Below are 57,671 nucleotides of genomic sequence, written 5' to 3'. Positions count from 1 at the left end.
GAACGTGCGCTGCGTCATGATCGGTCGCCAATTGGTATAGACGTGACGGCCGGTGTCGATCAGTCGGTCGACGCCTCGGTTCTGTGCGAATTTTTTGGCATCTTCCGCTGTATCGAGGATCACAGTCAGTCCGGCAGCGTTCTCCGGATCATTGTGCGGCGAGACTCTGAGCTTATTGCTCTTGGACAGGTGCTTCACCATGATCGGGTAGCGCGCGCGCAGGCGGGAAATCAAAGGGTCGAGCTTGGGCAGCTGGGCGTGAAGGACCGCGCCGGTCAACTCCGAGACCTTGAAGTTCATGCCGGTGAACGGCGCTTCGTTGGACTCGTAAGAGTACTCCCGCGTGTAGCTCCCGGCATCGTGGAACATTCGCGCGCGAGTGAAAAGACGGTCGTCGTTGGTCAGGACCGCGCCACCCTCGCCAGAATTGAGATTCTTGAATTGATTGAAGCTATACGCGCCGGCGTCGCCGATCGTGCCGACACGGCGACCTTTGTAAGTCAGCCCGACGGCCTGACAGGCGTCTTCAATGATCTTCAGCCGATGCTCGCGAGCAATTGCGACGATCGAGTCCATGTCACACACTAGATTGAGCATGTGAACCGGCATGATCGCTTTGGTGTACGGCGTGATCTTCCGCTTGATGTCTTCCGGATCGATCGTCAGGCTTTCGTTGACGTCGACGACGATCGGAACAGCACCGACCATGAGCGGGGCGATCGCGGTCGCCACCCAGGTGTACGCGGGAACGAGTACCTCGTCACCTGGACCGATGCCTGCCGCCGCCAGCGCTGAGATCAGCGCGCTCGTTCCACTGTTCACCGTCAACGCGTGCTTGACGCCGATCTGCTTCTCGAGATTTTGCTCGAACTGGGTCGTGTAGCCTTGTTCGCCTCCTCGGTAACGTAACAGTTGACCGCGAGCGACTACCTTCGTTAACGCGAGCCACTCCGAGAATCCAACGCGCGGCATTCGAGGACCCCAATTCGTTGCATTTAGTCCGAAGTTTATCCGTTGTACGTATCGGAGCAATGGGCGATCAGCAAGTGATCGGTCCAAACATAATGAATCCGCGAGACTGGTTCGACGATCTGTGTGTGTCCACAGTCACATTGCGTGAGTGATCGTTGAGAGTGCGAGATGGCGCCAAAACAGGCGGCCTGATGTACCGCCGCTCAGCAATTCCGGTGCGTGCTTAGGCGTCATAAACATGCGGCGCGGCGCCGGCGTTTTGAGTCAGAAGACAGAGTTTACCTCATGCGGTCAACCGCCTCTGACGGGATTGGCCTGTTGCTTCCTGCAATCCTCAACAGTTGCCTTCCCATCGGCAGTTCCCCAGGTAGCGCTGCATTGTGACCTCAGCATTCCGGCCGGTGGAGGCTTGTGTTGCCGCACGTTTCGGCGGAGCAGACCCGATTGCCGCTGCAGTTAACCCACTCGGATCTTCGCCAAGATGTTTGTTGCGGAAGACACTGAACAAGATCAGCATGGATCGAAGACGAAGAAAATGAGCGTCGTGTTGGAAATTGCCGATCGGAGGCGGTTGGACCGGTGGGTTTCTGTCTCGGGAGCGCCAAACGTTGACGGGCTCTGTTGATATAAAGGTCAACAGAAGGCGGATCGATGCGATCCAGTTGCTTCGTGCGTTCGCGGCGACCGCGGTGGTGTTCACTCACGCGACGACCCGGATCGGCTATATGTTCCCGGAGGGAAAAGCGAGCTCGCACCTGTTTGATGGGACTTCCGGTCAGGTCAGAGTTGGTGATGCCGGCGTCGACCTGTTCTTCGTGATCTCCGGCTTCGTGATGCTGTATGTGCATCGGAACGATTTCGGCCAGCCGGGAGCGGTGACGGGATTCTTTAAAAAGCGGATCGCCAGGATTGTGCCGCTGTATTGGTTACTCACCACGGTGGCGGTGTCGGTCACGGTGCTGTCGCCGGCGTTATTCACAACGCATTATGCAGCGGCCGACCCGGCATGGATCGCCGGCTCGTATCTGTTCCTGCCCATTCCCGCTCCCGGACGGGAGTTGTCGCCTGTCATCGGGGTGGGGTGGACGCTGAATTACGAGATGTTTTTCTATCTGGTCTTCGGGCTGTTGCTGACGTTGCCGCGCCAACTGGCGCTACCATTGTTGTTCGCGTCGTTTACCGTTCTGGTCGGCATGGGAGCCGCTTTGGCTCCGGCTGCGCCTTGGGCGAAATTCGCAACGAGTTGGCTGCTGCTGGAGTTTCTGCTGGGGATCGGGGTCGCCTATTGGAAGCTCTCGGGAGGCCAGCTGACGGCCCAGGCCGCGCGCGTTCTGGCCGCCTTGTCATTGGCTGTTTTGTTGGCAACTGTGTATTGGACGCCGGACGAGCAGGGCGCTGGTCGGTTTGCATTCTGGGGTATCCCGGCGGCGGGGATCGTCGTTGCGGCGACGAACCTCGACTTGGGGCAGGGACGACAGCGTCGGCTGGCCGCGGTGCTGGGCGACGCGTCTTATTCGATCTATCTGTTTCAGGTGTTCGCGCTGCCGATGTGGGGGCTCGTGATGTCCCACTTAGGTTTCGGAATGTTGCCGTTCGATCTCAATGTGGTGATCTTGACTATTCTGGTCGTTGCGAGCGGCGTCCTCGGCTGGGCATTTGTCGAGCGACCTCTGAGCCGCGCGATCAAGCCGCTGTTGTTTGGGCCGCCACAGAGGGATCATCCGGTCGGGGAATTGCGGTCGTGAAGCCTGTTGCCAGAAGATGCTCCATTGCCTGCCGTGTTTCGTCGAGACGAGCCCAACCGATGCGCCTGTGCAATCGCAAACCGATGATGGCTCGTCCCTTGGCCGGCGTGGCGTCGCGGGTCTGATGTCTGGTGGGTGATGGGCTCCGAGAGTCACGCTGAGGCGCCGGTTGGTGCGCGAGCCGCCGCGAGCGCCGGCCTGCTGGTCGCCTCACGCCTGATCACGCGGTGCATCGATCTGATCACCTTGAGCCTGTTGGGCCGGCTGCTGACGCCTGCCGACTTCGGCATCGTAGCCATCGCGATGTCCGTGATCTTCATCGTCGAAGCGGTCATGGAAATCCCGATCGGCGTGGCGCTCGTCAGAGTGCGAAATCCCACCGAACGACATTACGACACGGCCTTCACCGTGGGGCTGTTGAGGTCCTGTGCCTTGATGGCGGTGGTGATTGCGTTGTCGTGGCCGATTGCCGAACTGTATCGGGACGAAAGGCTGATCTGGTTGATTTCTGCGCTCGGTACTGCGCCCGCAGTCCGGAGCCTCGGAAGTCCGCGGATCACTGAATTTACCCGTCGGATGGATTATCGACCGATCGTTGCCCTGGAGGCGATGGGCAAGCTGACATCGCTGGTGGTGTCGGTCGTGGTTGCCTGGTGCACGGGGTCGTATTGGGCGATCGCTGTCGGGACGATCGCGACGCCGCTCACGATAGCCGTCGCGAGCCACGTCGCGTTCAGGTATCGGCCGCGGCTGTCGCTGGCCGAATGGGGCGAATTCTCTGCCTTCGTACGCTGGTCCACGATCAATCAACTGGTCGGGGCTATGAACTGGCAGATCGACCAGTTGATGCTGGGCCGGATGGTGAGCCGTCAGGACCTCGGCCGGTTCTCCATGGCATCAAACCTGGCGTCATTGCCGACCCAGGTGATCATCGTTCAGCTTCTCAATCCGCTCACCGTGGCGTTTTCGCTGATCCACGACAATCCCGCGCGATTGAAGGATGCGTATCGAGCAAGTGCTGCGATGATCGTCTGCGTTGGTCTGCCGGTGCTGATCGGGCTTGGCCTCGTTGCGGATCCGCTGATCCGCCTGGTGCTGGGCGAAAAATGGACCGTGATCTCGCCGATCGTATCGTTCATGGCGTTGTCGATTATTCCGTCGCTGTTCGTGTCGCCACTATCGCCGCTGTTGATGGCGTTGAACCGGACGCAGGCGCTGTTCCCGATCGCGCTGTCGGAACTGCTCTTCAAGATGCCGTTTTTGTTGGTCGCGATCTGGCTGTTCGGGATGGAAGGGGCGGTCGGGATGAGAATGCTGACCGCGTTATTCGTGGCAGCGGTTTCGATGCGGGCGGCACAACAAACGATCGGCTGGGCCGCATGGAAGCAGGTCGCGGAGCATTGGCGTTCGATCGTGGCGGGCGCGTTGATGGCGGCTGCGATCTATCCGCTCACGTGTGACCTGGAACACGAGCCACAAATTGTTCTTATGGCCGCGAAGTTGGTGGGCGCCGTTCTGTTGGCTGCGGCGGTCTATGCCGTTGCCATCCTGGCGCTTTGGTTTGTCGCAGGGCGACCAGCAGGCGCCGAGGCGAAGATCCTGAATCTCGTTCGATCAGTGATCAGGCGGTAGATCGATAGCGATTGCCGAACGTCGGCCTGATCGGAGCGCATTCGCAATCGCGGTGGCTGTGTTGGCGATGTCAATGCGAGCGGTAAAATAATACAAATCGGAAGTCACTGGCGAATGGAAAGAATGTTCTTTGGGTGATCCCGTCCGATCACCAAATCCAGGACGCCGATCCAGTTTCCCTTGCAGCGTCCTCTGCGATCGATCCACGGCTCGGGCTTGAAGGCGCGAACATGGTTCATTACCAGATTGCGCGCGATCAGCCGGATCCCGGCTTTGACAGACAAGGTCCCCTTCCGCATCAGATAGACTGGGTTGACGATCTGCGAATAGCCGAGGCGTACGCCCGCCAGACGAGCGGCTTTGACACCCTGATGAACTCCGGCGAAGGCGGTGGTCAGGGCGAGGCCGCCTCGGCGGCCCACGCGTGCCGCAAAGTCGATATCCTCTTGCCAAGCGTAGAGCGGCAGGTTCTCGTCGAAGCGCTCGGCCCCGATGGCAGCGCTGCGATACACCATGTTGCAGCCATACAGCCCATCGAGCGAACAGATTACTTTCGCCTTGGGCCTGCCGTTCTGATCGTTGGCGACGACCAGCGCGATGGCTTCTTCATACGGAATCCCCGCGGTGTTGATCCCGTCCGCCAGCAGCGATCCATTCACCGCGACCACTGCAGGATGGTGCTGGAAGAAATCCTCGATCCCCTCCAGGCAATAGGCCGAGGGGACATAGTCATCGTCAAAGAACGCGATGATGTCCGTAGAGCCAAGAAGCAACTCCAGCGCAGCGTTGCGTTGCACGGGAAGGCCCGGATTGCAGTAGACAACCTCGGCGCCCGCCAGCATCGAATCCGAGGGCGGAAGGTCTGACGGCTTCACGACCGCAAATACGAACCGGCTTGGCTGGAGGGTCTGTCGGAGAATGTGATCTTTCCAGCGACCAAGCTCCTCGGGGCGGCCGGTGCTGGCGACGACTACCGCGATCCTGGTCGACCCCATCGGTCCTCCAACGGGGCCTTTGCTATCTGTCTTCGGCGACGTGTCGAATGACATTGCAGAGATCCGCTCCGGCTTTCCGCCACGTAAAATTCGCTGCCTGCGCTACCCCCTCGGCGGAGCGCTCCAGCCAGAATGGAGCCGAGCCCGCGAGCGACCTGATCGCTTCGATCCATTCCCTGGGATTGTCTGCAGCCGCGTAGAGCGCCCCTTTCCCCGCGACCTCGGGAAGGGCACCGCAGGGCGCGACGATGGCCGGGCAGCCCAAAGCCATTCCTTCCAAAGGTGGCAGGCCGAAGCCCTCCGTGGTCGATGGAAATGCTACGCAAAGCGCCGCTTCTAAGAGGGACCGTAACTCACCGTCGGTCACGGCCCCTGCAAACACGACATTGGCTGGAATGTTGGGGAACAAGCGGTCAAAGTCGCGGCGATCATGTCCGCCAAACAGGACGAGCTTGATGTCGCCAAGCTCCGGGCTGGAAAAGGCGTCCAGTAGAACCTTGATATTCTTGTGCGCCTGAGTGGAGGACAGCGCGACCACAAAGCGCCGCCGTGCAAGCGAGAGACGATCGATGATCTCGGGCGCTCGGGGATAGGTCAGGACGTGATCGACACCGTTATGGATCACCGAAATGCGCTCGGCATCGACGACGCCGGCTCTCGCCAGCTGCTCGGCGGAGAAATGGGACACTGTCAGAATGCGACGATGCCTTCGCCCGGTCAGCGGCAGAATGGTCTTATACCACGTGCGAAAAGCAGCCGAATAGGACTGCGGCGTGATGAACACTTGTGCATCATGGATCATGGTGATGGCGTTGCCGATCGCCACCGGTCCAAGATTGCAGAGGTTGAGCAGCAGATCGGAGCGCGCGGCGCGGGGCAGGTCGATCTGCTCCCATAGCTGCCCGCGCAAGCGGCCATAGCGCTCAACGTGAACGCCTTGCGTGCCGTCCGGCGCGGACCTGGGAGCAACGATCGTAGGTGAGGTCGAAAATACGCCGTTCAGGAGATCCTGGTTCAAAACGATCTGGCGAATAAGCTGATCGGCGACCCTGTGGACGCCGGTAGGTCGCGCTGTCAGGAACTTCCCGTTGATCGTCAGTCGACGAAAGGGCAATGGGTTCACCTAATGCGATCTCCAGAACGCCTCTCGCGTCCTGGCCAACTATCGATCTGCCGACGGCGCCAGATAGTGTCAAGACAACTGTAGAGGGAATAAGATCACCCGTGCTTGTTTGTTTGGGGCAATGGTAAATTCATGGGGCGTTCTTAATGGGGATGGAGCAAGGCGTCGATCAGCCCATGGGCATGCCGTGATGCTTGAGTTAGTAGGCGATACGCAGAGTCCGGCGGTCGCCAGGACATCATGGCGGCCTCTGCCTACTGCTTGTCCTGATAGCGTAGCTCGGATCGCTCTATTCGCGTACGTCGTCTGGTGCCGCGTCTGGACTGGCGGGATCGGTCCGATCATTGGGACAAGCGGCAGGCTGCACAGCCGCCGGACGGGCACGGCCGGTTCGAAGGAGACGTTGACAGATTTGACTAAAGCGAGAAACTTCAGCGCGGCCGAGCCTCAATGACCTCCGGCCGCCGACAGCAAGAGAAGGGCTCCGGGGCAACACCATGACGATCGAAGTCATCGGAATGATCACGCTCGCGCTCGGCGTGATCTGCCTCTTTCAGCCTGTATCTTTCATCATTCACGCCTTTGTATGCTCGATCCTGCTCGGCGCGGCCGCCGCCTTCACGCTGCCGAGCCTGGGCGGCACCAACGTCACCCCATCGCATTTGCTGTTAGGGTTTCTGACGATCCGCATTCTTGCTGAACCGGGTTGTCGGAGCCGGCTGTCCGATGCCCTGGCGATAGGGACGCCCGGATTCTGGCTGGCGCTGATCGTGGTCGACTGTCTGGTCTCGGCCTATTTCATGCCGCGGCTGTTTGCCGGAGACACCTTCGTCTATCCGGTGCGAACCACCGGCTACATGGTGGTGCTTCAGCCCGCGACGTCGAACTTCACGCAGTCGGTCTATCTTGTCGGAGATCTGGTCTGCTTCGTTCTGATCTGGGCGTATGCGACTTCCTACGTGGGGAGAAGCCAGTTAGGGAGTGCCGCCATCCTGTGCGTCGCCGCCAACCTGGCCTTCTCGGTCGTCGACCTCGCCACCTATTATTCGAACACCACTGAAATCCTGTCGTTCATCCGGAATGCCTCCTACGGGTTGTTGACCGAGGTGGAGCTTGCGGGCTCGAAGCGACTGGTCGGATCGTTTACCGAGGCGTCCGCGTTCGGATCGATGACGGTCGCGTTCTTTGCTTTCACGTTCCAGCTCTGGCTTTGTGGAGTTTACCGACGCTTGTCGCTGGTGCTGGCCGTGCTGTCCCTCGGCGCGGCGCTGCTCTCGAAATCGTCGACGGCCTATGTCGGGCTCGCGGTGGTGCTGGGCATCTTCTATTTCCAGATCGTCTCGGCGTCGTTCTCCGGCGCACTGCGTATTGAATCGATGGTTCTGCTGGCCGGGGCGCCGTTCGTGGTGGCGTTCATCATCCTGGGAATTCTCGCTGACGATCGTGCATCGAGCTATGTGGCAGACATTCTCAACGAGCTGGTGTTGAACAAACTGTCGAGTTCCTCGGGGGTCGAGAGATCGCTTTGGAACCGACAAGGGCTCGAGAACTTCTTCGACACCTTTGGGTTCGGCGTTGGCAACGGCAGCATGCGAGCGTCGAGCTTCCCGATTGCGGTGCTTGCGAGCCTTGGAGTGGTTGGAAGCATCCTCTTCGTCGGGTTCTTTCTGTCGGTGTTCTTGGCAAAAGACGGTAACGGTGTGGACGCGAGGGACGAGGGCTACAGAAAGGCAGCCAAGGTCACTTGTGCGGCGATGTTGGTGACGCAGGTTCTGGCTGGCGCGCTGACAGACCTGGGGCTGCCGTTCTTCATCTTCGCGGCTTTAGCCTGTGCCAAGCGCGATGCGTTGTCGAGAGTGAGGTCGAGCACCAGCTTGTCGCTCGAATCCGGGCTCGGTGTTCTCGCAGCGGCGCGCCGATCCGGCGCAAGAGGACTATAGCGGGGTCTGTCGGATACGGTCGGCAAGACGGACCGCAAAGGCCACGATCATAAGAGTTGGATTGGCGTGGCCACTGGTCGGAAAGATCGAGCTTCCCGCGACGTAAAGACCGCGAACGCCGTGCACTTGGCAGTGTTCGTCGACCACGCCTGATCGCGCCGACGCCGACATCCGCGTGGTCCCCATGCTGTGCGCCATGTCGATGATCACGGCGTCGTTGAATGCGCCTTCCGCGACCCATGGTTCCAGGACCGGCTTCGGTAGCTGCACGTGCGCAAAAGCCGACTGCACGATGTGGCCGAGCCGCAAGATGGTTCGGCGCTCGTCAGCGTTGATCCGCCAATCGACCCGTGGCAGCGGCAGTCCCAACCTGTCCGTCTTCTCCGACAACGTGATGCGACTGTCGGGATCAGGCCGCTGCTCGGATATGGCGTCGATCCACACGTCGGTCACCTTGTGCGGAACGCCGCGACTGAGGAAGTCGTCCGCGGCCACATTAGGCATGTAACGAATGGCGGTTTGGACGATGAGATCCTTGACGGCGACCGGAAGCCGGTTGCTCGACAGTAGCTTCATGGCGGCGCCCTTGCCGAGGAGACCGGCGCCGGCAATGGCACGCATGGCATCCTTGACCTGTCGCTTACTCTTTCCGGTAAGGAGCCGTTTGACGGCGTCCCATGGGTCGTCCGCCGCATGCTCCGGCATGAAATAGATCGCGGAATTCAAGAGATGCTCTCGCTCCTGCACTTCAGGCGTGATCGCGAGGCCATGCATGTACATCGAGGTGCGACCGCTGTTGCGGAGGCCGTAGAATCCAAAGCGCCGCATGATCTGGTTGGCGTTCGATCCGCCGAACCTGGCGATCCGCGCGCCGGCATGGTCCATCAGGAAGCGCCCCACCAGATCGTGCTGATTGCCAACTCCGTTGGCGTGGATCGTGGTTGAAGCGAGCAGAAGGCGCGCATTTTCGATACCGCCGCCGGCGATCACGGCGGCCTTTGCGTGCACGGTGTGGCGTTGCCCGTCGATTGTCGCGATCTCTAATCCGCGAAACCCGTCTCCCTCCTGGGTCAGATCGAGGCGTGTCGCGGTCGCGTTGAGCAGAACGCGAATGTTGTCGGCTTCCACCCTGAGAAAGTCGGCGCCGAACCGCATAATGTCGAGAGGGTCGATCCGGGATCGCGAAAACTGCCAGAAGAACGAGCGAAACCCCTGCGGGCCGAGTTGGGGTTCGGGAGGTGAAATGCCGAGCAGGGTCCAAAGAGTGTCGTCGTAGCGGTTCGGTCCGAGGTTCAGAATGTCGGCTGCGCGATCAAGAAACGGATCGAGGCTGGATCGGTCTATCGGCCAGCCGGAATGCGGGACCCATGCTCGCTCCTGGAAATCGATGCCATCGAAAGCGGCCGACTTTCCTGCCCAAGCATGTGTCGAGCCTCCCAGCGCTCGACAGCGGACACCATAAGGTTGCTGGTCCTGAGTCCAGGAGCGGCAATTGGCGCCGTGAAAAGCAATCCTCTTCTGAATTTGGTGAGGGGCGTTCGGCTCGCCGATGCTCTCCAGCGTCGAGAGCTCGGTTGCTTGAGGGGCCTCTTCAAGCAGTCCGCTCTCGACGATCAGGACGCGTAGTGGAGCACCTCGCAACTCGCGCGCTACGGTGAGGCCTGCTGGGCCGCCTCCGATAATGACGAGGTCGGCCTCAAAACGAGTATCGGCGCTGAAATGAGCAAGGTTCTCGACAAGCATGATTTCAGCCTACCAGCCTGTGTTAAAGCCGGGAATCTCTTTCACGGCGGGCTGCTCTCACAGACACTCATCTGTTCAGGGAGATGTATGCCTGACGAAGAGGGCGTTGCGTTGCAGTTGCTATAGCGATGTGGAGGGGCTTGCATCCGCATGCTGGTGAAGCGATGCGGCCTGGGACAGAACGGATCGCCAGACCCGTAGGGCCTTTTCTGTTGAAAATCTCGCAATACTCGTTCGCATCTGATCCAAGCGCTGCGCCTTCTCATCCCCGCTCATAGCTGAGATCTGATGCATTCCCTGAGCGATCGCGTCGACATCCCGCGGGTCCACGAGAATGGCTGATGGGCCAGCAACCTCTTGGAGAGCTCCACCTCGGCTCAGCAGCGGTATTACTCCATAGTGGATCGCCTCGGCCGCCGGTAAGCCGAAGCCCTCAAGTAAACTTGGGAGGATGAATCCTTCTGCGTTGGAGTACAGCCAAAGAAGCTGGGGATCGTTGACGTACCCCGGGATGAGAACGCCGGGGGTGCGGTCTGCGGCGGCGATGACGTGTTCGGCGCCAGGCTCCGGGCCGCCGCAGATCACATAGCTATACCCCTTCTCGGCGAGGCCGGTTCGTCCGAAGGCCTCGATCGCCCGCAACTGGTTCTTGCGGGTTCCCAGGCTGCCGACCGACAGAAAGAACTTACCCCGGGTAGATGTCACCGGCTGCTGGTCCGAGGAGCCCGAAGTGAACCTGATCGGCGGATACAGAACGCCCAGATAAGGGAAATCGTCGCCATAGAGCAGCTTGAATTCCTCGCACGAGCTTTCACTGGCGAACAGAAGATGCGGCTTGGCCGCCGCAATGCGATCGAACGCAGCCCGATAGATCTGCTCGACACCATCCGCGTAAAAGGCCGGATGGGTCAGGGGGCCGACGTCGTGGCAAAGGATGATATCGGTTTCGCGCAGGTCGTGGATGAGGACTTCTCTTGGATCGGTAAAGACGATTGGCAGCCTGTTCCGGCGCGACAAGAAGGTCGGGAGTGTCCTGGGATGCCGAACCCGCAGATCAATCTCGACAACGGCCAGTCGGCCCAGGATACGGGCAATCAGCCCGGTGGGAAGCCGGTCTAATCCGAGCCTCCAGTAATAAACCTTGCGGATCAGATCCTTCGAGCCGGCGATGAGATCGCCGCAGAAGAAGAACTTACCGGTCCTGTTGTTGAGCGCCAGCGTGAAGTCGCAATCGACAAGTCCTGGTTGACCAGACATGCGTAGCTCTTGTTCAGTCTTCAGGCGATCGGCGCCCGATGATGGCCTGATCAGAGGTGCGTGTCATGGCCGTTTTTCCACGCGAATGTCCTTGACCAGAAATTCGCTGGGCGAGGCAATCGCGTTTATTCGGAAGTGCCAGCCCCACTGGGCGACGAAATTCGCGTCATCGATCGTCCATGTCAATTCCTGCCAGTCCGTTTCGCTCGGTATCTCGCGATACGAGGCGTTGATGTAGCCCTTCTGGGATTCATAGTCCAAGCTGAAGCCTGCCTTCGGACTTCCAGGCAGCCGTTTGACCGTTGCGCTGATCTGCAGGCGGCGGGTGCCCCACGGAACGAATTGCGGCGATACTGCGAAATAGGCGTAGTGACCTTCATTGTTCGCGACCGAAAAATCGAGCCGCCGCGAGGTCGAACCCTCGTCCGCGAACACCTTGGTGGTCTGCGGATTGATCTGCTGGAGACCGCCGCCGCGATTGGTCTCACCAAGAGAGATCGTGACAGCGTCGACTTTCGAATAGTCGACGTCTTGCAGGATCGGCAGGTCGCGGTTTTTCTTCGCCTGCTGCACGATTGCGTCCGGAAGCTTCGAAACGAACTGGGGCGTGGACGACAGGCTGAGGGGCTTGCCGGCCTCCAGAGTGACCTCGGAGCCGTCGGTACGCGTGACCAGAACCGGCGACTGGAAGTTGGTTTCAATCGTCTTGTTCGATGTGGTCCAAGCGGCCAGTACGTGACCTTGCCGGCCCTCGAAGACAAAGCCCAGACTGTCAGCATCCGCTCGGACCCATCCAAGATAGGTCGGGCGATCGCCCAGCAGCCGGATCAGGGTTGCAAGCGCCTCGAATGAGGGGCGCGGTGAAAAGTCCGTGCGAAGCAATCCGTGGTCTGCCTGATCGTGATAGGCCGGCCCTCGCGCCTCGAACCAGAAGATCTTCTCGAACCCGGAGGCGAGCGCGAGCACGTAGGCTTTTGTCAGCAGTCGCGATTGACCTGCTTCGGACCTCGGTTCGGTGGTTGCGACGGCTCCGACTTCCGAGATCCACAGCGGGAGCGAGCTGTCGAGGTTATGTGAGGCAAGCATCCGCCGCAGCGTCGATGCCATCGCCATGAACTCGATCTCGCCACCAGCCTCCAGCAGATCGAGCTTTTCGTAGGGATGCACGCAGATGAAATCGAAATGTCCGGCCGCGCCCGCTTCGATCGCGCGTTCCAGAAAGTTGACGTCGAAATTTGCGACGCTAACTCCGATCTTTGCCGATGGATCGATCCGCTTGGCGGCCGTCGACGCCTCTTTGACTAGCTCGGCGTAGATGGATGGACTTCCGTTAACGGCGAAGCTGCCGTTGAACTCGTTCCAGATCTCCCAGTGTTTCACTGACCCGCGATAGCGCTCGACGATGGCGCCGACGTAGTTTTTCCAGTACTGGATGTCCTTAATTGGGAAAGTGCGCGTGCCGCCATCGGCGGAGGCCCAGGGCGCCAGATAGGCTAGCGGATACAGCAGGCTGATGCCGTTCGCCGTTGCATCGCTGACGAGCCGGTCCGACGAAGCCCAGTTCCAGGTGCCTGGGGTGGGCTGAATGGTCTGCCATTCCTGGAAGGCCCGCAGCCATTTAACGCCCGCCTTCACCAGGATCGGATTGAACCGGCGATGATCATCAAGCCATTCGGCGCCGGTGGCGACGCCCCACGGGCTGGTCTGTTGCTCGGTGCGATCGCCGGTCGCATCCGAAGCGAGGGCACTTCGCTGATCAACGGCAGCGCCGGCAGCCATGATGGTCGCCGTCACCACAACCGTTACCAACCGGCCTGCCCGAGCGCGGAGCTGACTGAGAAAGGATGTGGGACGCCCAAGACGAGCGCGGTCAAACGCCATTCTTTCTTGTCTCACTCGATCAAGTCGCCATCGCCCGTGTCTAGCGATGTCCAAGCAGGGGATGCCGCTATTGCTCGCCGCCCCACATCTCACGCATCCGCTCTAACAACGATCCAGACTAGCGGCGACCAGAGATCCGCTCACTCCGAAAACATCGGAAACACAAATCGCAATAATGGCAACGCCGGCGTATCCAAAATTGCGGCGCCGGCGGCTTATCCATGGCTCGTCAGTACGCCAGGGGCGCGACCATCATATCGCGAAAGTGATCTATATTTAGTCGAAGCCGGAAGGGTATTCTGCGCTAGCATCGAGCCAGTCTCCGAGTGATTGCGATGAATGTGCGAAATGCACGGTTATCATTCTCGGGCGTGCATTTGGCGCTAAGCGGTCGCTGCGCGCTAAGCCTTGTCGTAGTGCGCGACAGTTGGCCTTTGCATTGAGTGCCATCATTGTAGGTCTTCTGGAATCTTTCAAGTGCGAATTGTTCTCTCATCAAGTTGTGGGCGAGTGGTTTGGTGCGATGTGTTGAGGTCGGTACGTGTGAAGTGTCTGTCATTCAAGGAGTTTGTCGCGCGCTCGTAGTGTGTCTGTGGCTGCGATGGCTCTTCAAACGCTTGCAAAACGAAGTGAGCTGAGTGTTGACATATAGGTCAACGCGCTGCCGTTACGAGGAGTTCTTGTCGATCGGGGGGCGGGCTAGTGTGATTGGCTTGCATTAATGCTTTCGCTTACAGTCGGGTTAAGAGTAAGCTTAATATGCGAGGAAGATTGCCGTTAGTTGATTGCAAGGGTAGGGATAGTCATGGCAAACACCGTGGTTATCAAAGAAGGATCTGGCAGTGGCGCGGTTGCGGCATGCACCGTTCCAGATGTTCTTCAGCAGATTGCCCATCGTTTTCCGGAATCCGTTGCCGCCATTTGCGAGCGAGGGCGGATTACCTTTGCCGAGTTTGAGTTTCGTTCGAACCAATTGGCACGATTGCTTGTCAAAAGAGGCGTGAAGGTTGGCTCAATCGTTGTCCTCCTGACTGGGCGCTCGATCGATACGCTGATCGGCATGACCGCGATTTTGAAGGCGGGCGGAGTCTATATGCCGCTTGATATCGGGCTAGGCTCGGAAGCGATCGGCGGCGCTATCCAGGATGCACAGCCGACGCTGGTTTTGACGGAGCATCAACCGGCTTTGATTGACGCGATCGAGCAGCGCCGCCTGAGTGACGAGCTCGATGCCTCGCGGCTTGAGCCCGGTGATCCGTTGGCACTCGATCTGACGCCATCCTTGCCGGCCTATGTGATGTTCACGTCTGGATCGACCGGGCGGCCCAAGGGCGTTGTGGTGCCGCATCGTGCCATCGTCAGGCTGGTTGTTGATACGGATTTCATGACGTTGTCGCCCGCGACGGTCATGCTGCATGCGGCGCCATTGGCGTTCGATGCCTCGACGTTGGAAATCTGGGGACCGTTGCTGAACGGCGGGCAGATCGTCATCGTCGAAGATGCGGTGCTGTCGGTCGATCGGATCGCCGAGACGCTGGGGCGTTTCTCGGTCAATGCGGCCTGGCTCACAGCAGGTCTTTTCCATCTGATGGTCGACGAGCGACCCGAGGCGCTGTCGGGTCTCACGACTTTGCTGGCCGGCGGCGACGTCCTTTCGCCGGTGCACGTTCGTCGTGCGATGGCTCTGCTGCCGGATTGCACGATCATCAACGGGTACGGCCCCACTGAAAATACGACGTTCACGTGCTGCTATTCGATTCCGCGCACGGGCTGGGGCGATGGGCCGGTGCCGATCGGCTTTCCAATTTCTGGCACGAGCGTGCACATCCTATCGGACACGCTCGAGCCCGTTCCAGACGGCGAGGAAGGTCAGCTTTGCACCGGCGGAATTGGGCTCGCGCTCGGCTACCTCAATCGCCCGGAGCTGACCGCGGAAAAGTTTGTCGTCGATCCGTTGTCTGACGATCCGAAGGCTCGGCTTTATCTCACCGGGGATTACGTTCGTCGCCGGAGCGACGGAGCGATCGAGTTCCGTGGTCGGCGGGACCGTCAGGTCAAAATCAACGGCGTGCGTATCGAGCTCGACGGCGTAGAGCAGGCGCTGCGGCAGGATCCGGTCCTGGCCGACGCGGCGGTGGTTCTGTCCGCGGATCGAGGCGACGTAAAGCGGATTGTCGCTTTCTTGAAGCCGCTGCCAGGTGACGCTTCCGGTGATCTTGAAGCCGGCATCATCCGCAGACTCAAAGAGCAATTCCCCGCCCAAGCGATCCCATCAACGATCAAGATCGTGGATGAGTTGCCGCTCAACAAGAACGGCAAGATCGACAGAGCAAAGCTGCTGAGTGACCTGATCGCGACGGAGCAGCTGGGCACGCGTGCCGACGATGAAGACTTCTCTGACGATAGTGTTGGATCGATCGTGGCGGACATCTGGGGCGCATTGCTGGGCAAGTCGGTCGATGCCAGGGCGAACCTGTTCGATCTTGGCGCGACGTCGCTGCAGATGATCGCGGCGCACGAGCGCATTCAAGCGGCGATCGGGATTCGATTTCCAGTTACGGACCTGTTCGCCCATCCCAGCATCGCCGAATTCCAGGCTTGTCTGGACGGAGCCTCGCATCGGTCGCTCGCCATTGCCGGAGCAGCGCGTGGACGCCGGCAGAGGCGTGCGATGAATGCTGCGTATGGCGCGATCAATGTTCGGAGCCATCACGCATAGGGCTAGACGGAGCTGAGGCGAGATGTCGGACAGCAATGAGATCGGCTTCGCGATAGTGGGACTTTCTGGTCGCTTTCCAGGCGCACCCGACGTTCAGAAGTTTTGGCAGAACATCAAAGCGGGGCGCACGAGCGTTTCGCGTTTCTCGCCTGAAGAGCTGGAGGACTCCTTCGCGGCTCATGAGCGTGCCGATCCCGATTTTGTTGCCGCCAAGCCGGTTCTCGACGACGTCGATCTGTTCGACAGCGATTACTTCGGGATGTCGCCGCGTGAAGCGGATTTGACCGATCCGCAGCAGCGGATCTTCCTCGAGATCTGCTCCGAGGCGTTGGACGATGCGGGGTACGACCCGGAGCGTTATCAGGGGGCGGTTGGTGTCTTCGCCGGCGCCTCGCTGAACACCTATTTCTTGCGGCACGTCTGCCCCGATCGCACCGCCCTCGAGCGGTTCACGTCGCAGTTTCAGGTGGGCTCGTATTCGGAGCTCCTCGGCACGCTCAATGACTTCGTTGCGACGCGGGTCGCCTACAAGCTCAATCTCAAAGGACCGGCAGTTTCTGTCCAGAGTGCCTGTTCGACCTCGCTTCTTGCCGTCGCGCAAGCGTGCGAAAGCCTCGCGGCTCTGCAGTGCGACATGGCATTGGCCGGCGGCGTCTCCGTCACGTTCCCCCAGAAACGCGGGTACATCTATCAGGACGGCGGAATTGCCTCCCGCGATGGCTCCTGCCGGCCGTTCGATGTCGATGCGGCCGGGACCGTGTTCGGCTCCGGCGCGGGCGTGGTGGCCATCAAACGGCTGGCGGATGCCGTCGCTGATCGCGACGCGATCTACGCGGTGATCAGAGGTTATGGCATCAACAATGATGGCGCGGCCAAGGTTGGCTTCACGGCTCCCAGCGTCGGCGGGCAGGCAGAGTGCATCGCGGCCGCGCTCGCGATGGCCGGATTCGACGCGGAATCGATTGGCTACGTCGAGTGTCACGGCACCGGCACGCCGCTGGGTGATCCGATCGAGATCGAGGGGCTGTCGCAAGCGTTCGCTGAAGCTTCCACCGGTGCGATCAAAGACCGCAACTGCACCCTGGGATCGGTGAAGGCGAATGTCGGTCACCTGGATGCCGCGGCGGGCGTGACAGGGCTGATCAAAGCCGCCTTGATGCTTCACCACGGCATTGTGCCGCCTCAGGCAAATTTCTCCGAGCCGAACCCACACCTGGACCTCGCGAAGCGGGGATTCCGGGTGGCGACGGAGTTGCAGGAATGGCCTCGGGGAGATGCGCCGCGCCGCGCCGGAGTCAGCGCCTTCGGGGTTGGAGGCACCAATGTGCATCTGTGCCTGGAGGAGTCACCACCGACTGCAGCGGAGAACTCGCTGCCGGTCGAGAATGCGGTGGTTCTCCGGCTGTCTGCCCGGTCCCCCACTGCCCTGGAGGCAATGCGCCTCCGGCTGGCCGATCATCTCGAGGCGGCAGTGCACCGTGGCGAGCGCATTGGCTTGAACGAACTGGCCCATACTCTGGCCGCAGGACGGCGAACGTTCGATCGGCGCTGGGCGGTCGCGGTCAAATCCGTGGAGGGAGCGGTTCAGTCGTTGCGGGAAATCCGCTCCGACCCCCGACCTTCATCGCTTCGACCCGGCGCGGTGTTCATGTTTCCCGGCCAGGGCGCTCAGTACCCGGGGATGGGGCGTTGGCTCTTCGAGTCCGATCGCGAATTCCGCGCTGATGTCGAGCTCGGGGCGGCGATCGTGAAGGAACACCTTGGCGTCGATATCCTCGCCGTGCTGTTCGACGATCGTGATGTCGACGATCATGCCATCCGATCGACGACGTTGGCGCAGCCGGCGCTCTTCCTCATCGAATATGCTTTGGCACAGCGTCTGCTCCGGTCCGGTATCGAGCCGAAAGCGATGATCGGCCACAGCCTCGGCGAGTTGGTCGCGGCGGCGCTGGCGGGCGTGATGTCGTATCAGGATGCGCTCAAGCTTGTGGTGCATCGCGGACGGATCATGCAGGCCCAGGCGCCCGGCGCCATGCTCAGCGTGCGGTTGGCGGCAAGCGAGCTGTCGGCGCACCTGCCAGTCGGGGTCGAGATTGCGTCCGACAATTCGCCCCGTCTCAGTGTCGCCAGCGGTCCTTTTGAAGCTGTGGAAGAGCTCGAGCGCCGGTTGGAGAGGGCGGAGATTCCCCATCGACGTCTCCACACGTCACACGCCTTCCATTCAGCAATGATGGATCCGGTGGCAGTCGAGCTCGAGAAGGTTGCGGCCGGGATCCCACTCCGACCACCGAAGCGTCGGCTGATCTCGACCGTCACTGGAACTTGGATGACCGCGGCGGAGGCCACGTCACCGGCCTATTGGGCCCGTCAATGCCGTGAGCCTGTCAGCTTCCGCGCCGCGCTCACCACGCTGATCGATTCGATGTCCGAACGGGTGGATTGTCTGCTGGTGGAGGTCGGTCCCGGTCGAACGCTGTCGACATTTGCAGGGGCCTCATCGTCCGCATCGAAGGTCCGGGCAATCGTCACGACCGCGCCGGACTATGCGGAGCGAAACGACGAAGAGCTCACCTTTGCTCAAGCGCTCGGAGATCTGTGGGCGCACGGCGCGAGACTGAAATCCGATGTCCGTCCAGCCGCGGGTGCCGCACGCCTGCGATTGCCAAGCTATCCGTTCGAACGCACGCGCCATTGGATCGCGCGTCCTGCTTCGGCCGGCCCTGAGATGACCATCCCAGTCGCATCGGCCCGAGGAGACGCGTTCCCTCAGACCGTACCTCCGCAGGAGGTGAGTATCGAGCAGGATGGTCTGCGTAGCGTTTCGATGGAGAGTAAGATGTCGGGTGATGAGGTCTCAAAGGCGCTAATCAAGGCGCTTGCGGCTATACTGTCGGATGTCTCGGGACGACCTCTTTCGGATCAGGACGCGGCGACTTCCTTCATCTCGCTCGGGTTCGATTCCTTGCTGCTCGGTCAGGTCGCGCAGCGCGTCAACAAGTCGTTCGGGGTGAAGATCACGTTCCGGCAGTTGATGCGAGATCTCAACTCGCTGGACGCCCTGGCTTCGATGTTGAAGGCCTCGGCACCGGCCGACAAATTGCCCCAGGCCGAGCGAGCAGCGGTGAAGCCCCAGGTGGCGATGGTCGAGCGGCCGGCAGTGGCTGTGTTGTCGAAAGACCCGCCGGCGCCGGTGATGGCGGGCGCCACGGGAGTCGAGGCTTTGCTTCGCGAGCAGCTGCAATCAATGGAACGGATTTTTGCCGCTCAGCTTGCGGCGGTCGGCAAAGACCAGGGTGTCGCTGCCGAATTGCCTGTTGCGGCGGTCCCGGCCAATAGCAGCGCAGGGAGCGCGCCTGAGACTACCCTTGTGATGCCCGACACGGGTGAGGAAGGGGGCGGCCGGTTCAAGATGTATCGCCCCGGTGCCGCCGATGGCGATCTCGCACTTGCACCGGAGCAGCGCTCTTACATCGAGAATCTTGTCCGGCGCTATAACGACCGCACGCCTGGATCGAAGTCACGTGCTCAGGCGTCGCGCAGAGTTCTTGCCGATCCCCGGACCGCGAGCGGCTTCAATGCGCAGTGGAAGGAGATGGTTTACCCGATCGTTTGCAAGCGGTCGAAGGGAGTGTCGATCTGGGATGTCGACGGCAATGAGTACATTGATCTGGTGAATGGCTACGGCCAGACGATGTTTGGCCATGTCCCGCCATTCGTTGCCGCCGCGTTGCACGCACAGTTGGAAGACGGATTCGCGATCGGACCGCAGACCGAACTGGCCGGGGAAGTCGCGGCGCGAATTAGCGCTATGACCGGCAATGAGCGGGTCGCCTTCTGCAACACCGGTTCCGAAGCTGTCATGGCCGCCATCCGGGTGGCCCGCGCTGTGACCGGACGACAGAAGGTCGTCGTGTTCAGTGGCGCCTATCACGGTCAGTTCGATGAGGTTCTGATCAAGTCGTGCCGCGCGGGCAGCGTGCCCGGTGCACTTCCGATCGCGTCCGGCATCCCGGCCGAAAACGTCGGACAGATGATCGTTCTGCCGTACGGCCATCCAGCAAGCCTCGAGCTTGTCAGCCAAATGGCCGACGATCTCGCCGCTGTTATCGTCGAGCCGATTCAAAGCCGGCATCCGGCTTTGCAGCCGCGAGACTTCGTGGCGTCGCTCCGAGAGCTGACCGCTAAGAGCGGGACGGCGCTGGTGTTCGACGAGGTGGTGACCGGCTTCCGGGTCGACCCAGGTGGCATGCAAAAGGTGTTCGGTATTAAGGCCGACTTGGCAACCTATGGCAAAGTGCTGGGCGGAGGAATGCCGATTGGCGTGGTCGCAGGCCGCGCGGATTTCATGGACGCGCTGGACGGCGGCTTCTGGCAATACGGCGACGAGAGCGAGCCGGAAGTTGCGCCGACATTCTTCGCCGGAACGTTCGTTCGGCATCCGATGGTGCTCGCCGCAGCACGCGCTGTGCTCGAGCACATCGAACGGAACAAGGCTGAGATCTATGCGCCCTTGGCGCAGCGCACCGGGCAGCTTGTCGATCGGATCAATTCGCACCTCGACAACTACCGACTGCCGACGCGGGCCGAGACATGTGCGAGCTGGTTCTTTGTCGATGGTTCGCCTTTGGGACGGTTCGCCGGCCTGTTGTTTGCCGAGCTTCGCCTACAGGGGATTCACGTCCACGAGGGTTTCCCGTGTTTTCTCACGACCGCACACGAGGCCGTTCAGTGCCAGGCGATCGACGGCGCGTTCGAACGAGCGATAGGGGCCTTCGCGGACGCCGGGCTGATCACGGGAGAAGCCAAGAGTGTCACCAGGAAGGCGAGCCGTAGTGGTGATGGTCAAGCTCAACCGCAGCCGCAGAAACTCAAAACGGTGCCCCTGACCGAGCCTCAGATGGAGGTGTTGCTCGCGGCGCAAATGGGCGATGCAGCCTCGATGGCGTTCAACGAGTCGGTCAGCATTCGCTTCGATGGGCCCGTCGTCGAGAGTGCGTTGATCAAAGCGGTCGAAGAAGTCGTCCAGCGTCACGAGGCACTTCGTAGCCGTGTCGTTGACTTCACCGGAATGCTCGAGATCAGTCCGGATTTCGTGCCCAAGGTGCCGGTCGTCAAGCTCGACGAGGCCAACGCCGATGCCGAACTGGCGCAGTGGCTTGCCAAGGATGCAAGAACGCCATTTGACCTTTTCAACGGGCCGTTGGTTCGTGCCAGCGTTCTGTGTGTGGGGGCTGGCGTCCACGTGCTGGTCTTCACCGCGCATCACATCATCTGTGACGGCTGGTCGATGAACGTCCTGCTCGGTGACTTGGCCGAGATCTACAATGCTTATCGTGACGGAAGAACGCCGTCGCTGGTGCCTGCCGCGAGTTTCGCCGAACATGCTGCGGAGCGGCCGCGGCCGTCTGCGTCCACGGTTGAGTTCTGGCGAAAGCAGTTCGCGGATGTGCCGGTCGCCTCGGAGCTTCCGCTCGACCGCCCACGCCCGGAGGTCAAGAGCTTCCTCGGTGCATCCCTGCGCGAGCGGTTGGGGCAGGACCTCTGCGGCGGGGCGAGAGAGCTGGCCAAACGCAAGGGCGTAACCCTGTTCACGGTGCTGTTTGCCTCGGTGCAGACTCTGTTCGCGCGGCTTTGCGACAACGAGAGCGTTGTGTTGACCGTCCCGATGGGCGGCCAGGCATTGCTGGATCGGCAGGATCTGGTCGGGCACTGCGTGAACTTCCTGCCGGTGCCGGTCACCGCTCGGTCCGCCGTCTCTTTCTGTGAGCATCTGAAGCACGTCGACGAGAAGCTGAACGAGATCTTCGATCACCAGGACTACACGTTGGGATCGTTGGTCCGTGATCTGGACATTCCCCGTAGCATCAACCGGACGCCGCTGTCGGACATTCAGTTCAATCTTGAACGGGTCGGCTCTCGGCTGACATTCCGCGGCGCCGATACGCGCGTCGATACCAATCCAAAGGCCTTCGTCAATTTCGACATCTTCATCAACATGATCGAAACGGACGACGACATCACGATCGAGGTCGATTTCGCGACCGATCTTCTGGATCGGACGACGGTGTCGGGATGGCTCGGTCAGCTCCGCAAAATCTTGGGACAAGCGCTCGAGCAGCCCCAGATCATCCTGCAGGACCTGAAGCTGCAGAAGCCAACCGTTCCTGGGCCTGCAAGCGGACAGACCCTCGCAGTGCAAGCCTCGCGTTTCGACATTCCTCTGGTGGAGATGATCGAGCGGAACTGCGACCGTGCGCCTGACGCGGTTGCGGTGGAGTACGAGACGGACGTTCTGCGCTATCGCGATCTGGAATCGAGGAGCAATCGTATTGCGGGGCTGTTGAGAGCGCTGAATCCGGCCAACGGAGCCCGGGTCGCGGTCGCGGTTCAACGGGGCCTTGATCTGCCGGTCGCATTAGTCGCTGTTGCAAAAGCGGGGCTCGCCTACGTCCCGGTCGATCCTTCGCTTCCCGTGGCTCGAATTCGGCAGATGGCTGAAGCGGCCGAGGTGGCGGTCTTCATCACGTCAGGAGCGGACTGCCCGGTTGCGGCCGAAATGGGTGTGCCCGTGATTGATCTCGTGCGAGATGCCGCGCAGATCGACGCTGCCTCGTCCGCTCGTCCCGAACCGGTGCCCTCGCAGGAGGTGCTGGACTCAACCGCTTATGTGATTTTCACGTCCGGCTCGACCGGAACGCCCAAGGGCGTGGAGATCAGTCACCGCGCACTCGCCAACTTCCTCGGTTCGATGGCGGTCCGGCCAGGATTCGGCGCCGATGATCGGATCGTCGCAGTGACCACGGTGTCGTTCGACATCGCGGTTTTCGAGCTTCTTCTGCCGCTGTATTGCGGCGGACGGACCGTGATCTGCAGCAAGGACAGATTGCTGGAGCCCGAGAGCGTCGTGCGGTTGATTGAAACCAGCGCTGCAACGATCGTTCAGGCCACACCGACGCTTTGGCGCGTACTTCTCGAAGCTGGTTTGCAGCCGTCGCGCCCGCTTCGCGCATTGAGTGGCGGGGAGGCGCTGCCGCGCGATGTCGCCGAGAAGCTGATCGCCGCAGGCTTCGAACTGTGGAACATGTATGGGCCGACGGAGACCACAATTTGGTCGGCCTGCGGACGGATTGTCGATGCCAGCCGGCCGATCGTCATCGGCGAGCCAGTGGCTCATACTGATCTCTACATCCTGTCCGATGACGGAACGCAGGCTCCGGTCGGCACGCCCGGGGAGCTGTGTATTGGCGGACTTGGTCTTGCGAAGGGCTACGTCAACCGGCCGGATCTGACAGCCGCAGCGTTTCCCGTAATGTCTCTGCAGGATGGCGAAACGGTGCGTCTGTATCGAACCGGCGATTTGGCCACACGCTTGGCGGACGGCAGCATTCAACTGCTCGGCAGACGCGATCAGCAGGTGAAGATCCGCGGCTTCCGCATCGAGTTGGAAGAGATCGAGTCCGTGCTGCGAACCTGTCCAGAGATCGTGGACGCCGCGGTCATGGTCGAGAATGCCGGCACTGCCGACGCCGCGCTGGTGGCCGCCTTCGTGGCGAAGCCGGGCATGACGGTGAGCGTCGACAGCCTGCAGCAGACGGCGCAGCTCAGCCTGCCTCACTACATGGTTCCCAACCGCTTTGTCGCGGTTGCCGAATTGCCCAAGACTGCAAACGGCAAACTGGATCGGAAGGCGCTATCGGCGACGATCGTCAGTCCGTCGATCGTCGTTAGTTTCATCGACAAGGCGGAGGCGCGCGACGAGCCGGCACCGGAGGTTCTGACCAAGGTGATCTCGATCGTCGAGGCGGCGTTGAACCGAACCGGGATCAAGCCGGACGACCGGGTTTTCGCGCTCGGTGCGACCAGTCTGCACGTCTTCCGGATGGCTGCGCGGTTCTCCGAAGCGAAGCTGCCGATCCGGGCGCAAGATCTGATGACCAACCCGAGCATGAGCGATCTGGCGCGGCGGGCTTCCGTCGCGGCAAAGGCGCAGTCGTCCGACAAGAAGACGCCATCGCTCGCAGAGTTTCGGCGTTCCTCGAGCCGCGTGAGGACAACATGAAGACGCAGGTCCCCTCCGCAGTCGGACAAGAGCCGGGGATTGAACCGGTCCGCTGCACCAGCATTCAAGAGCGGTATCTCAAACTTCAGAGCCATAGTCCAGGCTCGTCGTTGGCCAATGTTGCGATACGCTGGCTTATGAAGGGAGCCGTGCGCGACCAGACGCTCCAGAAGGCGCTGGACTTTCTCGCAGGTCGACACGAGGTGCTCCGGACGAAATTTGAGCGCTCGGCCGACGGCTACTCACAGATCGTCGTCGAAACTTCGCCAAGACTGTCGCTGATCGATCTGTCGCAGCTGTCGAGCGAGCGCTATCAAGTAGAGGCGGAGCGGCTTGCGTCGTTGGAGGCAAGGGCGGCGTTCGATCCTGTGGCAGCGCCGCCGTGGCGAACGACCGTGCTTCGACGCACGCCGAACGAGGCGATCCTGCTGATCACTCTACATCACGCCATCGCAGATCTCTGGTCCGTCGGGCTAATTGCGCGCGAATTTACCGCAGTGCTCGATGCACTGGAACGCGGCCAACGGCCAGATTGCCGCGAGTTGGACCTGCAGTATGTGGACTATGCGCAGTGGCAGTCGACGTTGCTGGCCAGCGACGGGCTGACCGGTGAGCGACAGTACTGGCGTCGCAAGTTGTCCGGGCTGTGTCCCTTCGATATCAAACCCACTAGGCAGCGCGTGCTCGATGCCGGCCGCGACGGCGAGATTCGGAGCCGTGTTCTTCCGAGGTCGTTGACGGATGCGATGCAATCGCTTGCGCGGCAAGAAGGCTTCACGATGTACGGGCTGGCGTGTGCGGCCTTGACGCGGGCGCTGGGCCGCAAGCTGGAGACGGACGAGATCGTCATCGGAACGCAGGACGCTAACCGTGACGATCCGTTGCTGTTCGATCTGGTCGGCCCCGTGGTCAATACCGTGGTCCTGAGGCTCGGAATCGAAGCGGGGAGCGATCCACTCACGCACGCGCGCCGCATAAGGGACGAACTCTCGCAAGCGTTGGCGAATAAGGCGCTGCCATTCGCAGAGATCGTCGCCGGCATCGAACTGTCGGATCGGAAAGATCTGCCGCTCGGCTACGCCATCAACTTTGCCGCCGGCAACGTCGAGACTAGCGAAGCCGGCGTGATCCGCCACGGCGACCTCGAACTGGTGTCGTTGCCATCGGTCACGACAGGCTGCCTTTACGAATTCAGTTTCTTCTTGGTGGAGCGGCAGGAGGGGTGGCGGATCTCCTGCGAGTACAATACCGACCATCACGTCGCTGCCGCTGCCGATGCGCTGCTGATAGCATGGTCGGAGGAGATGGAGGCTCAGGTCGCTCCGGCCGAGAGCGACCTGAACAGCCTTGCGTCCGCTTTGAAGCGCGATCAGCCGGCCGGTGATATCGTTGAGCCTCTTGCGCTTTCGCTCGAACGCAGGGTGCCGAACCGCTGTCCTACGCGACCCTATTTCCAGCCTTGCGTGCTGCAATCCGACGGTAAGCTGCCGCCGATCTTCGCGTTGAGTAATCGGTCCTTGTACTATCCTCTGGTAGAGCGGGTGGCGGCGGGGCGTCCGTTTGTCGACTTGCAATGGGCGGACGACGCCGAGTTGCCGCCGCTCGATCAGGACAGCATTTGCAGGATCGCGGCCGACGCGGTTCGGCAGATCCGGGCCCACGATCCCATCGGTCCGTACTATCTGATCAGCCTCTGCCTGATGGGCAACGTCGCGCTCGAAGTTGCGCAGCAACTGAAGAGCCTCAATGGCGAAGTGTCGGTGATCTTTCTGCTCGATACGGTCGCGCCCGGCTATGTGGAATCGATGAGCCGGTTCGACCGTTTGCTGAGGCGGGTCCAACTGACTGACAGGATCATCCCCGATCTGCTCGCACGGATCCGGAAGGTCCGGTCCGGGGACATGAGCCTTGCAGCCGCGATGTCGCAGTACTCGATCATCAGGAACAATCCACTCGTTCGATTGATCGGCCGCGGCAGCGATGCGCCACGTCCGAGGGCCACCAACGAGGATTTCCTCAATCACGGCCTGATGGACTATCTGCTCGATGCCAGGGCCTTGTATCCCTGGAAGCCGTATGACGGCGAAGTCGTGCTGTTCCGTAGCGCGAAATCACGCGTCGGACGGCTATTCGTACGTGGCCTGGGATGGGACAAGGTCGTGAACGGACAGCTCCGGATCTTCGACGTTCCTGGTGGTCACGATGACATGACCCGCGAACCCGCGGTCGCGACCATCGCCGAATACATGAGCTGGATGATCGATCGGCGGGAGGGCCGCTGGTCCGCGAAGCGCTCGGTGGGCTGAGGACCGATGTCGTCGGCAAGCAACGATCGCGACGTGCCTGCCGGAGGCTGCCGGCGGGGGCTCGGCTGAACGATGCGCCGCGGTGCCGTCGTGCTTCTCATCGCTCTGGTAGGGTTGGTATCGGCAGCGCTGGTCGGAGGCTCGCTATGGGCCGAACGTCACGCCTCGAAGCTCGTCAGGCCAACCGATCAGGCGCGTGTCGGAGAAGTCGTCTTGACGGATTCCACCCGTGACACCGGGATTGCTGTCCGCATCTGGAGGCCGAACAATCCGGTGCCGCGTCCTGCGGTGAAGGCGGGCGCTTCTGATCGGGGGCTGCCGCTGGTGATCTATGTTCCGTCCTGGGGCGGCAGCCGGTCCGAGAACGATGTGTTGCTCTCCACGATCGCCAGCGCGGGCTTCATCGTCGTCGCCATGGACGACATCAGCCACGACCCGCCGGATCCCGCAACGGACGCTGCCGACGAGACGGTTCGGTTGGCGTCGTTCAGCATGCAAACCGCGCAGGACTACGCGAGCTTCCCCGCCACCAGTGAGCGTCGAACCAGGCTGGGATATGACAAGCTTCAGCGGGTGTTGGCTACGCTCCGCACCGGACAAGCGTCAACGATGCTCGAGGGAGTCGATTTCCACCGGATTGCGGTGGTCGGCTATTCGTTCGGCGGGGCCGTCGCGGCGAGGGCGCTCGCATTGGATCGGAGCTTGGCGGCTGGCGTCGATCTCGACGGCTGGGTGATCCACACCCCTGCAACCGCTGGCCTGAAACGACCGTTTCTGGCGGTGTACGCGTCGCTGCCATCTGCCGAACGGACATGGTCGCATCGGCCGAACTACGAGACCAAGATCGGATGGGAGGATTTCGGCTGCCTGCTGGCGCTGGCCCGATCGTCAGGCTCGGACGTGTTCATGGTTGACGGCGCGAAGCACGCAGACTTCTCCGATCAGCTCTATGCCGAAGGTCGCTGGCGCGATTGGCGGCCGTGGGCCCCCAGACGTATTGCGCCCGAGCGGATGCACGCGATCATCGATACGCTCCTGGTGCAGTTTCTTGTCGGGCACCTGATCCAGCGTGGAAGCCCGCCCAGGATCACTTTTGCAGAGGTCAGATCGGTCACGGAGATCGAAAGCCTCATCCCGAGCGGGCCGCGGCCGGGCGCCCGTTCGGCCAACTAGATCAGGCACTGCACGATGAGCGAACCGGTTGAGATCTGGGAGATCAGGTTCGACGAAGCCGGGGAGGTGGATTGGCAACTCCTGGATCCGCGCGAGACCGCTGCGGCTGATGCGTTCATCCATGCTGACGACCGTTACCGCTACGGTGTGATTCACAGCGCGTTGCGGCTACGGCTTTCCGAACTCCTCGGCGTGGCCGCCGAGGCCGTTCCGATCGTGGTGGGAGCCCACGGCCGGCCGTTCGTTGCGGGTCGTGCCGCCGAGATCGATTTCAACCTCTCGCACAGCCGGCGGACCGGGCTGATCGCGATCTCCAAGGCTGGGACCGTCGGAGTCGACGTCGAGGATCGTGACGTCACCGCGGACTATTCGGAAATGATTGATACGATCTTCGAGCAGCACGAGGCCGCTTGCCTGCATCGCTTGGAAAGATCGGTCCGCAATGACCTCTTTTTGCGGGGATGGACCCGTAAGGAAGCGGTGGCGAAGGCGGTGGGAACGGGCTTTCTGCTCGACCCCAAGCTGTTCCAGGTGCCGCTGGACGATAGCGGCAGTTGGATTGTTTCGGTGCGCAGCCCATTGAGTCGCCGGCTCGCGCTGATCGATCTGAGCTCGGATGCCAGGGCGGCCGCTGTTGCCGGCGTGGCGCTGCCGGCTCGCCCCCGCGTCCGCAAATTCCGTTTCGAGCGGACCCTCCGGGCGCGTGCGGCCGCCTCGCGCTAGGCCTTAAGCTCCTCCTGACCGTGGCAGGGCGGCGCCGTAGCTGATAGCCGCTGCAGGCCTGCTTACCGGCGGTCGGGGCTTAGTCAGGCGGCAAATCCCGCCCAATCTGTCCTTTTCTGACGCGAAGGGTCCGATAGTCGTCGTCGATTTGCAAGCTCACGTTAACCTTTGACGCTCATTGTCACGATATTGGGCGGAGTGGGCAATGAAGAGCTCTGGAATTTCATTCTCCGAAGTTCCCGAATCGGCCTTCGGACGTACGGACGACTATGCCGGCCCGCCATCGGGCCCGCTGGCCGAGCTCCAGTATTCGTCTCCTTGGCCCTGGGTGGCCGCGATCTTCATCAGCTCTGGACTGTGGGCCGGTATCGGCTGGCTGATCTTCGCCTGATCTCCGCCAAGTGGAATCTGGGCCCGACCTGTGCTGCTGCGTCATGAGCGCCGGCATGGCTTGATGGCATCATTCGACATCGAGAGCTGAGTCGCTCTGCAGGCCGAGGTCAGCGGCCAGGCCTCTTACGATTTCGAAAGGAACCGCGTCCGATACTGAGCGGATCGAGGGGGAGCACCGATGCGGACCATCCGGATACTGTCAGTCGCCACCGTTCTGATCGCCGCCTATCAGCCGGCTTGGGCCAGCGAGGCCTATGTGAGCCAGCCCACGGGCGGCAAGACGCAGCAGGCGCCGACCGGATCAGCACGAACCACGGCAGTGCCCGTGACGATCGAAAGCGCCGCGCGTTTGATGAAGGCGGCTGCCAAGATGCCCGATCCCGGCACGGCGAACGTGTCGATGATCGCTCAGACTGGTACTCTGAACTCGGCGCTTCTGGCGCAGGTGGGCGGGGGGAATGCCTCGTACATCATCCAACAGGGCTCCCAGAATAGCGCCATCGTCAGCCAACGCCGGTAGCCGAGACGGTATGCGGTCCGGCCGGGTGTGTACCGCCGGCCGAAGCCCCTTCGCCATTTGCGGCTGGCGGTGCTAATGACGGGGACCGAGAGAATCGTCCGGGGGGCGGACGATCTACCATCGCAGGGGAGCAGCAGATGTCATACCCGGCAATGCTATTGGCAGCGATGAGCGTCGGTGGTCTCGTTTGGGAAAGCGGCGCGGTCAAGTCGTCCTCGGCCGATCGGGCCGGGACCTTCCGGGTCGCCAACGAGGTGTATGTCCAGCAGCCCCACGGCATGCTTCCGCCGCTTGCGGCCCGCGGCGGAGAGGCACCCAAGCTCTCACCGGAGAGTGGGCTGGTTGCTCCGAAAACAACGCCTGGTGGCCTGAAGCCGGATGCGCCGAAGATAAAGGGGGCGCCCGAACTGAGCGGTGGATCGCCCGCTCCGGCGGGAAGCAGCGGCCAAGTGTCCTGCGATCCCAGCAACGCGTCGTCGCAAGCCTGCTACAGCGCCACCCAGCAAGCCAGACCGCCTACCCGCTGAGATCGTCTCGGCGAGCGCCGTCGGCGCCTGTTGAGCGTTGCTGCGGAAGTCGTTGCCGCCCAAAACGGCAGGGGGCGCACGGGCGAATAGCGTCGGGACGAATGCTCTCCCGCACCGCGCCGATGTTTTCAGCCGATCGACACGTCAGATCTGCGCAGGGCGAGCTTCATCGCGCTCGAGCGATTTCTGAGAGAAGCGGCCGCCGCCGGGACTGCGAAATATCAGTCCCGGATCACATCGCGGCCGCGGCGACCGGAACAGCCGCCTTCCGTTGCAGCTCGAGCTCGCGCATGAAGGCGGTGCCGGCTGCCGGATCCTTGAAGTTCCAGAGCTCCTTCTTCACGCCCTCGAAGATCAACGAATAGACGGCGAGCTGGATGCCCTCCCGCACCGCCAGGGTGGTCGGGGAGTTCTTGGTGAAGCCGACATCGGCCTGCAGCAGGCTGTCGATGGCGACATACTTGAAGCCGGTGCCGCTGACGTTGACGGAGTAGATGATCTTCGTCGTTGTGACGGCGGCGAGAACACGGCCGGTCTGGACGCTCACCGCGCGCAGCGACACCGTGACGATGTCCTGCCGATACTGCATGTTGCCACCGAGGCCGAGGTAGTTCGCGCCGATGCCTCCGGTGGTCTCGTTGGTGTCGTATCCGACGATGCCGCCTTCGAGCAGCACGCCGGCGAATCGCAGCGGCGGCAGGCTCTGAGCCTTGTCGCCCTGCAGCGCCGACCGCGTGTTCTGAATGATCTGGCGTTCCTGCAGCAGCGGCTGCAGGTCGGCGCGTTCTGCCACGTCGAACCACTGTCCGCCGCCCGCGGTCAGCAGCACGTCGGTGAGAATCGAGCTGCCGCCTTGCGTGACGGCGCGCGAGAACTCCGCGAAGTTGTCGTTCGACTTGTTCTGACCGGTGAGGTCCGGGAAGTTGTAGACGGCGACGTCGAGCTTCTTGGTCGGAGGAGGAAGCTGCTCCAGCACGACACCGGTCTTGGTCGGCGCCACCATGGTCGCCTGCGGAGTCACCGGGTCCTTATCAGTCCCGGTGATAGCGCATCCGCCTAAGGAAACAGCCAGCAAGACACACGCCAATGATCCGGCTCTGCTATCCATCGCAGCCGCCCCCCGTTTAAATAACTTAAGAATGACCAAGCACCATTGATGCTCGGTTACGGGCTGGTCGAAGCTGTGGTCGGCGTACCGCCGATCACGATCACGGACGAACCGCTGCCGACATTGCTGAGCGCCGAACTCAAGCCGGAGAGATCGGGCGTGTTGTTGCTGCCAGACTTGGTGCCCATGCCCTGAGCCTGGGCGGTGCTGAGAAGGAAGTTGCCGTTGAGCGGATTGCCGTTGAAGGTCGGGCTGACGGGCCGATAGATCTGTTCGGTCGCGAAGCTGGGCGCTGTGAGAATCACCAACGCGGCAGCGGCTAGCAGAAACTTCGACTTCATCCTACCCTCCTATAAGCTACAAACAATTCTTCTCAACGTCTGATCGGCAGGCCTCCGATCACCAATGCGCCGTTCGGTAATCGTCCGACGAGGAGGTTCAGCGGCGCTGCACCATTTCCCTGCAGGACGCCGACCGACGTTCCTGATGTACCAAGTAACACAAGATTGGATTGAAGGTTGTTGCCAGCCTGCAACACGCCGACTGCATTGTTGTGTCCGCCGATGATGCCGACGTTGGAGACGTTACCAAAGCCGCTCTGAGCCTGAAAAACCGTGTTGTACGAGCCGATTTGCAGGGTACTCGCGTAATTTCCGCCAGTTATTCTCGGCGCGGCCATCTCCGGCAGCGACGTTTTTTGTCGATTACCGTTAGCGAAATTCGACGCGGTGCCGTTGCTGAGCGAAGAGGGCACTAATCCGATCACGGGCGTGCCGCCATTGCCGGTAGCCTGCGAAATATAGGCAGTTTCTGCCCGCGCGATCGTTGCGTGTCCAAGGCCCGCGGTTGCGACGGCCAGCGCGGCCGCCATCGAGGAGAATCGCGATTTCATCGTGAAGCACATGATACGCTCCCTTGATTGGATCTTATCGTTAGTTCGGCCCGAAGTTCGGTCTCTGGCGATCGATCGACGATGATGCTGGTCAGGATCTCGTCTGCTGGGCCGGTGAGTTCGAAAGTCCCACTTTGGGCGTTTTGGCTAACGCCGCTCGTCGATTGTTTGAAGACGTTCAGCTGATATTCGCCGGCCGCGGCCTTCGTCGCATGAAGAATCGCGTCGATCCTCAGCAGATTTCCGTCCGGCGTATTTCTGATCTCGCAGTCGAGTCCCATCGTCTTGCTCGCGTTGGCGTCGGGCGACCAGGCCGAAATCAGCAGCAGGCCCGCACTGCATCGGGCGAGGTGGCTGAAATTTCGTGGTGCGACAAACATCGAAGTAACGACTCTGGATGCGTGTGAATTGGTTTGAACTAATCGCCTTGCGTGACGTGGACTTCGAAAGTGATCGTCGCGTTCGTCGGAATGTTTGCGGTCCGATCGACCGTTCGGCGCCGCTCATCGCCGAGGTGGCGATAGTTAAACGAGGTTTAATTGCCTCCACAAGAGTGGACTGCGAGTTGAATTAATTTGTCATCGGCCGGTTGGCTATCTCGGCCAGAGAATCAAAAAAGTCACGATTTTTCGGTGTATTTTGCACGGCTTTTGCCGGAATTCCGGCCGTGTTGACATATGAGTCAACGCCGACGGGGCGGCGGTTCCGTGCCATGTTGACCTGTATGTCAACGCTTCTGCCGGTGGCCGACAGTTAGTGTCTCGAATCCTCAAAAACCGACGTGTTAGCTGGCTGTTAGTTGGTAAGCCGCTTCGCGGTTAGGTTGACAGTTAAAGTAAACGACCGGTTTACGGTTGTCCGAATAGTTAAGTTGGAGTTAAATCGATTTTGAGGGCGGCGATGGTCGTCGACCCCGCTTCGGATAACAGGGAATAAAAACATGCGTATGCTGACAACGTTGGCCGTCCTGTTGGCCACGACGTCGCTGGCTTCCGCCGCCAGCAATGAGTCGTTCATTGTGCAGGCTGGATCGAACAATCACGCCATCGCCGGCCAGACCGGTGGTAACAACAATCAGGGTACGGTGCAGCTCGGTCGCCGTAACTCGGCGCTGACCGTTCAGAGTCAGGCCTCGTCAAAGTCTAACGAGTCGGGTGTGCTGCAGATCGGTGCGCATAATGGCGCCGTCGCTCTGCAGACCGGCGGCAACAACAAGCAGGGCACCGTGCAGGGCGGTGTGGGCAACTTCGCCGTCACCTCGCAGAAGGGCAACCAAGGCTCCGTCGCTGCGAACGACTCGACGACCGCCCAGTTCGGCGCCTTCAACGGCTCGATCGTGAATCAGAAGGACGGCAACAACAAGCAGACTACGCTGCAGGTCGGCGGCAGCAACTTCGCTGCGACCTCGCAGGATAAGGCCGGCACCAACAACAACACCTCCTCGACCACCCAGCTCGGCGCCTTCAACAGCGCCCTGGTCGGCCAGACCGGCGGCAACAACAACCAGACCACGCTGAGCGTCGGCGTCGGCAACTTCGCTGCCACCAGCCAGACCGGCGCCGCCGGCCGCAAGAATGAGTCGTCGACCCTGCAGTTCGGCGGCTTCAACCGGTCGTTCGCCGGTCAGGCCGGCGGCGGTAACGATCAGGGCACGCTGCAGTTCGGCTATGGCAACCTGTCTGCGACCGGCCAGACCGCCAATGCCCAGGGCGCCACCAATTCGGCGCTGACCACGCAGGTCGGCATCGGCAACAAGGCGATGACTCTGCAGAGCACCAAGGGCTCGCCGAGCTTCCTTGCGAAGGATGGCTCCTTAACCAGCTCGCTCAAGGTCAGCGAAAAGTATGCGACTATTTCGCTATCCTCCCCCTACTACCAGATTAATCAGCCTGGAACGACCACCGCTTCCGTGACCATTCCTTATGTGGCTCCCGCGGTCTCCGGCGGTGTGAATGCCGCGTCCACCCTGCAGGTTGGTAAGGGTAACTCGGCCCTGACGGTCCAGAATTCGGAAGGCGCTCGTGCCGGGTTCTCAGAGACGGCAAGCGACACAGTTAGGGTCGGTGCAGGCGTCAAGAACAGCGGAAAGCCTGACTGGGACAAGAAGGTTTACGGCACTTATACCGAAACCACCGTGCTTCCCCAGTGGCTCCCGCTCAACGGCGTCAACAACAACGCCGCGACCGTCCAGGTCGGCAAGAAGAACGCCGCGATCACGCTGCAAGACGGCGTCAATATCGCGAAAACCTCGAACGACTCGCTCGTCGCGCAGTTCGGCGAGAAGAACGGCGCGCTGGTCAGCCAGCAGAACGGCCTGAACGGCCAGGCGACCATCCAGCTCGGTGACCGCAACAACGCCGTCACCCTGCAGAAGAACGCCCCGGTGTCGGGCACGGTGAACGCCGCGGCGACCATCCAGGCTGGCTCGAAGAACCGCGCCTTCACCAACCAGCTCGCCGCCAATCCGCTCGTCGGCGCGAACGGATCGCTGATTGCCCAGTTCGGTACTGGCAACGCCGCGATCGCCTCCCAGACCGGCCTGCAGCCGATGATCGGCGCGTTGAACACGCAGGCGACCGTTCAGGTCGGCCAGGGCAACTTCGCCGTGACCGCCCAGAACAGCGCGACCGTGTCCAACACGTCGGTGACGGCGCAGTTCGGCTCGCACAACGTCGCGTTCACCTCGCAGCACTAAGGTGCCTTTGGACGGCGGGACCTCGGTCCCGCCGTCTTTTCTTTAGGCGGCTGAGTACCGCGGCCGCATCTGCCATTGGCAAGATTCTGCAGGTTTCGCTCAGGAAGTGGCCCTTGGGCCGCGCGAATTCCTTAATAGACCGGTCCGGTATCTTGTTCCGTTGAACCGTTGGGCGGCCAAAACATACTAAATCTTAGGGCCTGGGGGCCCGCTGCTTGGTGGAATGGATATTCGGCAACACTCCGCCTGTATTCATTCAGCAAGCCAACAAAAAAGGGCTGTCAACCTGTCCGCTTTGGTGCACAATAAACACCTACTTGCAAGTGATAGGACGGCGCTTTGTATTGAGGATCGCGGCTGGGTAGGAGGTTCCGCAGTGACGTCTTATCATTTTGATATCGGCGGTCGTGCGCAGAAGGCAGGACGATTTATTGCCCGCGTACGCGACGAATTGCTCAAGGTTCTTTCGGAAAAGAAGAGGGACGGCCTGACCCAACAGGCCCTCGCCAAACGCCTCGGGGTCAATCGTTCCGTGATCAATCGCCAGCTCTCCGGCGAAAGCAATCTCACCTTACGCAGCCTCGCTGACCTGGCCTGGGCCATGGACATGGAGCTGTCGTTCGAGCTCCGCCAGCCCGAGCGCCATCCCGGACAGAACGAGCCGGTCACGACCTCGACGCTCAGCTACGGACAGATCAAAGTCGTTAATATCCGCTCCGTGAAAAACGACTGCATCCTGGACCAGCGCGCGCGCAACTCGAATTATCAGAGTTTTTCGGGCGCCGCAGAGTAGGGGCGTCATGGCGTTCCCGGACGCGGCGGTCGTTGTCAGGATTTCCTGATCGGCTCCGACCGCGCGACATTCGACCATGTTGCGGTCGTCGGGTCAGATCATTTGATTTCCGTCGAAGCATTGGATGGTGGGAGGCCGCTGTGCCGCAAAACCGCATGTTCGGTCTCTCGCAGGATCGACCGTGCCGCAGATCGTTGCGCGATGTTTCTGATCATTACTGCGCTAAGATCAGTCTCTGGTCCGCGGTGAAGTCATCGGACATCCGAGCTCGCCAATCTCGATCGCCACCCAACCACGCGACTTTCAAAGTGAGCTCGACGCTTGAGACAGGCGCTGCCTGTTGGGAGCACTTTCGCGGCGTCGCCACGATTCAGTGAGAGACAGAACAGCTCTGGAATTGAGCGCTGGGCGTGCGATGCGCGGCCTGCGGTCGGATCTTTATCAGCGAAGTCCGGTGCGAACCGGGAGGGAATCCGTCAATGCGACCGGTTGCGGCTTAAGTCTGCGCCGGAGTCTTGCTCACGGCTGGCTCGCCCTCGGCAAAGGCGTCGATCGCGGCAGCGGCGATCGACGGGAGATCTCAGTTGATGGCGGCTGGTCCGTGCTCGAGCGCGACCTGAGGCGCTGCTTGCGACGAGACGGCGAGCGATCCGAGATGTAGTTCGGTGGGGCTGTCGTTGATGACGGCGCGCACGTGGATCATGCCCGGCGATTTGATTTCGCACGGAGAAAAAATCAGGCTTGCCGCCACCACGATGTAGGGCATCATCGGCTGATCTTTCGGCAGGCTGGTGAGAAGATTTATCTGGTCCTGCAGCGCAGGCACTTCGATGGTCTCCTCGGCGATCGGCCTGTCTTCTCCCGGCAGATAGCATCGGACCCGCAGAGATTTGTACGGCTGGTCGGCGGGCGAGAAGACGTTGAAGTGCACACACAGCTTGGGCAGCGACAGCGGAAACTCGTTGGTCACGAACATCGCCGAGTTGTAGCACCCGATAAAGCTGAGTTTTCCACCTGCCTCGGTCCGAATATCGTCGCAGAAGATGCAATATCCATATCGTTCCATTTGAGCTCGCTTGAATAAAAGGGTGTCAGAAAAGCATGTGGGCCAAAAGGCCGGCTTGAGCCAGTTATCTCAGTCGGCGCGCACTGTCCGATCGAGCATTCTGGCGCATGTCGTCCGAACATCCCGATCAAAAGATCGACCGTGCGCAGTGTCCGATCGATCCCAACGGACATCCTTCACTGCGGTTGGAGACCGATCCGGGCACGACAGAATTAATTTCCGCGCTGCGCACTTTGCGGGGGCGGATAGCGACGAGTCCGCCCCGTCGAGCAGGCTAGCTAATTGCCCGGCCGGCAGGACCATTAGGTGTTCGCGCGCCGTCGAGGCCCCGGAAACAGCAACGCTTATAGAGGTAGCAAAGCGCGTAGTGACTGTTGAATAGCCGCCATCTTCACATTGAAATGACGTCATCGGGTGAACTCCCTGTGACACACAGGGTAGCACCTATACCCAATTCTCGTCGAATTCGGCGGACTGATGTACGGTAACCTTTATATAAATTGTGATCTTTTACGTGATCGGTCCAATCGCCGAAAACGGCCACGAAACAATCCTTGCGCAAGAACCACCCGAAGATGCGCACGTCGGGTGTCTTCAACTCCCACACAGCACTTTGCTCGACGCGTATCATCCTGAATTGACGGACATAAACCAAAGGCCGTCCGGAAATATAGGCGTAGAACAGCGCGTCGACTTGTTCGGCAGGGGTTGCTTCGCCGAGCCTCTGCTCTGGCTCTGCGCCCCCCAACAAGTTCTCCAGCCATTCGATGAAATTCGGGGTGCCATACAGCAGCCGAGCCGGCTGCGCGCCCGCTCCGAGATCCACCTCGATCCGTCGTATCGCCCCTTGCCGCAGCAGATCCTCGATCGTCACGTGTCCCCGCGCGCTCCCCTTACGATCAGACTCTGTTGCTCCGTAGCGCCCGCCAGACTGCCGCAGGCTTCTACCGAGCTGCCGGAGTCCCCACCGGCAGTCTGACCAGATTCCCCTGCAATTTCGGTCACCTCGTGGCCGAATTTTGCAATTCACGCTTTCGTCCAGCGCCCCGTCGATCGACGCAAATCGTCCAAAAGCACCAGCGGCAGCTCAAGATAGACTGCAGCTGACGGTTGTGTGAGTGCTTTCTGCGCCTCATTCACAGCGAGCGTTTGCCGGTCATTGCCCTACCGATTTCGAACCCCCGGAGCACTCGCTGGGCGTCGAGATCATTGTGCGAGGTTAACTCCGGCGAGGGCAGGGCGCGCGCGCCGCGATCCACATTGGAAAAGCCATAACGTTAATAAATACCTTCGGGATTGGCTCAGAATTTCCGCGTCTCATCATGGATTAAGTGCCGGCATGCTCGCCGGTCAGACGCCAGACAAACGGCTCAACCAACCGCTGGCTGAGGTAGGCGGTTGGTCCGGCCGCGAGCTTGCCGAGGTGTCCTGGACGCCCCGGGGCAGCGCCCCCCGGGAGCTGTGCGCCTCGGCTGATGATTGATCCCAGCGGGCGCGTCATGGAAGCGATTGGCTATCGGTTCGTGGCGAGAAGTGGCCGGTCCACGAAAGGGCAAGCCGGGTGCCGCTGCGGCCGGACCTGAACGATACGTACTGGGGCCTGTTTTTCGTGCTCGACGCCGACCGCCGGCAAACGGCAGCTTCCCGATAATTCGTTGTGTCTTCCGGCCTGGGGCCGCTGGTCCTCGATTGTCGATCGCGTATCGCGTGCGACGTCCGTGACGTCTTGGTGACCGTCGAGCGATTCGACGCAGTAGGTACCTGTGCCGAATAATTAGTCGGGCCATCGGCACGTTGACATATATGTCAACGCACTTCGTCGAAATAACTGATGATACCGCTCGGCCTACGAGCGACGTGCTCTTTTACCAGCTTTTTCCCGGCTCAGTTAACCGTTGACTAATCAGTTTGTTGCCGGCCGCCTCCAAAAGGTGTTCGATCCTCACTCTGGGCGTGGGCGGTGAACAGCCCGCATCTGGTTCATAGAGGGGTGAGCCATGCTCCAACGATTGCTTTATTTCATTGCCGGCGTCGACCGGGAGCTGATCGCCCGCTGTCCGCCAACCGACCGAATTTGGGCGATGCAGATCGGCTTCTCGCTCTGCCTGTCGTTCCTGGTGGTGTTCGGCGTTTCGTACTACGCCCTCGGCTATATCGTTGGCTCGACCGTGCTGCGATCCTCGATCGCGGTCGTGATCGCGCTCACCGTGATGATGTTCGACCGCGCGCTGTTTCAGTCGGACTGGTTCGTGCAAGGCGCGTTCTGGCTGGACGACGATCAGTCGAAAAAGGTCGGGGAGGGGTTGAGGCGTTCGGTTTGGCAGTTCGTCCGCATCACGGCGCGCCTCGCCATCTCGCTTGGACTGGCCTGGGTCATCGCTCTGTTTCTCGAACTCGCGCTATTCTCGGACGCCATCTCCCAGAAGATCGATCGGGATCGGGTCGCGGGCAATCGTCCGATCTACGAGCAGATCGACAAATATGCGTCGGGGCTGGATCGCGAGATCGCGGAAAGTCGCGCCCAGCTGACCGCCATTGAGCAGCATCAGCGGGAGCTGCTCGCGCAGGCGCCGCTCGCCTCCGACACCCCAACCGCTGCGGACCCCGAGGTCGATCGCGAGTTGAAGTCGCTGGCTGAACGCGAAGCCACCGTCCGCGGCGAGGTCAGGGAGCTGGAAGCGACGATTAGAGATCAGTCCCTCGATATGAGCGCGGAGCAGTTCGGTGAGAAGCTGCGCCCAACCAATAGCGGTCGGGCCGGCGCCGGACGGCGCTATGAACTCGCCAAGAAGCAGAAGGAGGCGGCCGAGACTCTGCTGCAGTCGCGCCAGGCCGAGCTGTCCGACATCGTCGCGCGGCGCGAGCGCGTGAAGAACGACGCGGCAGCGCGGCTGGCGGCGGACATCGCGCAACGCGACGATCAGAAGCAGGACTTCGCCGCAAAACGCGTAGCTATCCAGAAGCAGGTCGACACCGCGCGCGCCAACCTGCAGCTGCTGGAAAGCCAGCGCGAAGCCAAGGTTCAGCGTTATCGCGACCGCACGCTGGAGGGCTCGTTCGTCCAGCAGCGAAAGGACAGCAACGATCCGCTGGTCCGGCTGACCGCCTATCAGGCGTTGAAGAGCGATCCGCAGGAAGGCCAGGCGATCACGCTGTTCTCGTGGATGATCCGGCTGTTCGTGGTGTTTCTCGAAATCGTGCCGGTGGTCACCAAGATCTTCTTCTCGCCGCCGAGCATGTACGCGATCAACGTCCAGTCGCAGCTTAAGTCGGCGCGGGTCGCTGCACGGTCGATGACGTGGAAGCTGGCTGAGGACGAGCCGGAGCGCGAGCGGCCGATCCCGGAAGCTGTCGCGCCGGTCGAGCCAACTCATGCCGACGACCGGGTCACCCCGATATTCCCGAGGTTCGAGCCGCCGGAGGCGGTCCGCGCGCCATCGAATCCGACGGCAAGACGCCGATGGGGATTGCCGATACGGAAGGCGAAGGAAGAGTATCCGGCGCCCACCAACGACCAGGCGATCGTTGCGACGATCCCGGTGCCCGCCGAGACCAGCGACAAGACCGAGGCCCGGCTGGCCGATGAGGTTTCGGCTGAGCACGTGGCTCCGGTGCACCGGGAGCCGGTGGTTGAGGAAGCCGTCCCAGCAAGCCAGCCCGAGGAGGCCGAGCGCGTGGTGGTCGTGTACAACGGCGGCGGTATGCGTGATGTCGGTCCCGGCTCGCACGCGCCGGCGGAGACCGAGATCGCCACGCCGCGTCGCGCCTGACAGAGACGATGAGAGTTACGCCATGGGCTGAGTCTTTCGATCTGTGCGAGGCCGCATCTTCGGGTTGAGCGTGATGCGATCTCTCCAATAGATCCGGGATAGAGGCTTGTGGCGTTCCTGGACCCGCGGCGGTGGGGGCCGCGAGGTGGACGTGTTCGGTCATCCCGGGAGGCGTGTTGACTCGACAATTCGTTGCAACCACAAAGAGATCGTAATCAGAGTTGGGTATCTTCGATGAGCGCTGTCGGGAAGTCTGCGAACGATCCTCGGTGTGTCCCCCTGATCATGTGCGGTGGCGCCGGGACGCGGCTATGGCCGGCCTCGCGTGAGGTGCGTCCGAAGCAGTTTCTGCCGCTATTCGGGCCGCGGTCGACGTTCCAGGAGACGCTGCTGCGGGTGTCGGACCCGGCGCTGTTCGGCCGGCCGATCATCATCACCAACACTGCCTACCGCTTCATGGTGCGCGACCAGCTCGCGGAGATCGGAATCGAGGCCGACGTCCTGCTCGAGCCGGCGCGGCGGGACTCCGGTCCCGCGATCGTGGCGGGTGCAGTGTTCGCCGAGCAGCGTGAGCCGGGCGCAATCGTGCTGGCGCTCGCGGCCGATCACGTGGTCCGGGACAAGGACGCGTTCATCGCCGCCTGCCGTGATGGTCTGGCCGGCGTCGCCGAGGGCCGGATCGTGACCTTCGGGGTGAAGCCGGAGCGTCCCGCGACCGAGTACGGCTACATTTCTCCCGGCGACGCGATCGTCGGCAAGGTCCGCAACGTCGCCAAGTTCGTCGAGAAGCCGGACCTTGCCACCGCCACGGGCTATGTCGCGGCGGGCTATCTGTGGAACAGCGGCAACTTCATGTTCCCGGCGGCGGCCCTGCTCGAAGAGTACAATGCGGTCGATCCCGACAGCGTGGCCACCATCACCGAGGCGGTGACGACGGCCGGCCGCGACCTGGGATTCGTGACGCTGCCGGAAGCCTCGTTCGGCAAAGCCAAGCCGATATCGATCGATTACGCCGTGATGGAGAAGACCAAGCGCGCCGCCGTGGTGCCGGTCGACTGCGGCTGGTCGGACGTCGGATCCTGGCGCGCGGTGTGGGAGCTCACCGCCAAGGACGGCGGCGGCAATGCCGCGCAAGGCCCCGCGGTCTTCGAAGATTCCCGCAACTGTCACGTGTCCAGCGACCACACCCTGGTCGCGCTCGAAGGCGTCGACGATCTCGTCGTGGTCGCGACCCAGGACGCGGTGCTGGTGTCGCGGCAGAAGGACGGCAATGGACTTAAGCGCCTGGTCGCCAAGGTCAAGACGGTGGCGCCCGAGGTCACCGACCACCACGCCCAGGTCCATCGCCCGTGGGGCTCCTATCGTTCGCTGGATTCCGGTGACCGGCATCAGGTCAAGCGTATTATCGTCAAGCCCGGCGAGCGGCTGTCGCTGCAGAAGCATCACCACCGCTCCGAGCATTGGATCGTGGTGCGCGGCACCGCGCAGGTGACGGTCGACGAACTGATCAAGATCATTCACGAGAACGAGTCGATCTACATCCCGATCGGGGCCACCCACCGGCTGGAGAACCCGGGGAAGATCACGCTCGAGCTGATCGAAGTGCAGACCGGCAGCTATCTGGGCGAAGACGACATCATCCGGTTCGACGACGACTATCGTCGGTCGTAAGACGATCGCCGTCCCGCCGCGCCCTTCCTTCTTGCGAAAGACCGCCATGTTCCCGACGCCGCAGCCGCTTCTGACGGCCAACACTTACGCCTACGAATCCGAGCCGATGGTGAAGCCCACCGGCTTCCGCGAATACGATGCGCGCTGGCTGTTCGGCCAGGAGATCAACCTGATGGGGGTGCAGGCGCTCGGCATGGGCCTAGGCACATTGATCGCCGAGCTCGGCCGGCCGCAGGAAATCGTCACCGGGCATGACTTCCGCGGCTATTCGGCCTCGATCAAATACGCGCTGATCGCTGGCCTGATGGCGTCCGGCTGCAAGGTGCACGACATCGGACTCGCCGTGACGCCGATGGCGTATTTCGCGCAGTTCGAGCTCGACGTGCCGTGCGTTGCGATGGTCACCGCTTCGCACAACGACAATGGCTGGACCGGCGTCAAGATGGGCGCCAACCGGCCGCTGACCTTCGGCCCCGACGAGATGAACCGGCTGAAGGAGATCGTGCTCGGCGCAGCGTTCAAGCAGGGCGCCGGCTCGTATGTGTTTCATCCGAACTTTCCGGCCCGCTACATCGCCGACCTCACCAAGCACGCCAAGCTGAAGCGCAAACTCAAGGTGGTGGTCGCCTGCGGCAACGGCACCGCCGGCGCGTTCGCCCCGCAGGTGATGGAAGCGATCGGCTGCGAGGTGATCCCGCTCGACACCGAGCTCGATCACACCTTCCCGAAGTACAATCCCAACCCCGAAGACATGGAGATGCTGCACGCGATCCGCGACGCGGTGCTGCAGCACAAGGCCGATCTCGGGCTCGGCTTCGACGGCGACGGCGACCGCTGCGGCGTGGTCGACGACACCGGCGAGGAGATCTTCGCCGACAAGGTCGGCGTGATGCTGGCGCGCGACATGTCGGCGATCCATACGAACGCGCGCTTCGTCGTCGACGTCAAATCCACCGGCCTGTTCGCCACCGATCCGGTGCTGCAACAGCAGGGCGCCCAGACCGAGTATTGGAAGACCGGCCACTCCTACATGAAGCGCCGCACCAACGAGAGCAAGGCGCTCGCGGGCTTCGAGAAGTCTGGCCACTTTTTCTTCAACGCGCCGCTCGGCCGCGGCTATGACGACGGCCTGGTGTCTGCGATCGCGATCTGCGAGATGCTCGACCGCGCGCCCGGCAAGTCGATGTCGCAGCTGAAAGACGCGCTGCCGAAGACTTGGTCGTCGCCGACGATGTCACCGCATTGCGCCGACGAGGTGAAGTATCGCGTGATCGACGAGGTCGTGAAGCACTTCGAAAAGGCGCAGAAGAACGGCGACAAGGTCGCCGGCCAGCCGATCCGCGATCTCGTCACCGTCAACGGCGTCCGCGTGACGTGCGAAGACGGCAGCTGGGGCCTGGTCCGCGCCTCTTCCAACAAGCCCGAGCTGGTGGTGGTGGTCGAAAGCCCGGTGTCGGAGCAGCGGATGCACGACATGTTCGAGGCCGTGAACGTTGTGCTGCGCCAGCATCCCGAAGTGGGTGCGTATAACCAGACGATCTGAGCCCGATTGCCCGGCAAGACCGTGCACGGCCAATGCCGACAGCGCTGAAGGCCTATAGGGGGTCTGCAGAGTTCAGGAAGCTGCCGTGCGGCAGGGCAGGTTGGCGGTGTCAGCCGTCACCGTCGCCCTAGGAGGAGGCGGTTGCCGGAGCCAGAGCCACGAGCGAACCGAGGCCTCTGACATATCCGACACGGTCGGCCGGCGTCGGCTGCCACCAATCAGAGATCAGCTGCTCACGTCCTTTATAGTGCGTGATAAGATCAGTAAACGGACGCTCATTCAGCGGGATCGCAGATTCCAGCTTGTAGATCGACCTGGTGCCCTCCTGTGCATCGAGCTCATCGCTGAAGCGCTGGATTTCCAGACCGCGATAGTTGGGCATCATGTGAAGGAAGCCCAAATGGGCCAGCCGGCTGAGCTGCAGCAGTTCGATCACCGACAGATCGACGCGGATGTAACCCTCGGCCGGTGCCATCATCTCGACGCCTTGCGCCTGGCCCTTCGAACAGCAGGCTTCGCCGATAGCGTCAGCCAGAATCGAGAGCTGAAGATGGTAACGCTCGATATCCTTGGCTTTCAGATGGGGACGTTGGCTGAACATCGCTTTGATGTCGGCCATCGCTTTCGAGACCCCCTCGGGGGTTGCTCTGGCGGCCATCTCGTAGTGGCGGCCAATCCCCCGGACGATCTGCCGGACGGCTTCGTCCATGCCCCTAATTCGCCCGTGCTGGTAGTATGATCTAGCCGAAGACCAGCACGCCCACAAAAGGGCGGCCAGAAGGCCGACGACTATCAGCAGAACGATCATTCCAGCCCCCGCTTGAATGTCTCGAAGCAAGCCCCTTAGCGCAGTCCGGTGTCACTGTAATGAGTTCTGGTAATTCAATGGTAAACTAATCAGCGGCGGAGCAAAGTGTCGCGAGCGGGGCGTTCGAGTGATTCCCGTGGGATGATTACGTCGGGATGACGATGTGTCCGCGCCGTCTGGGTGCCGATCGGTGAGCTCGATCGGGCCCAAGTATTTCAACGGGGCAGCTAAGAAGTAGCCCGCTGGGATCGGTCAAGGGGCGGAGAGAGAGCGTGCTTGCGCCGGGACGGGCGAGTCGCGCGCCCCGGTCATTGCCCTCAACGCCTTCATCCTTTCCCCGGCAGGATGCTCGCCAGCAGCTCCTTGGCGCTGTTGGTGAGGACGCTGCCGAGTTCGGGTTCGCTGCCCATCATGGTCATGAAGTTCTTGGCGTCCTTCAGCGTGATGTGGGGCGGCAGCGGCGGGACGTTGGGGTCGGTGTAGGCCTCGAGGATCACCGGGCGGTCGGCCGACAGAGCCTCGTCCCAGGCCGCGCCGACGCGGTCGGGGGTGTCGACGAAGATGCCCTTCAGCCCGATCAGTTCGGCGTAGCGATGATAGGGGAAGTCGGGAATGCTCTGGGTCGACTCGGTCTTGCCGGCGCCGAGCTGGATGCGCTCCTCCCAGGTCACCTGATTGAGGTCGCGATTGTTGAGCACCAGCACGATCAGCCGCGGATCCGACCAGTGCTTCCAGTATTTGGCGATGGTGATCATCTCGTTGAGGCCGTTCATCTGCATCGCGCCGTCACCCATGCAGGCGATCACCGTGCGGTCCGGATAGGCCATCTTGGCCGCGACCGCATAGGGCGTGCCGGCGCCAAGCGAGGCGAGGCCGCCGGACAGCGATCCCTTCATGCCGCGGCGCATCTTCAGGTCGCGCGCGTACCAGTTCGCCACCGATCCTGAATCTGCGGTGACGATGGCGTTGTCGGGCAACCGCGACGACAGCTCCCAGAACACCCGCTGCGGATTGAGCGGTTCGGCGCTCTGCAGCGCGCGGTTCTCCAGCGTCTTCCACCATGAGGCCACACCGCGTACGATGCCGCGCCGCCACGAGGTCTCGTCCTTCTGGTTCAGCAGCGGCAATAGGGCGCGTAGCGTCCTGGCGCTGTCGCCGATCAGGTTGACCTCCATCGGATAGCGCAGGCTGAGGCGGCGGCCGTCGATGTCGATCTGGACACCGCGGGCGTCGCCCGGCTTTGGCAGGAATTCGCTGTAGGGAAACGACGAGCCGACCATCAGCAGCGTGTCACAGCCCTTCATCAGGTCCCAGCTCGGCCGGGTGCCCAGCAGGCCGATCGAGCCAGTGACGAACGGCAGATCATCGGGCAGGGCGGCCTTGCCGAGCAGCGCCTTGGCGACGCCGGCCTGCAGCCGCTCGGCCACCGCGATCACCTCGTCGGTCGCCTCCAGCGCCCCGGCGCCGACCAGGATCGCTACCTGGCTCCCGGCGTTCAGCACCTGCGCGGCGGCCTTCAGGCCGGCTTCATCGGGCACCTGCGCCGGGTAGGCGTGGCCGATGCCGGTGTGGGTGGCGCCGTGCGCCATCGGCGGGTCGTCGTAGTCGAGGCCCTGCAGATCGTTCGGGAGGATCACGCAGGCGACGCCGCGCCTCTCGTAAGCGATCCGCACTGCGCGGTCGATCAGATGGCGCACCTGCGACGGAACGCTGGCGGTCGCGACATATTCGCTGACTTCGCCGAACAGCGTTTGCAGATCGACTTCCTGCTGATAGTCAGCCCCGATCGCGCTGCGCGCCTGCTGGCCGAGCAGCGCCACCACCGGCACATGATCCATCTTGGCATCGTACAGGCCGTTGAGCAGATGGATCGCGCCCGGCCCTGAGGTCGCGTAGCACAGCCCGACCTGGCCGGTGAACTTGGCATGCGCCGACGCCATGAACGCGGCCATCTCTTCGTGGCGGACCTGGACGTATTCGATGCGGTCCTTGGCTTTCTCCAGCGCGACATCCAGGCCGCCGACACCATCTCCCGGATAGCCGTAGACCCGCCGTAGGCCCCACTCGGCCAGTCGCTGCCAGACGAATTCGCTCACATTCATGTCGATGACCCGTGTTTGTGCCCGCCGTCGTGGGGCGACGGTGCAAGTGCGGGATCAACGATGGCTTGGAGCAAACGTTGCAGCGCTGGGCGGCAGCGGCGGATGCGGCGCTGCCGGTCTCACCGCCTTTTGAGGCGGCCTTCGTCAGGCCGCGCCGGTGAGACGCAGGATCGCCTGCACGACGAATTGGCTCGATTGCGCGATGAACTGAGTGGCGATGCCGATGCCGGCCAGCGGCAGGATGAAGATCAGCCCGAGCAGGATCAGCATGCCGTAGGGCTCCACCCGGGCAAGCGGATGAGCCAGCACCCGCGGCAGGATGCCGACGGCAATCCGGCCGCCGTCGAGCGGCGGGATCGGCAGCAGGTTGAAGATTGCCAGCACCACGTTGATCAAGAGCGCGTTGACGAGGTTCTGCGCCAGCCACTGGCCGGCTTCACCGGGCACATAGCCGACGACGTGAAACGCCAGCGCAGCGATGGCCGCGAGAATGAAATTGATCGCCGGACCGGCCGCGGCGACCAGCACCATGTCGCGGCGCGGATTGCGCAGATTGCGGAAGTTCACCGGCACAGGCTTGGCGTAGCCGAACAGGAAGGGCGATTGCATCACCAGCAGCAGCAGCGGCAGCAGCACCGTGCCGAACGGATCGATGTGCTTGATCGGGTTGAAGCTGACCCGGCCGAGCATCCAGGCGGTGTTGTCGCCGCACAGCTTGGCCACATAGGCGTGGGCAGCTTCGTGGAACGTAATCGCGATCAGGAGCGGCAGCGCCCAGACCGAGATCACCACCATCATGTTGGACAACGAGCCTGTCATGTCGATCCACTCGGGTTGGGATCGATCGGGAAGCCGAAGATCCGAAGCGGGAACCAGCGAGATATAGAAGCCGCGCCGACGCTGCGCCAGCGCCGCTGACGATGATGGACTTAAAGTAATCCAGCACACTGCTGTGGGCAGTTGTTTATCTCCTCTTAACCATCCGCACCTTGGCAGGCCGCGACGGAGCGCCGAACCACGTGGTGGAACCTGCCGGAACCTGATGCATTAGCGCTGGCCGGCGAGCGGAACCTGGCTTGCCGCAGCGCCCGTACGCGTCATCTTTCGAGACAGGCCGCCATGACCACGTTGCCGCCGCATGCTCCGCCGCCCCCGCGTCCGCCGGGGCTTGATCCACTGGCCCGCGAGCAGGCCCAGATCCGCCGGGCACAACGCACCGACCGCCTGCTGCGGATTGCGATCGTCTGGCTGCTGGTGCTGGCGACGTTCTGGGTGGCGCAGCCTTATCTCAGCGCACTGTGGTTCTCGGCAACGGGCCCGCGGACCGTCACGGCGCGCGGTGAGCTGGCGCCGGCCGAGAAGGCGACAGTCGAGCTGTTCAAGCAGGTGTCGCCCTCGGTGGTGCACGTGTTCGCGCAAAGCAGCCAAAAGGTATCGCCGTTTTTCGCGCAGCAGGAAGCGCCGGTGCAGTCCGGCTCCGGCGTGATCTGGGATGCCGCCGGCCATGTCGTCACCAACAACCACGTCATCCAGAACGCCAGCCAGCTCGGCGTCCGGCTGGCCTCGGGCGAGTTCGTCACCGCGCGGGTGGTGGGGACGGCGCCGAACTACGACCTCGCGGTGCTGCAGCTCGAGCGGCCGCACACGCCGCTCCGCCCGATCGCGATCGGCAGCTCGGACGACCTGCAGGTCGGGCAGGCGACCTACGCGATCGGCAATCCCTACGGTCTCGAACAGACGCTCACCACCGGCATCGTCAGCGCATTGCGGCGGCGGCTGCCGACCGCAGCGGCCCACGAGGTGCGCGGCGTGATCCAGACCGACGCGGCGATCAATCCCGGCAATTCCGGCGGCCCGCTGCTCGACAGCGCCGGCCGGCTGATCGGCATTAACACTGCGATCATTTCTGGCTCCGGCGCTTCGGCCGGCATCGGATTTGCGATCCCGGTTGATGCGGTCAATCGCGTCGTCACCGCGCTGATCACCAACGGCAGCGTGCCGGTGCCGGGCATCGGCATCGTCGCAGCACGCGAGACCGAGACCGCGCAGCTCGGCATCGACGGGGTGGTGATCCTGCGCACGCTGCCGGATTCGCCGGCCGCGCAGGCCGGCCTCGAAGGCGCGACCGACGACGGTTACGTCCGCGATGTCATCACGGGGGCCAACGGCGCGCTGATCCACAGCATGTCGGATCTGGCCGCGGCACTGGAAGAGGCCGGGATCGGCAGCGACGTCAAGCTGACGGTCGAGCGCGACGGGCGCAGCCGGACCGTCACCGTGAAGGTCACCGACATCTCGCAGCGTCGGCGCACCTGAGGCGCCGACTGTGCGACCAATCGGAACGAATGCCCGCGCCGCCGATTGTTGCAGCAATTGGAGGTGAACGATGGGAAAGGCTTATTACGACATCATCGGCAGCGACAACCGCTGGGGCATCCGCCACGATGACGACCCGACTGGCGACTATTCCAGCAAGGAAGCGGCGTTCGAGGCCGCCTGCGCCGCGGCGTCCAACGCGATCAAATTCGGCCACGAGGTGCGGATCACCGTGCCGGGCAACGAAGGTTCGGAAACCAATCTCGGCGTGATCACGAACTGAACGGCATCGTTCGAAGTTAGAGGAGGTTCTGTGTCTCAGGCGGCCGGGTGCAAGCTCGGCCGCTTTTGCCGTTGTGAGGAGTGCCAATTTTGCGTCATTGCGAGGAGCGAAGCGACGAAACAATCCGGACGCTCCGAGGAGGAGACTGGATTGCTTCGCTGCGCTCGCAATGACCGAAAGGTGGTTCTCAAGATTGCGTTACGCCTCACGCCACCTTTGGGAGTGGGGCGGCTGTCGCCGCTGCCTGATCGGTCACTTCGTGGGTGATCACTTCGAAATTCAGCAGGTTCGCGGTGCCGAACGAGGTGGAGATCGCAACGTCGGCGGCGTCGCGGCCGCGGGCGATGACGATGCGGCCGATCCGCGGGGTATTGTGCCTCGCGTCGAAGGTGTACCAGCGGCCGTCGAGATAGACTTCGAACCACGCCGAAAAATCCATCGGTGCCGGATCCTGCGGCACGCCGATGTCACCGAGATAGCCGGTGCAGTAACGGGCCGGAATGTTCATGCAGCGGCACAGGGCGACCGCAAGATGCGCAAAGTCGCGGCAGACGCCGATCTGTTCGGCGTGACCTTCGGAGGCGGTGCGGTCGTTACGGGCGAACTGATAGCCGAAGGTGATGCGATTGTGGACGTAGTCGACGATTGCCTGCACGAGCTCCCAGCCCGAGGTGATGCCGCCGAACAGTGACCAGGCGAGGTTCGACAGCTTGTCGGTGTCGCAATAGCGGCTGCCGAGCAGATAGACCATTACCTCGTCGGGTAGTTCGGCGACGGGGATTTGACGGGCGCCGGGTGCAGCCTCGTCGGGCAGCCCAGAGTCCTCGATCAGGAAGTCATTGCTGATATCGATGCGGCCGGGGGGCGCGACGATCCGGGTGCAGACGTTGCCGAACATGTCGGCGAAGTCGTGCGCGGGCACATCGGGCGAGAACTTGATGACATGCTCGCCGATGACGTGCTGGGCGCGCGACGGATGCACGCTGAGCAGCAGATTGATCGGCGTTTCCTGGAAGCAGTGGAAAGCGATGTTGTATCCGGCGCGAATGATCACCTGCAAAGCTCCGTTGCTGATCGAGAAAGGGCCGATGCGATCGGCCCTGTGTTGTGTTCTCAATCGCGGAACGAACCTGGTGTTCCCGATCAGGTGTGTCGACGGTTGCGCAAATTAGTGGCAGCACGCCGGCGATGAAATGGCCGGCGTGCTGCAGCTTATTCGGTCAGTCCGAACAGCAGAACGGACCGCGCGGTCACTTGATAAACCTCGCCGCAAGCGAACTGCTCGTCCGGAATGCCGCTCGGCAGGTTGGTGTCGATCAGCAGCGACCACTTCGAGCCGTGCGGCACCTCCGGCAGGGTGAATTCGACGACGCCGTCGAAGCTGTTCATCACCAGCAGCACGGTGGCATCCTCGCCGTGCCGGCGGATGCCGGTGGTTGGGGCGCGGCCGTCGAGCAGCATGCCGAAGCATTTGACGTTGGGATCGTCCCAATGCTCCTGCTGCATCTCGCCGCCATTGGCGTTGATCCAGGTGACGTCGCGAACCTCGAGGGCCTCGTCGTATTGACCGGTGAGGAAACGGCTGCGTCGCAGCGTCGGGTACGTCCGGCGCAATTCCAGCAGCCGCTGGGTGAAGGCGCGCAGATGCTGCGCGACCTCATCATGGTCCCAATGCACCCAGGAAATCTCATTGTCCTGGCAGTAGGCGTTGTTGTTGCCGTTCTGGGTGCGGCCAAACTCGTCGCCGGCGAGCAGCATCGGCGTGCCTTGGGCGAGCAGCAACGTTGCCAGCATGTTGCGCTTCTGGCGTTCGCGAAGGGCGAGGATGGTCTCGTCGTCGGTTGGGCCTTCCGCGCCGCAATTCCACGAGCGGTTGTCGGAATGGCCGTCGCGATTGTCCTCGCCATTGGCCTCGTTGTGCTTGTCGTTGTAGCTCGCCCAATCGTTGAGGGTGAAGCCGTCATGCGCGGTGATGAAATTCACGCTCGCCCAGGCGCGCCGGCCCTGACGGTTGAACACGTCGCCGGAGGCCGACAGCCTCGGGGCCAGCGCGGCCGCCGGAGCTTCGCCGCGCCAATAGTCGCGCACAGTGTCGCGGAATTTGTCGTTCCACTCCGCCCAGCCCGGCGGGAAGCCGCCGACCTGATAGCCGCCGGGGCCGCAATCCCACGGCTCGGCGATCAGCTTCACTGAAGCGAGCAGCGGGTCCTGCATCACGGCTTTCAGAAAGCCGCTCTGCTCGTCGAAGCCGTAATGCTCGCGCGCCAGGATGGTACCGAGATCGAACCGGAAGCCATCGATGTGCATCTCCCCGGCCCAATAGCGCAGACTGTCATTGACCATCTGGATCACGCGCGGATGGGTGAGATTGACGGTGTTGCCGGTGCCGGTGTCGTTGATGTAGTAGCGTTTCTGTTCCGGCAACAGCCGGTAATAGCTGGCGTTGTCGATGCCCTTGAACGACAGCGTCGGGCCGAGTTCGTTGCCCTCGGCGGTGTGGTTGTAAACCACGTCGAGGATCACGGCGAGGCCGACATCATGCAGCCGCGCTACCATCTCCTTGAACTCGCGCAAGCTGTTGGGCACGTCGGCGGCGTAGCGCGGATCGGGCGCGAAGAAGCCGATGGTGTTATAGCCCCAGTAGTTCACCAGGTCCTTGTCGAGCAGATAGCTGTCATTGACGAAGGTGTGAATGGGCAGCAGCTCTACGGCGGTGACGCCGAGCGAGGAGATGTAATCAACCACCGGTTTAGTGCCGAGGCCCGCATAGGTGCCGCGGAGATGCTCGGGCACCTCCGGATGCAGCTTGGTGAAACCCTTGACGTGGGTTTCGTAGATGATGGCCTGGTCCCACGGCACGAATTTGCGGCCAGGTTCGCCCTTCCAGTCAAAGTCGGGATCGACCACCACGCATTTCGGCACGAAGCGGGCGCTGTCGCGCTCGTCGAATGTGGTGTCGTCACCGCTCTCCATCACATAGCCGAACACGGCCGGATCCCAGGTCAGCGAGCCGGCATGGGCGCGCGCGTAAGGGTCGAGCAGCAGCTTGTTGGGATTGAAGCGATGGCCGTTCTCCGGCTCGTACGGGCCATACACGCGATAGCCGTAGAACGTACCCGGACCGACATCGGGGATGTAACCGTGAAACACCTCGTCGGTGTATTCGGGCAGCTCGATCCGCCGCTCGGTGTCGCCGTCGAACAGGCAGACTTCCACCTTGGTTGCGTTGGCGGAGAATAGTGCGAAGTTGGTGCCATTACCGTCCCAGCACGAGCCGAGCGGGAAGGGCAGGCCCTCGCGAACGGTGGAGGAGTCGTTGACCACCTGATAGGGCGGCGGACCTTCGGGCTTGGCCGGCGTTTCGGGGGCGGTGGTTTCCGCCGGCGGCTCGAGCGTCTCGGTCGCGTCGGTCATCGCCCGCCCTCCATGAGAGAGGCGGCGCCGGCGCAAAGCGCCCGGTCGAAGCGGAAAAACACTGATCGTGTCGTCATTTGATACGGTCCCCCAAAACGATCTTCACCGACAATGCGGGAAGCCGGAATCCGGTTCCAATGTCCGGAAGAACGGCGCCCGCCCGTGTGCATCAGGTCGGGCCCCGTGGGGGCCGGTCCGTCGTTGCTGGCCCGGCAGCGCGAACTGCCGGGCCGACGTTCAGTTTCTTTCCGCGTTACTTTGCGGACTTGGACGACTGCGAGGTGGTGTTGGTGCGGTCGCGCTCGAGCTGCTGGGCCATCTCGAGATGGTGCTGCAGCTTCGGCAGCGTGGTGCCGGCCCACTTCTTCAGCGCGTCATTGTCGCCACCCTTGGAGTATCGCTCGAACAGCGAGACGGCGTCCTTATGGGCGGTGACCTGCTGCTCGTCGAAGGTCTCGCTGAACTCGGCGCCATTGGCGTTCTTCAGCTTGTCGAGCTTGCTTTGATGAGCGGAGTCGAGCGCGGTCGGAAGCTCGGCCTTGACCTTGCCGTCGGCCACCATCGCCTTCAGCTCGCTGGAGGTCTTGGTGTGATCGGCGATCATCTGCTTGGCGAACGCCTGCTCGGCGGCGTTGCCCTTGCGCTCGGCGAGCTGGTTCGACTGAATCTCGAACATGTCGCTGATCGCCACCTGCTTGACGAAATCCGCCGTGGACGGCGAGACGCCGAGCACCGAATTGATGCCGGTCTTCTCGGTGACCGATTGCGCCAGCGCAGGGGTGGCGACCAGCAGACAGCCGAGAACGAGTGCGGTCCGGTTCATGCGATTGTTTCCTTTCAGCTTGCGGCTTTACGATTGACGCCCTTGCGGAGCGCCACGGTGTTGAGCTTGGTGTTGGCGGCCTTTTCCTCGTTCAGATTGGTTGTGAGGAAACGCACGATGTCGTCGTGGCCGAGCTCCTCGGCCCACGCGATCAGGGTGCCGTAGCGGGCGATCTCGTAGTGCTCGACCGCCTGCGCGTTGGCTACGATCGCGGCGTCGAGCACCGTCTTGTCGGCAATCTCGCCAGCGGTCTCGTCGGATTCCTTGATCAGGCCGTCGATCGCCGGGCAGTTCACGCCGGATGGCGTCTCGCCGAGCTTCTTGAACACCTGGTCGAGCCGCTCGATCTGCTTCTGTGTCTCTTCCAGATGCGCCTTCAGACCCTGCGACAGGTCGCGGTTGGTGGCCTGTTCGATCATCTTCGGCAGCGCCTTAGTGATCTGCTGCTCGGCGTAATAGATGTCTCGGAGCCCGTGCAGCAGCAGGTCCTCCATCGTCTGAATGTCCTTGCTGAAAAATCCCATCGTCGCCTCCGCCCAAATGGTCCGCGTCCCGCGGCTCGACCGGAGAACCGGGGACGGTCGATTCTGTTCCGTCGCGTGGCAAGCGCCGGGGCCTCGGTGGCCCCTGGGCCGGGGCAAGACGGGTCGGGGAGCGGTCCGGCGAACTGTCGGGCAATCGGACGCCAGAAGTTGGTGGCGCGCCGGCGAGGGGAGTTGAGAGCCCCGGGCGAACGTGTTACGGGGGCTGCATCGCGGGTGTAGCTCAATGGTAGAGCAGCAGCCTTCCAAGCTGAATACGAGGGTTCGATTCCCTTCACCCGCTCCAATGATTTGAATGGCTTAGTATAGATCAATCGCCAATCTTACCGTTGCTCCGAATTGCTGGGTAACGTGTCGGGTAACGATTTGCGATCGGTGATCTGAGACCGGAAAACCGGACCATTTTTGGCTAGAGTTTTCGCCGCCAAATCCCCTGGCTGGGAGGAGCGGAAGACGATGAAGGCCTCGAAGTTTTCGGACGCCCAGAAGGCGTTCATTCTCAAGCAGGGCAATGACGGGGTTCCGGTGGCGGAGATCTGCCGGAAAGCCGGGATCAGCCCGGCGACCTATTTCAATTGGAAGAAGAAGTTCGACGGGTTGCTGCCGACCGAGATGCGCCGGTTGAAGCAGCTCGAAGATGAGAATGCCAAGCTGAAGAAGCTGGTGGCCGATCTGTCGCTGGACAAGGAGATGCTGCAGGACGTGATCCGCCGAAGGCTATGAAGCCTGGCCGGAAGCGCAAGCTGGTCGACGAGGTTTGCGGCGAGTGGCAGGTCTCTATCCGCAAGGCCTGCGAAGCCCTGGAGTTTGATCGGTCGACCTACCACTACAAATCGCGTCGCTCCGGCCAGGCTGCTCTCGAAAATCGGATCAAGGAGATCTGCCATACCCGCGTTCGCTACGGATATCGACGCGTCCACGTCCTGTTACGCCGCGAGGGTTGGCGACACGGTCAGAACAAAACGCGTCGCGTCTATGGCGAATTAGGCCTGCAACTGCGCAACAAATCGCCCAAACGTCGGGTCAAGGCCAAGCTCCGGGACGATCGTCAGCCGCCGACGCGATCGAACGAGACTTGGGCGATGGACTTCGTCCATGATCAGCTGTCGACCGGTCACAAGCTTCGGGTTTTGACGATAGTCGATATCTTCTCGCGGTTCTCGCCGGCGTTGGTGCCGCGGTTCACCTTCCGTGGCGCTGACGTCGTGGAAGCACTGGAAAAGGTCTGCCAGCAGGTCGGATTCCCGGCGACGATCCGCGTCGATCAAGGCAGCGAGTTCATCTCCCGCGACCTCGACCTGTGGGCCTATCAACGCGGCGTGACGCTGGACTTCTCGCGACCAGGCAAGCCGACCGACAATGCGTTCATCGAAGCCTTCAACGGACGCTTCCGGGCTGAGTGCCTGAACGCCCATTGGTTCCTGTCCGTTGCGGATGCCCAGGAAAAAGTGGAGACTTGGCGCAGATACTACAACGAGGAACGGCCCCACGGGGCAATTGGCAATCGACCGCCGATTTTGCTGCAAAACCACGTCGGCGCTACCAGCCCCCCGACGTGATCAGAGGCGCAAAACTCTAGTTCTGGGTGGTCCGAAGTTCGGTCTCACTGCAAAACCGCCGAGGCTCTAACTGTAGTTGGATGAAAATTCAGTGGCAGGTCAATTGGATGCAATCAGCTCTACAAACTCAGCTCAAGCCTGCACTGCTGCGCGGACCGGGGGCGCCGTCCGCCGATCGTCATAAGCAGTTTCTCGATGATCAAGTCGGGGGCATGAGAGCGTCAGCGAGTCGCAACAACTAGTCCCCCTATCACTAAGATAGAGCCGATGATTTGGTGTTTACTGAGTGGCTCTCCAAAAACAAAGTAAGCAGCGAGGGGTACGATGACAAACCCTAACGCCATGAATAGATAGGCCTGTGATAGGGGAATTACCTTAAGAGCCAATATCCATACTAAAGTGGAAATGCCATAAAGGCCGAGAGAAACACAAAGTATTATTCCGGCATAGGGGTCGTTAGCTAGAGATGCAAGACTCTCGATCCTGCCACTAACCACTTTGAACATGATCTGCCCAACCGACAGGCATGCAACGCAAAAGACAATCATCAAATAGGCCCAAGTAATCTGGGTCATTTCTTGATGTTGGCTGCAAAAATTAGGTTCAAATCAGATGACGATAGACCTGTTGGCCACCACGTCTCAGAGAGGTCATTGAAGTAGTAGCGTAAGAAGTAAACGAGATTATTGATCGGGTTCACGTGTTCCCGGGCCATAGTATAGTCGTAATCGAGTCCATTTTTCTTGGCTCTTGCTCGTGGGCCGAAATGACGGCCGATTCGCCACGCGAGACCGGGATCACAAGGCAAAACGATCGAAAGCGTCCCTCCAGGCTTCAGTACCCGCGCCCATTCTCTAAGAACTTCGTGCGGACGATAAAGGTGTTCTAGGACGTGGCATGCAATGACGCGATCAAAGGTCTCATTCTTGAATGACAGCTTGGTGGCATCTTCTATCGAAGTAATCACGCCATCCCTGCTAAAATTTGCTGCTGTCGCACGTTGGAGCATCTCGGCGCTACCATCAGACATCCAATACTCTGAAAATTGATGCCGCACGTACTGAATGTGCATACCAGCACCAGCCCCGACCTCTAGAACTTTGTCAAAAGAGATCTCTGGCCCGAACGGCTCCTCTACCAGCCTATGACTCTTTCGCATGACAAATCCGGTGAGATTAGCGCCATAGTTGACCGCCTCGTATTGTGTAGTGTAGCCGGTGGTCCAGATGCTTTGGGGGTCGTCTCTCATGGCTTTTCCAGAACTCTCAATTGTAACGGAGTTCTAGGTACAGAACTACAGTCCTGCGCCCAGAAACCTATAGTGAACTGAACGCCAAGAATTAGAGGAAGTGCAGCGAGCATAACTGTGCCGGCTGTTGCGGGATTGCCAGTTGCCAAAGATTGCCACCATTCGTGCAAACCGAATGTAAGTCCAAACAACAAAAAAAGGCATGCAAAGATAAGATCTATTGATCCCAAATTAAAGTCACGGATAAAATATCGATAGGCTACCCTCTTTCCGAAGACACCGATGTGCTTGAGGGTGAAAGAAAACAACGACCGGATAGGGCTGAGATTGCTTACCTCGTCGCCATACAGGGCGGTCATCGGCATATCCACAACGACCGCGCCGGCAATATTCAATCGGAACAGCATGTCCGTTTCAAAAAAGTAGCGACGGCTAAGCTTCTCTAGAGGCAAGGCCTTCAAGGCTGAACGATGGATCGCCGTAAAACCATTCGTGGGGTCAAAAATATCCCAGTAGCCCGCGGATAGTTTCGTGAGAAACGAAAGGCCCAGATTGCCAATCAAGCGTTCGAAGGGCATCCGAGCAGCATCTTCCGGATTGAAGAAGCGATTTCCCTTCACATAGTCGGCAATGCCTACCTCAATAGATCGCACCAGAGAAGGGACCAATGCAGGATCCATTTGACCATCGCTGTCAATCTTAACAACGATATCGAATCCCCTTTCAATTGCCGCTCTATATCCAGAGATGACCGCGCCGCCAACACCCTGGTTGGTCTTATGTTCTATTAGTAGTAGACGGGGGTCTAATGAATTGGCCTTCGCGTAAGGACCAGTCCCTTCTGGGCAAGCATCATCCACGATGATGATCGTTTCAATCTCTTGACCAATAGCGCAGATGACATTCAGTACGGTTTTCTTTGACTTATAGCACGGCACGACTGCTGCGATTCGAAGAGACGATTGCAACCGAGCCACCTTTACAGCCTTGTTGAACGAAAATTTGCCAATAGCGGAGCCTCCCGGGTATCGATGACTGGCGAACAGCAGCATTTTCCACCAATGGGAGCCTTTCCTCCGTCTTGTGGCCCTCACGAAAAGGGGATGAAGCCTAATCTGTCAACCGCAATCAATGCGCTCTTTTTTGTGGCTAATTCATTCAGACGATTCTCCAATCAAATGAAGCACTTCAAGCTCTTAGCATGAATTAGAGGAGGCAGTGGCCGTCACCCGAGCTTGTCGTCGCCTTGAGAATCAGTCTGCCTGTTTGCAACAGAAGTATGGTTTTGCACCAACCTCCCACTGGACTGGCAGGAAGCTGGGCTAGGGA

At 61.4% G+C, this 57,671-nt stretch carries 40 protein-coding genes and 1 tRNA gene (1 of these 41 running past the window's edge); 19 read left to right on the top strand and 22 right to left on the bottom strand.

What is annotated here, in order from left to right; genetic code table 11:
• Positions 1–972, bottom strand: the 5' portion of a protein-coding gene (locus tag VRZ08_RS13800; protein WP_164636859.1) for a DegT/DnrJ/EryC1/StrS family aminotransferase. 174 nt of this gene lie to the left of the window's left edge; only the first 972 of its 1,146 coding nucleotides appear in the window; the start codon lies at positions 970–972; the stop codon falls past the left edge of the window.
• A gap of 608 nt (positions 973–1,580) precedes the next feature.
• On the opposite strand from VRZ08_RS13800, the gene VRZ08_RS13795 reads away from it, so the two are divergent.
• Positions 1,581–2,717, top strand: a complete 1,137-nt coding sequence (locus tag VRZ08_RS13795; RefSeq protein WP_414532896.1) for an acyltransferase family protein — start codon at positions 1,581–1,583, stop codon at positions 2,715–2,717.
• 138 nt (positions 2,718–2,855) lie between these two features.
• Positions 2,856–4,349 carry a lipopolysaccharide biosynthesis protein gene (locus VRZ08_RS13790; RefSeq protein WP_414532895.1) on the top strand — a complete coding sequence of 498 codons (1,494 nt, stop codon included), beginning with the start codon at positions 2,856–2,858 and terminating at the stop codon, positions 4,347–4,349.
• 104 nt (positions 4,350–4,453) lie between these two features.
• Here the strand turns inward: VRZ08_RS13790 and VRZ08_RS13785 are convergent, their stop codons facing one another.
• Positions 4,454–5,344: a glycosyltransferase family 2 protein gene (locus VRZ08_RS13785; RefSeq protein ID WP_414532894.1), complete on the bottom strand. Its 891-nt coding sequence runs from the start codon at positions 5,342–5,344 to the stop codon at positions 4,454–4,456.
• Positions 5,345–5,366: 22 nt separating this feature from the next.
• On the bottom strand, positions 5,367–6,467 hold the full coding sequence (locus tag VRZ08_RS13780) for a glycosyltransferase family 4 protein (RefSeq protein WP_414532893.1): 1,101 nt from the start codon (positions 6,465–6,467) through the stop codon (positions 5,367–5,369).
• Between the two features lie 497 nt (positions 6,468–6,964).
• Between VRZ08_RS13780 and VRZ08_RS13775 the strand changes: the two genes are divergently transcribed.
• Positions 6,965–8,407, top strand: a complete 1,443-nt coding sequence (locus VRZ08_RS13775; protein ID WP_414532892.1) for a hypothetical protein — start codon at positions 6,965–6,967, stop codon at positions 8,405–8,407.
• On the opposite strand, the gene VRZ08_RS13770 is transcribed toward VRZ08_RS13775, so the two are convergent.
• The 3 genes from VRZ08_RS13770 to VRZ08_RS13760 form a co-directional block, all read right to left on the bottom strand.
• Positions 8,402–10,150, bottom strand: a complete 1,749-nt coding sequence (locus VRZ08_RS13770) for a GMC oxidoreductase (protein WP_414532891.1) — start codon at positions 10,148–10,150, stop codon at positions 8,402–8,404. The genes VRZ08_RS13775 and VRZ08_RS13770 overlap by 6 nt on opposite strands.
• A gap of 120 nt (positions 10,151–10,270) precedes the next feature.
• Positions 10,271–11,407 (bottom strand): glycosyltransferase, encoded by a 1,137-nt coding sequence (locus VRZ08_RS13765; RefSeq protein WP_414532890.1) that lies wholly within the window; start codon positions 11,405–11,407, stop codon positions 10,271–10,273.
• Positions 11,408–11,470: 63 nt separating this feature from the next.
• Complete coding sequence (locus tag VRZ08_RS13760; protein WP_414532889.1) at positions 11,471–13,201, bottom strand: glycosyl hydrolase; 1,731 nt, start codon at positions 13,199–13,201, stop codon at positions 11,471–11,473.
• An 892-nt stretch (positions 13,202–14,093) separates the two neighbouring features.
• On the opposite strand from VRZ08_RS13760, the gene VRZ08_RS13755 reads away from it, so the two are divergent.
• From VRZ08_RS13755 to VRZ08_RS13725, 7 genes are all read left to right on the top strand, one after another.
• The gene (locus VRZ08_RS13755; RefSeq protein ID WP_414532888.1) at positions 14,094–16,007 is read left to right on the top strand and encodes a non-ribosomal peptide synthetase; all 1,914 of its coding nucleotides are present in this window, start codon (positions 14,094–14,096) and stop codon (positions 16,005–16,007) included.
• A gap of 22 nt (positions 16,008–16,029) precedes the next feature.
• Positions 16,030–24,066: an amino acid adenylation domain-containing protein gene (locus VRZ08_RS13750; RefSeq protein WP_414532887.1), complete on the top strand. Its 8,037-nt coding sequence runs from the start codon at positions 16,030–16,032 to the stop codon at positions 24,064–24,066.
• Positions 24,063–26,372 (top strand): condensation domain-containing protein, encoded by a 2,310-nt coding sequence (locus VRZ08_RS13745; protein WP_414532886.1) that lies wholly within the window; start codon positions 24,063–24,065, stop codon positions 26,370–26,372. Before VRZ08_RS13750 ends, VRZ08_RS13745 begins: the two co-directional genes overlap by 4 nt.
• Positions 26,373–26,585: 213 nt before the next feature.
• Positions 26,586–27,545, top strand: a complete 960-nt coding sequence (locus VRZ08_RS13740) for a dienelactone hydrolase family protein (protein ID WP_414532885.1) — start codon at positions 26,586–26,588, stop codon at positions 27,543–27,545.
• A gap of 15 nt (positions 27,546–27,560) precedes the next feature.
• Complete coding sequence (locus VRZ08_RS13735) at positions 27,561–28,268, top strand: 4'-phosphopantetheinyl transferase family protein (RefSeq protein WP_414532884.1); 708 nt, start codon at positions 27,561–27,563, stop codon at positions 28,266–28,268.
• Positions 28,269–28,473: 205 nt separating this feature from the next.
• Entirely contained in the window at positions 28,474–28,659 is a 186-nt protein-coding gene (locus VRZ08_RS13730) for a hypothetical protein (protein WP_414532883.1), read from the top strand.
• Positions 28,660–28,839: 180 nt separating this feature from the next.
• Positions 28,840–29,181, top strand: a complete 342-nt coding sequence (locus tag VRZ08_RS13725; protein ID WP_414532882.1) for a hypothetical protein — start codon at positions 28,840–28,842, stop codon at positions 29,179–29,181.
• Between the two features lie 759 nt (positions 29,182–29,940).
• On the opposite strand, the gene VRZ08_RS13720 is transcribed toward VRZ08_RS13725, so the two are convergent.
• Genes VRZ08_RS13720 through csgH form a run of 4 tightly spaced genes read right to left on the bottom strand, consistent with a single transcriptional unit; the run spans position 29,941 to position 32,088 of the window.
• Positions 29,941–30,816 carry a CsgG/HfaB family protein gene (locus VRZ08_RS13720; protein ID WP_413776019.1) on the bottom strand — a complete coding sequence of 292 codons (876 nt, stop codon included), beginning with the start codon at positions 30,814–30,816 and terminating at the stop codon, positions 29,941–29,943.
• 56 nt (positions 30,817–30,872) lie between these two features.
• Positions 30,873–31,157 (bottom strand): curli assembly protein CsgF, encoded by a 285-nt coding sequence (locus tag VRZ08_RS13715; protein WP_264052708.1) that lies wholly within the window; start codon positions 31,155–31,157, stop codon positions 30,873–30,875.
• 32 nt (positions 31,158–31,189) lie between these two features.
• Positions 31,190–31,720, bottom strand: a complete 531-nt coding sequence (locus VRZ08_RS13710; RefSeq protein ID WP_414532881.1) for a hypothetical protein — start codon at positions 31,718–31,720, stop codon at positions 31,190–31,192.
• Positions 31,705–32,088, bottom strand: coding sequence for a curli-like amyloid fiber formation chaperone CsgH (csgH, locus tag VRZ08_RS13705; RefSeq protein ID WP_414532880.1), 384 nt, complete (start codon positions 32,086–32,088; stop codon positions 31,705–31,707). Before csgH ends, VRZ08_RS13710 begins: the two co-directional genes overlap by 16 nt.
• A gap of 560 nt (positions 32,089–32,648) precedes the next feature.
• Here csgH and VRZ08_RS13700 point away from each other — a divergent pair.
• A complete protein-coding gene (locus VRZ08_RS13700; RefSeq protein WP_414532879.1) occupies positions 32,649–34,403 on the top strand; it encodes a curlin in 1,755 nt (584 codons plus the stop codon).
• Positions 34,404–34,779: 376 nt separating this feature from the next.
• Positions 34,780–35,196, top strand: a complete 417-nt coding sequence (locus VRZ08_RS13695; RefSeq protein WP_414532878.1) for a helix-turn-helix domain-containing protein — start codon at positions 34,780–34,782, stop codon at positions 35,194–35,196.
• Between the two features lie 580 nt (positions 35,197–35,776).
• On the opposite strand, the gene VRZ08_RS13690 is transcribed toward VRZ08_RS13695, so the two are convergent.
• Together VRZ08_RS13690 and VRZ08_RS13685 are read right to left on the bottom strand one after the other, a co-directional pair.
• The gene (locus VRZ08_RS13690) at positions 35,777–36,262 is read right to left on the bottom strand and encodes a hypothetical protein (RefSeq protein WP_107345127.1); all 486 of its coding nucleotides are present in this window, start codon (positions 36,260–36,262) and stop codon (positions 35,777–35,779) included.
• A 391-nt stretch (positions 36,263–36,653) separates the two neighbouring features.
• On the bottom strand, positions 36,654–37,136 hold the full coding sequence (locus VRZ08_RS13685) for a hypothetical protein (RefSeq protein WP_107345126.1): 483 nt from the start codon (positions 37,134–37,136) through the stop codon (positions 36,654–36,656).
• A 1,123-nt stretch (positions 37,137–38,259) separates the two neighbouring features.
• Here VRZ08_RS13685 and VRZ08_RS13680 point away from each other — a divergent pair.
• From VRZ08_RS13680 to VRZ08_RS13670, 3 genes are all read left to right on the top strand, one after another.
• A complete protein-coding gene (locus VRZ08_RS13680; protein ID WP_414532877.1) occupies positions 38,260–40,032 on the top strand; it encodes a DUF4407 domain-containing protein in 1,773 nt (590 codons plus the stop codon).
• A 234-nt stretch (positions 40,033–40,266) separates the two neighbouring features.
• The gene (locus VRZ08_RS13675) at positions 40,267–41,703 is read left to right on the top strand and encodes a mannose-1-phosphate guanylyltransferase/mannose-6-phosphate isomerase (protein WP_414532876.1); all 1,437 of its coding nucleotides are present in this window, start codon (positions 40,267–40,269) and stop codon (positions 41,701–41,703) included.
• A 46-nt stretch (positions 41,704–41,749) separates the two neighbouring features.
• Entirely contained in the window at positions 41,750–43,246 is a 1,497-nt protein-coding gene (locus VRZ08_RS13670) for a phosphomannomutase/phosphoglucomutase (RefSeq protein WP_414532875.1), read from the top strand.
• A gap of 127 nt (positions 43,247–43,373) precedes the next feature.
• On the opposite strand, the gene VRZ08_RS13665 is transcribed toward VRZ08_RS13670, so the two are convergent.
• The 3 genes from VRZ08_RS13665 to VRZ08_RS13655 form a co-directional block, all read right to left on the bottom strand.
• Positions 43,374–43,955: a hypothetical protein gene (locus VRZ08_RS13665; protein WP_234819972.1), complete on the bottom strand. Its 582-nt coding sequence runs from the start codon at positions 43,953–43,955 to the stop codon at positions 43,374–43,376.
• Positions 43,956–44,380: 425 nt separating this feature from the next.
• On the bottom strand, positions 44,381–46,156 hold the full coding sequence (locus tag VRZ08_RS13660; protein WP_414532874.1) for a thiamine pyrophosphate-requiring protein: 1,776 nt from the start codon (positions 46,154–46,156) through the stop codon (positions 44,381–44,383).
• A 144-nt stretch (positions 46,157–46,300) separates the two neighbouring features.
• The gene (locus tag VRZ08_RS13655) at positions 46,301–46,975 is read right to left on the bottom strand and encodes a site-2 protease family protein (RefSeq protein WP_414532873.1); all 675 of its coding nucleotides are present in this window, start codon (positions 46,973–46,975) and stop codon (positions 46,301–46,303) included.
• Positions 46,976–47,275: 300 nt separating this feature from the next.
• Here VRZ08_RS13655 and VRZ08_RS13650 point away from each other — a divergent pair, with 300 nt between their 5' ends.
• Both VRZ08_RS13650 and VRZ08_RS13645 read left to right on the top strand, forming a co-directional pair.
• On the top strand, positions 47,276–48,472 hold the full coding sequence (locus VRZ08_RS13650) for a S1C family serine protease (RefSeq protein ID WP_414532872.1): 1,197 nt from the start codon (positions 47,276–47,278) through the stop codon (positions 48,470–48,472).
• 70 nt (positions 48,473–48,542) lie between these two features.
• On the top strand, positions 48,543–48,755 hold the full coding sequence (locus VRZ08_RS13645; RefSeq protein ID WP_013501820.1) for a hypothetical protein: 213 nt from the start codon (positions 48,543–48,545) through the stop codon (positions 48,753–48,755).
• Positions 48,756–48,960: 205 nt separating this feature from the next.
• On the opposite strand, the gene VRZ08_RS13640 is transcribed toward VRZ08_RS13645, so the two are convergent.
• From VRZ08_RS13640 to VRZ08_RS13625, 4 genes are all read right to left on the bottom strand, one after another.
• The gene (locus VRZ08_RS13640; RefSeq protein WP_414532871.1) at positions 48,961–49,809 is read right to left on the bottom strand and encodes a transglutaminase-like domain-containing protein; all 849 of its coding nucleotides are present in this window, start codon (positions 49,807–49,809) and stop codon (positions 48,961–48,963) included.
• A 158-nt stretch (positions 49,810–49,967) separates the two neighbouring features.
• Entirely contained in the window at positions 49,968–52,169 is a 2,202-nt protein-coding gene (gene glgX / locus VRZ08_RS13635) for a glycogen debranching protein GlgX (protein WP_414532870.1), read from the bottom strand.
• 253 nt (positions 52,170–52,422) lie between these two features.
• Complete coding sequence (locus VRZ08_RS13630) at positions 52,423–52,992, bottom strand: DUF4142 domain-containing protein (protein ID WP_164573181.1); 570 nt, start codon at positions 52,990–52,992, stop codon at positions 52,423–52,425.
• A gap of 14 nt (positions 52,993–53,006) precedes the next feature.
• Positions 53,007–53,516 carry a ferritin-like domain-containing protein gene (locus tag VRZ08_RS13625; RefSeq protein ID WP_107345116.1) on the bottom strand — a complete coding sequence of 170 codons (510 nt, stop codon included), beginning with the start codon at positions 53,514–53,516 and terminating at the stop codon, positions 53,007–53,009.
• Positions 53,517–53,746: 230 nt separating this feature from the next.
• Here VRZ08_RS13625 and VRZ08_RS13620 point away from each other — a divergent pair.
• Together VRZ08_RS13620 and VRZ08_RS13615 are read left to right on the top strand one after the other, a co-directional pair.
• A tRNA-Gly gene (locus tag VRZ08_RS13620) sits at positions 53,747–53,820 on the top strand.
• 170 nt (positions 53,821–53,990) lie between these two features.
• Positions 53,991–55,093, top strand: a protein-coding gene (locus tag VRZ08_RS13615) for an IS3 family transposase (protein ID WP_414532869.1) whose coding sequence is annotated in 2 segments (ribosomal slippage) — positions 53,991–54,252 and positions 54,252–55,093 — 1,104 coding nt in all. Because the reading frame shifts where the segments join, the coding sequence is not laid out codon by codon here.
• A 221-nt stretch (positions 55,094–55,314) separates the two neighbouring features.
• Here the strand turns inward: VRZ08_RS13615 and VRZ08_RS13610 are convergent.
• Genes VRZ08_RS13610 through VRZ08_RS13600 form a run of 3 tightly spaced genes read right to left on the bottom strand, consistent with a single transcriptional unit; the run spans position 55,315 to position 57,394 of the window.
• Entirely contained in the window at positions 55,315–55,668 is a 354-nt protein-coding gene (locus tag VRZ08_RS13610; protein WP_414532868.1) for an EamA family transporter, read from the bottom strand.
• Positions 55,665–56,342: a class I SAM-dependent methyltransferase gene (locus VRZ08_RS13605; protein ID WP_414532867.1), complete on the bottom strand. Its 678-nt coding sequence runs from the start codon at positions 56,340–56,342 to the stop codon at positions 55,665–55,667. The genes VRZ08_RS13610 and VRZ08_RS13605 overlap by 4 nt, the downstream gene beginning before the upstream one ends.
• A complete protein-coding gene (locus VRZ08_RS13600) occupies positions 56,339–57,394 on the bottom strand; it encodes a glycosyltransferase family 2 protein (RefSeq protein ID WP_414532866.1) in 1,056 nt (351 codons plus the stop codon). The genes VRZ08_RS13605 and VRZ08_RS13600 overlap by 4 nt, the downstream gene beginning before the upstream one ends.
• Positions 57,395–57,671: the final 277 nt, after the last annotated feature.

The organism is Rhodopseudomonas sp. G2_2311 (genome assembly GCF_047501505.1).
GTDB lineage: Bacteria > Pseudomonadota > Alphaproteobacteria > Rhizobiales > Xanthobacteraceae > Rhodopseudomonas > Rhodopseudomonas palustris_H.
The sequence above is the reverse complement of the archived record's forward strand: the minus strand, read 5'-3'. Positions and strand labels throughout refer to the sequence as shown.

Excerpts from the sequence above, each read along its gene's own strand:
- VRZ08_RS13700 (WP_414532879.1), top strand. The coding sequence starts at position 32,649 with ATGCGTATGCTGACAACGTTGGCCGTCCTGTTGGCCACGACGTCGCTG.
- VRZ08_RS13660 (WP_414532874.1), bottom strand. The coding sequence starts at position 46,156 with ATGAATGTGAGCGAATTCGTCTGGCAGCGACTGGCCGAGTGGGGCCTA.
- VRZ08_RS13605 (WP_414532867.1), bottom strand. The coding sequence starts at position 56,342 with ATGAGAGACGACCCCCAAAGCATCTGGACCACCGGCTACACTACACAA.
- VRZ08_RS13670 (WP_414532875.1), top strand. The coding sequence starts at position 41,750 with ATGTTCCCGACGCCGCAGCCGCTTCTGACGGCCAACACTTACGCCTAC.
- VRZ08_RS13655 (WP_414532873.1), bottom strand. The coding sequence starts at position 46,975 with ATGACAGGCTCGTTGTCCAACATGATGGTGGTGATCTCGGTCTGGGCG.
- VRZ08_RS13745 (WP_414532886.1), top strand. The coding sequence starts at position 24,063 with ATGAAGACGCAGGTCCCCTCCGCAGTCGGACAAGAGCCGGGGATTGAA.
- glgX (WP_414532870.1), bottom strand. The coding sequence starts at position 52,169 with ATGACCGACGCGACCGAGACGCTCGAGCCGCCGGCGGAAACCACCGCC.
- VRZ08_RS13755 (WP_414532888.1), top strand. The coding sequence starts at position 14,094 with ATGGCAAACACCGTGGTTATCAAAGAAGGATCTGGCAGTGGCGCGGTT.
- csgH (WP_414532880.1), bottom strand. The coding sequence starts at position 32,088 with ATGTTTGTCGCACCACGAAATTTCAGCCACCTCGCCCGATGCAGTGCG.
- VRZ08_RS13785 (WP_414532894.1), bottom strand. The coding sequence starts at position 5,344 with ATGGGGTCGACCAGGATCGCGGTAGTCGTCGCCAGCACCGGCCGCCCC.
- VRZ08_RS13645 (WP_013501820.1), top strand. The coding sequence starts at position 48,543 with ATGGGAAAGGCTTATTACGACATCATCGGCAGCGACAACCGCTGGGGC.
- VRZ08_RS13720 (WP_413776019.1), bottom strand. The coding sequence starts at position 30,816 with ATGGATAGCAGAGCCGGATCATTGGCGTGTGTCTTGCTGGCTGTTTCC.
- VRZ08_RS13610 (WP_414532868.1), bottom strand. The coding sequence starts at position 55,668 with ATGACCCAGATTACTTGGGCCTATTTGATGATTGTCTTTTGCGTTGCA.
- VRZ08_RS13690 (WP_107345127.1), bottom strand. The coding sequence starts at position 36,262 with ATGGAACGATATGGATATTGCATCTTCTGCGACGATATTCGGACCGAG.
- VRZ08_RS13770 (WP_414532891.1), bottom strand. The coding sequence starts at position 10,150 with ATGCTTGTCGAGAACCTTGCTCATTTCAGCGCCGATACTCGTTTTGAG.
- VRZ08_RS13725 (WP_414532882.1), top strand. The coding sequence starts at position 28,840 with ATGCGGACCATCCGGATACTGTCAGTCGCCACCGTTCTGATCGCCGCC.
- VRZ08_RS13625 (WP_107345116.1), bottom strand. The coding sequence starts at position 53,516 with ATGGGATTTTTCAGCAAGGACATTCAGACGATGGAGGACCTGCTGCTG.
- VRZ08_RS13710 (WP_414532881.1), bottom strand. The coding sequence starts at position 31,720 with ATGTGCTTCACGATGAAATCGCGATTCTCCTCGATGGCGGCCGCGCTG.
- VRZ08_RS13750 (WP_414532887.1), top strand. The coding sequence starts at position 16,030 with ATGTCGGACAGCAATGAGATCGGCTTCGCGATAGTGGGACTTTCTGGT.
- VRZ08_RS13600 (WP_414532866.1), bottom strand. The coding sequence starts at position 57,394 with ATGCTGCTGTTCGCCAGTCATCGATACCCGGGAGGCTCCGCTATTGGC.
- VRZ08_RS13765 (WP_414532890.1), bottom strand. The coding sequence starts at position 11,407 with ATGTCTGGTCAACCAGGACTTGTCGATTGCGACTTCACGCTGGCGCTC.
- VRZ08_RS13650 (WP_414532872.1), top strand. The coding sequence starts at position 47,276 with ATGACCACGTTGCCGCCGCATGCTCCGCCGCCCCCGCGTCCGCCGGGG.
- VRZ08_RS13675 (WP_414532876.1), top strand. The coding sequence starts at position 40,267 with ATGAGCGCTGTCGGGAAGTCTGCGAACGATCCTCGGTGTGTCCCCCTG.
- VRZ08_RS13790 (WP_414532895.1), top strand. The coding sequence starts at position 2,856 with ATGGGCTCCGAGAGTCACGCTGAGGCGCCGGTTGGTGCGCGAGCCGCC.
- VRZ08_RS13775 (WP_414532892.1), top strand. The coding sequence starts at position 6,965 with ATGACGATCGAAGTCATCGGAATGATCACGCTCGCGCTCGGCGTGATC.
- VRZ08_RS13680 (WP_414532877.1), top strand. The coding sequence starts at position 38,260 with ATGCTCCAACGATTGCTTTATTTCATTGCCGGCGTCGACCGGGAGCTG.
- VRZ08_RS13665 (WP_234819972.1), bottom strand. The coding sequence starts at position 43,955 with ATGGACGAAGCCGTCCGGCAGATCGTCCGGGGGATTGGCCGCCACTAC.
- VRZ08_RS13735 (WP_414532884.1), top strand. The coding sequence starts at position 27,561 with ATGAGCGAACCGGTTGAGATCTGGGAGATCAGGTTCGACGAAGCCGGG.
- VRZ08_RS13715 (WP_264052708.1), bottom strand. The coding sequence starts at position 31,157 with ATGAAGTCGAAGTTTCTGCTAGCCGCTGCCGCGTTGGTGATTCTCACA.
- VRZ08_RS13730 (WP_414532883.1), top strand. The coding sequence starts at position 28,474 with ATGAAGAGCTCTGGAATTTCATTCTCCGAAGTTCCCGAATCGGCCTTC.
- VRZ08_RS13630 (WP_164573181.1), bottom strand. The coding sequence starts at position 52,992 with ATGAACCGGACCGCACTCGTTCTCGGCTGTCTGCTGGTCGCCACCCCT.